A 56,921-nucleotide genomic window follows, 5' to 3' on the forward strand; every position below is an offset into this window, starting at 1 on the left:
CGAGCCGGTTGGGGCGGCCCCGGCCGGATGACCGGATCGTTCCGGTCCCGGCCCCGATCATGCCTGTCGGCCCCGGGTACGCCCTGGTCACACTGGTGGACATGAGACGAGCCCTGATCGTGATCGATGTCCAGGAATCCTTCCGCGCCCGCCCCCAGTGGGAGCAGATCGCCAACCCCGAGATCGCCGAGCCGGTGAACCGGCTCGTGCGCATCGCCCGGGACAACGGCGACCTGCTGGTCTGGGTGCTGCACACCGAGCCCGGCAGCGGCGGCGTGTTCGACCCGGCAGCGGGCCACGTCCGGCTGCTGAAGGAACTGGAGCGGCCGCTGCCGGAAGAACCCGTGCTGTACAAGACCTCGCACAACGCGTTCACCACCACCGACCTGCAGCAGCGGCTCACCGAGGCCGGGGTCGGCGAGCTGTGGGTCTGCGGGATCCGTACCGAGCAGTGTGTCGAGACCACCGCCCGGATCGGCAGCGACCTGGGCTACGAGGTCGTGTTCGTGGCGGACGCGACCACGACCGAACCGATCGGCGACCTCAGCGCCGAGGCGATCACCGAACGCACCCTGGCCGTCCTGCGGGGCCGCTTCGCACGGATCGCCACCGTGGACGAGCTGGCAGCATCACCGCTATGACCCACGTCGTCTTCGTCCTCCTGCCCGAAGTCCACCTGCTCGACCTGGCCGGCCCGGCCCAGGCCTTCTCCACGGCAGGGGCCTTCGGGCAGCCGTACGACCTCGACTACGTCGCCGAGGAACCCCGGATACGCAGCGCCCAGGGCCTTTCGCTGACCGCCCGCACCGACTGGCCCGAACTCGGCCCGGACGACCTCGTCGTGGTCCCCGGGTGGAGCGCGCCCACCCTGCGAGGCGGCCCCCGCATCAGCCCCCGGACCGCCGGGCGCCTGCGCGCACACCACGCCGCGGGCGGCACCGTCGCCAGCGTCTGCGCCGGAGCGCAGGCCCTGGGCCAAGCCGGGCTCCTCGACGGCCGCCGCTGCACCACCCACCACCAGCTCCAGGACGAACTGGCCGCCCGCCACCCCCGGGCGAGCGTGGTCCGCGACGTACTGTTCCTGGCCGACGACCGGATCGTCACCTCCGCGGGCATCGCCAGCGGCATCGACCTGGCCCTGCACCTGCTGGCCACACGCCACGGCCCCGCCCTGGCCGCCCAGGTGGCACGCGAAATGGTGATCTACACGCGCCGCAACGGCAACGAACCCCAAGCCAGCGCCATGCTCCGGCACCGCAGCCACGTCGACGACACCGTCCACCGCGTCCAGGACCTGATCGACACCCACTACGCCACGCCGCTGCCCCTCACCCGCCTGGCCGCCCACGCGGGCGTCAGCCCCCGTACGCTCACCCGCCAGTTCTCCCGGGCCACCGGCGGCCTCACTCCGCTGCGCTACCAGCAGACGCTGCGCCTGGAGCGGGCCGAACACCTGATCAGCCACGGCGCCACCGTCGAGTCCGCGGCCCGTCAGGTGGGTTTCGAGGACGCCCGCATGGTGCGCCGGCTGCGGTCCCGGCCCGCCTGACGACACCGGCGGACCGGACCGGCCCCGACCGGGCCCGACGGCCCGGCCGGGCGAGGCGGTGCGGCCGGCGCCCGTCCGCGGCCACCGGCGGCCCCACCACCCACCCGCGCACGAACGGCGCCCCCTCGGCCCACGCCCCGACACCGGTCCGGGCCAAGGGCCCCGACGCCGGTGGCCGGGCCGGCCACGCGGCTCGCCGGAGCCGCGACACCCTCGATCCGGCCAATGTCGAGGTCCGTCTCATCCGGAACGCCGCGCTGCACGGAAGAGGTGGTGAACACGAACAGTGCCGCGCGCCACGAGGAGACCGGTATGGCCGATTCCACCGATCGCGGAGCCACGTCCGCCGATCGCGAAGCCACGTCCGTCTGGGACTACCCGCGGCCGCCCGCCGTGCTGCCGGACGACCGCCTGGTCCGTGTCGAATGCGGCGGCCGTGTGGTGGCCGAGACCAGACACGCGGTCCGGGTACTGGAGACCAGCCACCCTCCGACGTTCTACATTCCCCCCGAGGACGTCCGCTCGGAGCTGCTCTTCCTCACCGAGGGCCGCACCTGGTGCGAGTGGAAGGGCAGCGCCCGCTACTGGGACGTGATCGTCGGTGACGAGGTGCGCAGCCGGGCCGCCTGGAGCTACGCGAGCCCCGAGCCCGCGTACACGGTCCTGAGGGACTACTTCGCCTTCTACGCGAGCCGTGTCGACCGCTGTCTCGTCGGCGGCGAGGAGGTGCGGGCCCAGGAAGGGGACTTCTACGGCGGCTGGATCACCGAAGACGTGCGAGGACCCTTCAAGGGCGCGCCCGGCACACAGGGGTGGTGAGCAGAACCCGCGGCGACCACGCGCCCCGCGCCGGCAGGGCTCCCCGCATCCCGGCGGAGTCCCCGTTGCCGCCGCCCCTTCGCGCCCTCGGGACGCCCGGGCCCGTCCAGGCCGGCCCCGGGCTCGTCTACGCTGGCCCAGTGGGGGGCGGGCCGTGGCGACGATGGGGCGGACAGCCGGTGTGGGCGAGATGGGCCCTCGCGGTGTACGTGGTCGGATTCCTCGTGGGGACGCGCACGCACGTCGTCGACGTGGCCCGTGACGGCATCCACGCCTACGCGATGTTCCCGCAGGTGCCCCTGCAGGTGTTCTTCACCGGCCTGGTGGTCCTCGATCCGCTGGTCGTCGTGCTGGTGGGACTCGCACGGCGAGAGGGGATCGTGCTGGCGGGCGCCGTGACGGCGCTGGACATGTGCGGCAACTGGTGGGGCAACCGGCACTGGCTGCACGACGACCCCTCACAGCTGATACCGCTGCTGCCCCTCACGCTCTTCGGACTGTTCGTCGTCGCGTCCGCGCTCCCCCTGCACCGCGCGGCCGCCAAGGCGGCGGGCGGGCCCGGGACAGCCCGGCCGTCCCCCTGATGGGCGCGGCCCGACCGGCCTCGCGGTCATGGACGCGGCCGGGCGGGCCGCGGACTTCCCCGCGGTCGCGCCACATCCCGGAGACCCGCCTGGACAGCGAGGCCGGAGCCGCTACGGCTCGACCGGCCGCAGCGCCGGCCCCCGGCGCCCGCGACCCGCGAGCGACGACGGCCCGGAACCACTGCTCCCCGGACGGCGCCCGAGCTTCCGGCCCCCTCCCGGTACCGCTGCGACGGTGCGCGCGGCGCAGCCGCTGCCGCGGGTGCGCGCAGGTCCCGGATCGCACGGCGGCGCACCGGCTGCGAGCCGGAGCCGTGCCTGCGGAGCCGATCGGCCGGCTCAGCGGACCCGGTCGTGGACGAGGGCCAGCGTGCCGTCCTCGCCCGCGGTCTGACGGACCGGTGTCCACCGCCCTGCGGGCAGAGCGCCGTCGAAGAGGCGGGGGCCGCCGCCGAGGAAGACCGGGAAGATCGTGAGCGCCAGCCGGTCGACCCTGTCGGCCGCCGGCAGCGCCTTGATGACGCTCGCGCTGGAGAGCACGAGAACGTCCCCGCCCTCGGCTGCCTTCAGGTCCCCGGCCACCTCGGCGGGACGACGGCGTGAAGGACGACGGCGTGAAGGGCGACGGCGGGGTGGAGCCGGCACCCGGGAGCCGTGCGGGGCCCGTCTTCATGACGGCCGTCCCGCAACCTCGTCCGGCCGCCCGCCGGACGAAGCCGGCACCGGGCCCTGCGGCGACCCGCCCGCACCGCACCGCACCGCTCCTGCCCGGGCGCCTCGGGCGCGTGGCCCGCCGGCCGGGAGACGACACGGGGCAGCAGCTGGTCCACGGGTACGGCCAGGTGCAGTTGGAGCAGGCGATGCGGGAAGAAGAACCCGCTGTCCGTGCGGTGGACGAGCACCCGCTAGCACATGCTCCCCGCGTTCGGTGAGGGTCCGCGCCAGCCAGGTCAGCCAGGTCAGGGTCCGCTCCGCAGCCGCGTCCCGGCACGGGCGCTCGCGGCGCAGGCACTCCCGTACATAGGCGTCGAAGATCCGGTTGCGGCGTTCGGTGAGGTTGCCCGGCACGCGCAGGTCGTCCGCGCGCCTGTTGGCGTAGGTGAGGCGGATGAACCCCCGCACCATCGGCGACTGCAGCAGGGGCCAGAGGTCCGGATCCTCCTCCAGGGCGACGTGCACATCCGCGAGGGCCTCACGGTCGGCGGCGAGGTAGTTCTGCACGTCCTGCCGGCTCGGGGGCTGGATCTCGACGTAACGCCGGGCGCGGAGACCGAAAGCCAGACGGCGCAGGTCCGCCTCGTCCGTGCGGCAGCCCACGGCCATGCCGGGGCAGACGCGCCGCAGCCGGCGCAGTTCCGCGACGCATGTGGACCGGTCCGGCCTCGGCCACCTCGTCCAGGCCGTCCAGCACCGGGAGCAGCCGGTGCTCGCTCAGCCAGGTCCGCACCAGTGCACCGGAGACCCCGTACTCCCGGCTCATGGCGCTGACCAGCCAGTCCTCGGCGGGCTCGCCGCGGTAGGTGTCCAGGCGAAGGAACACCGGGACATGCGGGAGACCCTGGTCGTCGCCGCCTTCCAGTACCTCCATCGCCAGCCGGTGGGCGAGCCGCGCCAACTGGGTGGTCTTGCCCATGCCCGGCCTGCCCAGGACCACCAGGTCGTCGGTGTCCTCGTACAGTGCGCGGATGCTCGTCACCAAGGTCGCCGTGGCCTGCGGTTCGGCCCGCCGGGCGCGTCTGCCCCGGCGGCCACGAGCGAGGCCCTCCTCCCGGCGTTCGGTGAGGATCAGGAACCTGGGCCGCAGGTAGTGGTGGACCTCGGCCGGCCGGAGGTGTTCGCCGGTCCGGTCCCTGACCTCCTTGACCAGCTTGCGGCGCAGTCGCATCGCGTGCCTGTCCCGGGAGATGCGCCTGTGCCAGGTGAACGCGAGGACCACCCAGGCCACAAGGGTGCGGGTGAGCCGGCGCAGGGGATGGCGGCGCAGGGGACGGATCGGGCCGGGCAGGGGCCGCGGCCCGCCGCCCGCCGGCCCCGGACCCCATGAGTCGCCGCCGTCCTCGTCGTCGACCCCGGGCAGGGGCAGGAGGGACTCCTCCGCTTCGCCGGGCGGCGGGTGTTCCGCATCGGCCCGCCGCCACCGCGGCTCCCACTCGGCGGGGTTCCCGCGCAGCGCCGCCACCAGGGACAGGAAGGCCTTCAGCGACGGACGGCGTTTGCCCGAGAAGCACTCCGAGACGTAGGACGGGCTGAGATGGGCCGCGTGGGCCAGCGCGGTGACGGTGGGGCGCTCGGCCGGGTCCAGCTCTTCGTAGAGCTCGTCGTGGACCCCGCGCATCAGCGTCACCCAGGGCCGTAACCCCGCTGGAGCCGCGCCCGGCTCGGGGCGTCGGGGCCCCCGGGGCCGGAAGCCGGCGGGTACTGCCATCAGCTCTCCTCGTTCGCGAGCCGTTCATGTGCGTTCACGCGTTCACAGCCTCCCGACGTCCCTGGCGAACAGGGGTGCGGCGGGCCTAGAACGTTGTCGGCGGGGCCCGCCGCCGAGACCTTCTGCGGCCGGCTTCCGGGCCCTGCGGCCCGCCCCGGAGTACTCATCCTGGCCATCAAGAACGCCACGTGTACGGCCAACCGCCATGCTCCGCCGCTTCGTTGGTGGATCCGCCGAACTCCGGCCCCGTCCGGGGAGCGGGCGATCCACCGCCGTTCGTCCACCGTTTCGAGGAGTTCGCACACATGAACGTTCCGCGTCTTTCCGCCTCCCTGGGCGGCCTGTCGACAGCCGCGCTGGGGGCACTGGCCAGTGCCCCCTGGTGGGCGGCCGCGCCCTTGGCCTTCGCGAGCCTGCTGGTCCTGCGGGCCGAAGCACTCGTCCATGCCCGCAACGAGGCCCGCCGCGGTGTCCAGGAGCACCGGCTCCTGGCCCGGACGCCCCGCCGCCAGGCTCTCGCGTACCTGCAGGAGACCAGGCGGGGTCCTCGCACCCCGGCCACCACCCAGCCCCGGCCCCAGCCCGAACCCGAGCCCGGGGCTGGGGCGGGCGGCGGGACGGCTGAGGGGGAGGCCGTCGTCTCCCCGAGCGCGATGCGTGCGTATCCACTGCTCGGGTCCACTGCTCGGGTCCACTGCTCGGGTCCACTGCTCGGGTCCACTGCTCGGGTCCACTGCTCGGGTCCACTGCTCGGGTCCACTGCTCGGGTCCACTGCTCGGGCACGGGGCCGGCGCGACGGCGGCGCAGATGCCGCGCCGCGCAGCGCCGTGCCGTGCTGCCTCGTCTCGTCTCGTCGGTGGAGGCGCGGATGCCACCGGTGAGGGGGCCCGCTCCAGCAGAGTTCGGCCGGACTCGGTCGGTGACCGACACGGTGACCGCCACCCCGTCAGCAGCCCTGGTGTCCGACGATGACCTGCCCCTGGGCGGCCGTCGACGCAGCTCCCGCCGCCGGATCCCCCGCTCATGGCCGCCCTGCTTCGCGCGTCCACCGGAGTGAGAGCGATCGCCGCGACGTCGTGGCCTGGTGCGTCGACCCGTCCCGAGAAGCGGCCCTGAAGCACCATGAGGCGCGGTGAGACGCGGCACGTCGGCCAACGGGTGAGCGGGCAAGGAGCGGAACGGACATGGATGTGGCCAGCATCGGCATCAGCGGGACCACGGCCGACGCGCTGATGTACCTGTGGTTCTTCCTGGTCGTCCTGTCCTCGGCCTACGTCGCGTACGACGCCTTCACCAAGAATCCCGAACTCACCGTGATGAAGTGGGGCTGGGTCCTGGTGACCCTGTACATCGGCCCGGTCGGCGCCGCCATCTATGTGCTCTCGTGCAAGGAACCCCGGCCGGGAGCCCACGAGCGGTTCGTGGCGCCGCTGTGGAAGCAGGCGCTCGGATCCACCATCCACTGTGTGGCCGGGGACGCCACCGGCATCATGATGGCGGCGGTGATCGCGTCGTCGATCGGCCTTGCGCCCTGGGCCGACAGCCTGACCGAGTACATCGTGGGTTTCGGCTTCGGGCTGCTGGTCTTCCAGGCCCTGTTCATGCGCGACATGCTCGGCGGGAGCTACGTCCGGGCCGTGCGCTCCACGGTGTTCGCGGAGTGGCTGTCGATGAACTGCGTGATGGGCGCCATGGTGGCGGTGCTCGTGATCATCCGGAGCCATGTGCCCGGCACCGACGATGTCGCCGACGTCGGTTTCTGGGCCACGTTCTCCCTGGCCGTCCTGGCCGGTCTCGCCTTCGCCTATCCCGTGAACGTCTGGCTGGTGGCGAACCATCTGAAGCACGGTATGGGAACGGTACGGGCGTTGGGACAGGGCGGTGAGGCGGTGCCCGGGGCGCCGCCCGCACCGGCCCCGGCCGTCACCGCCATGGCCATGCCGCAAGCCGAGGTGACCCGAGAGCAGAAGGCCGCCATGGCGACGCTGACCGTCGTCTTCCTCGCCTCCGGTGTGCTGCTGGCCGCGATCTTCGGACAGCTCGGCTGACGCCGGCGGCGGCACCCCCCCCGGACGGGCCGACGCGAGCGCCGGCCCGATCGGTGCGCGGCGGTCGGGCCGGCCCGGGACCCGGCGGCGGGCGGCCCCGGTCCTAGCGGCCGGCCGTCGGGCGCCACTCGCGGCGGAGGAGGCCGAAGACCCAGGAGTCGGAGACGTCGCCGTTGACGACGCAGTCCTCGCGGAGGGTGCCCTCGCGGACGAAGCCGAGCTTCTCCAGGACCCGGGCGGACGCCACGTTGCGGGTGTCGGTCTCGGCCTGGACGCGGTTCAGATCCAGGGTGTCGAACGCCCACCGCAGGACGGCGTGCGCGGTCTCCGTGGCGTAGCCGTGACCCCACGCGGCCGCGTCGAAGACGTAGCCCAGTGACGCGCTGCGCGAGTCCGGGTTCCAGCCGGTCAGGCCGCACCAGCCGAGGAACGCGCCGTCGCGGACGTGGTCGACGGCCACCCGCGCGCCCGTGCCCTCCTCCTCGATCGTCCGGCAGGCCGCGATGAAGCGCTGGGCGCGGGCCGGTTCGGTCCACGGCGGGGAGTCCCAGTAACGCAGCACATGGGCGCTGCTGTGCAGCGAGTAGAGCGGCGCCGCGTCGGCGTCGGTGAACGGCCGCAGCCGCAGGCGGGCGGTGTACAACTCGGGGGTGGGCAATGCCATGCGGAACATCCTGCCGCGTCGCGCCCGCCCCCGGCCATCAGGGGAGCACGCCGCACCGTTCCCGTCCGTACTCCGCCGCCCCCTGCGCCGCCCCGCCCTCGCGCCGGGAGGACGGCCGCAACCACCGCCTGGCCGCCTCCACCGCCCTCATCGGCGGGTGCCTCCGGTACACCGCCGCGGCCGCACCGCGGACCGGGGGCCCAGCACTCAGCCGCGTTCGCCCATCGGGTGCAACTCGGCGAACTCGTCGGCGAGTATGCCCATCACGACGAGATCATGGTGTCGGCCGGCAAGGAACACGTGATCTCGCAGGCGCCCCTCCTCGACGAAGCCGAGGCGGCGGTGCAGGGCCAGCGACGCCTCGTTGTGCGCGAAGATCCGCGCCTCGCACTTGTGGTACCGCCGCTCGGCGAACATGAATCGCAGCAGCATCACCACGGCTTCCGCCGCGTAGCCCTTGCGCCGGTGCCCAGCACCCATCGTGATGCCGTACTCGAACCGTCCCGCCCGCGGATCGGCGTGGTGCGAGCCGACAGCCCCGACGTTCTGCCCCGTGTCCACGGCTTCGACGGCCAGCGTGAAACAGTCGTCACCGAACTCCGCGACGGCCTGCTCCTTCGCCCAGACACGGAACCTCTCGGCGGACCGCGGCGGCTGCAGCAGGTCTCCCGACCGCTCCTCATCGACGGCGAAGCCCTCGAACGCCCTCCAGTCCTCGGGCTCGATACCGCGCAGACGCACCCGCTCACCAGTCCAGTACGAAGTCATCCCCTATTCGATCACGCCGCGCCGCGAACCGAGCCGGCGTGGGCGGACAGGGGCGGACCCGCGACGTCGTCCGGGCCGCCGCCGTCGACGCGGCCGTGTGCCGGCAGGGCCGCTGGTCGGCATCCGAGCCTTCGTGGATGCTTCATCCGTGATCGAGCGAGAGACCGCGATTCGTGTCGTCGAGGAGGAGCTGGACCGCGAGGACCAGAAGTGGGCGGCTCTGGGCGTGGACCCGGTGCGCACCCGAGTGACGCGCGTGAAGGAACACGAACTGGTCTGGAAGGTCTACTGGCAGTCCGAGGAACACGCCCGCACCCAGAACCCCTCCGCCATGCTGATCGGCCACGGCCCCTACCTGGTCGACCGCATCGACGGCGGGCTGCACAGCATCGGCGTCCTCTCCGAGCTGCAGGGGGCCTGGGAGGCCGACTACCGCGTTCGCATCCGCGGACTCGCCATGCGTACCCCTGTGGACGATCTGCACGACGAGATACGCGAAGCGGCCGCCGCGCGAGGCCGCGTGCCGGCGGTGCGCGTCCTGCGGCACAGACTGCCCATGCTGTCTCCGCCGCAGGCCCTCGAATACGTCCATGCGTTACTGCGCACCGACCCCCCGGCCCACCTCGTGGCTGTCGCCGTCGAACAACTCGTCGAACCCCTGAACCCGGTACTCGCCGTGCACACCATCCGCCGGGGAAGGCCCGGATAGGAGCCCTCCCGCGGACGTCCGCCGGAGGTTCGGCGTCAGGGCCTGCCGGCGTCGGCCGTACCGCTGCCCGCGACGCTGCACCGGTGAACCATGACCTCGCTGTGCGGGACGGCGACCGTCCGCAGGCCGACCGCCAAGCGGGGGCGATCCACGACGAGTTCTACGAGCGCTACCCGGAGCCGGACGATGTCGTCGCGCCTGCGGTGCCCGGCATCGTGGCCGACGCCGACGCCGACGCCGACGCCGACGCCGACGCCGACGCCGACGCCCTCGTGGCGCGACACCCGCACGATGCCGGCCACGGCGCCGTACGGGCGTCACCGCCGGTCATCGACGAGGCCTCGGGCCCCATCGGATACCTGCTCATCTCCTGCGGCAGGGCTGAGGAAGTGTCCGCGTACGCGGCCGCGTCCGAGTACGCGGCCGCACCGACTCGTGAGCACGGCCTCGTCTGCTTCGATCCGCAGGGGGAACGCCTCCGGCCGTGAGTCGCCGCGCACGTCCCGACCGGTCAGGACGTCGGCGATGCTCCGGTGAGCGACATCCAGGCGCCAACCGTCCGGCAGTGCGAGCCTCTCGCCGTGCTCGCGGCCACCGCCTTCACCCCCTCGACGGCGCACGGCCTCCCACGATCTCCCGCACCGGCATCAGCCCGGGACACGGCCGGCCCGACCGGCCGGACCAGGGCGCCCCGGGTGCCTGGGCGCCCACCGGCCCGGCGTCTCACACCTGGGCCGGAACCCTCCCACCCGCCTGAGCGGCTTCACCGTCCGCGGCGAAGTGCGCGCCGTCCCCCTGAGCGGTGTACATCACCGAGCCCTGCTGGTCCGTCCTGACGGCAGCGCTGCTCCTGACGAGCTTCTCCAGGGTGTTGCGTACGGACTGCACCGAGGTGGCCCGGTCCGGATGTTCCTTCGCGAGGGCGTCATGGACCTCGCGGGCCAGGCGCGGCTCTCCGGGAGTCCTCGACAGGACGTCCAGGACCAACTGCCGCAGGGCCGGCTGCTTCGGCTTGCCCGCCTCCGGGGCCGAGGAGCCCGTCGCGCGCGCGGCCGCCTTCCTCGCGGTGGCCTTCCTCGCGGGAGCCGTCTTCCTCTGCCCCGTCTGCTCCGTGGCAGCCGTCCCCTTCCGGGCGGGCTTCTTCCCGGTCGCCTTCTTGCGGGTGACCTTCTCAGCAGCCGTCCTCTCCACCGGTGGCGTCGCGTTGCCCGCGGTCCGCTTCCGCGCGGCGGACCCGGACTGGGCCGCCTCACCGTGATCCTCCTGCCGGGGCGAGGGAACAGCCGAAGCCTCGCTCGCCGCACCGGACGCCCCACCCGCGGCGTCACCACCCGCGGCCCCACCGGCGGCGACGGGCAGCGACAGCGACGCCTGCCACTTGACCAACCACTCCTCCTCCCGCTGCAGTTCCTCGAGCTGCTGCCGCAGACCGGCCTGCTTCTCGCGGTTGACCACGAGGTCTCCTGCGCATCGCTGCGCCCACACGCTCTGGATGGGGGTGGTGTTCTCGGGCTCCTTGGCCATGGCGGCACGCTCCTTGTACCTGAGGGGTTGCTGCCGGATGCTACCCACCCGCACACGACGGATGTTGCCGTCCGACGCGAAGGCCACCCGCTCGTGAACGGCCGGGGACGAGCCACCGGGGGAGCGCGGCACCCACACGAAGCCTTCGCCTCGGCTGCCCGTTCGCTTCCGCGGCCCCTCACACGGTTGCGGCGTGATCACGGTTCAGCCTGTCGACAGGACCGGCCTTCACCCAGGCCCTGACGTGTGATCAGATCAGCCGGTACCGGCAAGTAGCGGCTCGGGGAGGGCCGTGGAAGAGGGGGACGGTGTGATGCCCGGTGTGGCCAGTGAGACGAGACAGCCGTGCCCGGACTGCGGCGCGGAGATCCGCGGCGACAGCCGGTTCGCCCTCTGGTGCGCCGCGTGCGACTGGAACGTGGACCCCGGGCAGCCCCAGCCGGACGGGGGACCACTGGACCGGGCCGTGCGGGCCGCGGCCCGGCGGCACGGGCAACGGCTGCTCGCGGAGATGCTGAGCGGGCAGGCACTGCGCCCGCGGCGCGACGCCTCGGCGGTCGCGGCCACCGCGCTCGCTCTGATCGTGCACGGTGTCACCCTCGCGCTTGCCGTCGGCGGTGTCTGGTGCGTGGTGGCGGGCTGGGGCGGCGTCGGCGTGGTGGCGGGCGTGGTGCTTCTGGTGCTCTTCTGGGCGCTCGCCCCGAGGGTGCGCCGACCGCCCGAGGACCGGCCCGTGCTGTTCCGGGCCGACGCGCCCGAACTCTTCGCCCTGGTGGACGAGGTGGCGCGGGCGGTGGGTACCCGCAGCGTCCACGCGGTCGCCGTGGACGGCAGCATCAACGCGCACGTCATGACCTACGGTGCACGCGGCCGGCGGCTGCTGGTACTGGGCATGCCGCTGTGGGAGGTCCTCACCCCCGAAGAGCGGATCGCGCTCCTCGGGCACGAACTGGCCCACTACGCCAACGGCGACACACGCAACGGCCTCGTGGTCGGCACGGCGGTACGCACCCTGGCCCTGTGGCACCACACCCTCCAGCCGCTTCCGGACCCCTCGGGAATCGAGCTGGCCGTCAACGCCCTCTACGTGCTGCCCCGCCTGGTGGTCCGGGGACTGCTGGTGCTGTTCGTCCGGCTGACGTCGCGGGCCGGGACACGGGCCGAGTACCTCGCCGACCGGCTGGCCGCCCGCACCGCTTCCACCCAGGCCACGGTCGGCCTCATGGACCGGCTGCTCACCACCCACTCGCTCGCCGTCCTGCTGCGCAGCGAGGCCAACCGAGCCGCCCTCGGCGGATCGAGGTCCGCCCGGGAGGCAAAGGCCCGCGCCGACGAACTCTGGGCGCTGCTCACCGCGTTCGCGGCATCCATCCCCGAGCACGAGTACGAACGGCAGCGACGCGCCGGAGCCCGGCGCGGTCACCAGGTCGACGCCACCCACCCGCCGACCCATCTGCGCCGCGCCTGCCTCCTCGCCGGCGAGCCCCTGCCCGCCGCGGTGGTGCCGCAACACCACCGGAGCGAGCGGATCGCCACGGAACTCGCCGCGGCCCGCACCGACGTGGCCAGGCGCCTGCTGCGCGACGGCCTCGTGGACTGAACCTCCACCCGGCCGGTCCGGGTGCTGTTGCGAACAGCACCCGCAGCGGGCGCCTTGCCTCGCACGCCCCCCCGGCCGCACGGGCCGGCCTGCTCCACCGCGTCGACGAAACCACCACCGCCGGCACCCACCTCGTCCAAGGCAGCGGCCTCGACTCCTCCCGGCTGCCCGCCGACCACGACCATGCCGATCCCCAAGACCCCACATGCAAGCCCGGCTGCGCGTCCGCCTCCAGCCAGTGCTCCGGCTGCGGGAACACTGCGGAGGCGCGCCCAGGCCCACTGGCCGCTCAACCGGCCCGGCTGCCGAAAACCACGCGGTGAGGGTCCGCACCCCGGAGGTGCGGCTCACCCAGCGCCGATCACGGGCGTCCTATCCACTGGGCCCGGGGTGACTGACACACTCTTCTCACCACCTTTCGCCGCGGTGGGCCGGGCGGCCTGGTCCACCCGGCTCGAGGACAGCTCGTGATCTGAACGGTGCCGTGAGCGAGCTGGAGCAGGACCGCGGCCGGCGGGACTGCCCGGGCCGTGGCCGAAGGGGTCGGCCTGCTGAGCCGGACGCTGCCGCTCGGCCGGGTCGGCCCGCATCGACCGCAGGCGGCCGTGGCGGCCGTGCACGATGAGGCCGAGGACACCGGAACCACCGATCGGCCCCCAGATCCTGGCCCTGTACGAGCCCCTGGAGCGGTTCGGGCCGAACTCGACGGTCTCCCTCAACCGCGCGGTCGCCGTCGCCATGGTCCACGGCCCGACCGTTGAGTCTCGACCCGACCGCATCGCTGGAAGCCGACAAGCGCATGGCCTGCCACCGTCACCTGCTCGCCACCCGAGCCCACCTCCTCGAATTCCTCGGCGAACACGAGGCCATGGCGGTATCCCGCTGACGTCGCGGATCGACGCCAAGCCCCAACCCTTCACAGAAGGTCAGAGTCGTCCGCCGGCCTAGCGCCGGCGTCAGTCGATCCGTCGTTCGGTGGGGACTGTCGAACGTGCGGGGCTGTCCATGCCTCGTAGAGTGCCGCGAGGGCGGCGGCGATGCCGGCTATCGAGCCTGCCGGAACGCCGAGGACTGTGAGCACCACGCCGGCAGCCAGGATCGAGAGGAAGATGATCACGTCGACGCGGTCCGCGCGCCGGCGTTGATGGTTGCTACCCATGGTGTCCTTCCGTTGGAAGTGGTTCGGTGACCCACCGGCCGGTCGACGACCCTGCCGACCGGTCCCTGCCAGCATTGGCAACCACGTCGAGCCGGCGGAAGGGGAAGAAACGTGCCTTGACAAAAGCGCTGGTCAGAATTGTTGCCTGGGACGGTGGCACTGTGGGTAGCCTCCCCGCATGCCACAGCGGGAGGGTGCCGACGAGCCTGGTGGCGGAGCGCCGTCGCGGGGACGAGGGCGGCCGCGGAAGAGCTTGGACATCAGCGGGTGTGATCCGGTCATGCGTGAGTTCGCCCGGGAGTTCCGAGAGCTTGTGGGGGGTCCGTACAGCACCTCAGGAGCCTTCCTGAGTAACGGTGAAATGTCCAAACTTTGCAGCGGCAAGAGACTCGTGGGTCTCGACACGCTCCGCAGCGTGTTGCAGGCCAAGGCGGCCGAGCCCGAGGACATCGAGTACTGGGAGCTGAGATGGACCCTGGTCTATCAGTACCTGACTGCTTCGGGGAGCAGCGCGCTACCGCGAAGACAGGGTGAGGCGGAAGCAGCCAGCGAGATCGCCACACAGAAGGCCGATCGCATGCGAGCAGTCGCCGAGCTGGCGCAGGCCCGGGAAGACAGCGCTCGTCAACAGGCGCTGCGCGCCGTCGAGCATCTGTTCAGCGAACTTGATCAGTCTTTGCCCAACTCCCGGCGCAAGTCCGGTCACGGCCCGGCGGCATGCTGGTTCGACCTCACCGACTACTTACGCCGGCTGGTTCTACTCTTCACCGACCCCAAGACCCGCTGCAAGGAGCACGAGCGGCAGTCCCTGAGCACGGTGCTCTCCCGTGTGGTCGCTCTGGCCGACATGACAGGTGTCGCAGGGTGGCGGACACTGGCCGAGGAGATCGCAGGAGCCTACGACGAGGCGCACCGTGAGGGCTGGGAGATCATGCCCTCGCCGGGGCCTGAGTTCGCTGATCCCTGCGTCTACTACGTCGACAGGTACTCCGACTTCCGCGCGCAGGCGGGTAAGAGGGCCGCGCAACTGGCCAGGGAGAGCGTTTTCCTGGCCGAGGAGCCAGACGTCCTTCCGCCCTCACCCATCGATCTCGACCGCTACGACCCGCCGCGCAGCCACTACCGACACGCAGCACCCGTCAGTGCCGTGTGCGCCGGCGCTCTGCCCCTCGCATTGTGGATGACGGATGCGCCGCTGAATTGGGCTATGGGCCTGTATTCCCTCGTCGTCTTCTTGGGCATGTGGTTGGCCTGTCTGGTTCGCAGAGTTGAGGCACGCCCCGACCAGGACTGAGGTTCCCCCGAGATGCGGGGAGGGGTGACAGAGGGTCAGATAGGTCTCGTGAGAGGAGACCAGAGGATGCCTGCGCCGAGGAAATACCCGCTGGAATTGCGTGAGCGTGCGGTACGGATGTATCGGACCGCCGAGCCGAAGCCCGTGATCCTCCGCATGGCCGAGGAACTCGGCGTGCACCACGAGGCCCTGCGCAACTGGATCCGCCAGGCTGGGGCCGATGCCGGCGAACGAGGCGACATGCTCACCTCCGCCGAGCGTGAGGAGCTTGCCGCCCTGCGCAAGGAGAATGTCCAGCTCAAGAGGGCGAACGAGGTCCTGCGGACGGCCTCGGCTTTTTTCGCGGCTCAGCTCGACCCGACCCGGCCCAGGTGACCGCGCTCGTCGACGAGCACCCGCACCTGGGGGTCGAGCCCGTACTCCGGGAACTGAATATCCCCTCCTCCACCTACTACCGCTGGCGCCGGGCCGAGCAGGAACCGTGCGAGCGGCGCCGTCAGGACGCCGACCTGACCGGGAAGATCCGTCAGGTCCACGCCGACTCCGGCGGGATCTACGGCTCGCCCCGCGTGCACGCCGTCCTCAAGCGCGAGGGTGTCCACGTCGGCCGCAAGCGCGTCGAACGGCTCATGCGCCAGGCCGGCCTCGCAGGGATCAGCCCCCGCAGGGGCAAGGGCTTCACTCGACGCGACCCGGACGCCGCCCCTGCCCCTGACCTGGTGCAACGCGACTTCACCGCGAACGGGCCGAACCGGCTGTGGGTCACCGACCTGACCATGATCGCGACGCTGGAGGGCCCGCTGTGGCTGTCCGCGATCCGCGACGCATTCTCCCGCCGTGTCGTCGCCTGGGAAACCTCCGCCCGCGCGGACGCGGACCTGGTCCTGACCTCGCTGGAGTACGCCCTGGCCAGCCGCGAGCCCGTCCCCGGCGAGCTCGTCCACCATGCCGACCACGGCTGTCAATACACGTCCGTGAAGCACACAACTGTCCACGGGCCTGGCCCTGCCCGCCCTTTCATAGCGGACGAGACGGAGCGCGGGAGGCGATGTCTCGTCGACGAGGCCCCGCCAGGCAGGGCGAGCTCCCGGCGTCGACGCAGCGTGCGCATTCGATCTAGTGTCGTCAGAGAGTCTTGCGGCTTCGCCTTAGCACCTCAATGCCGGCTTGGTCGGCTTCCTCGGGTGTTCCGCCGAGGTGGTGGATCATGACCCAGCGACCGTCGTCCATTGCTCCGGCGAACAGAGAGGCGTCACGTGTGGCGCCATTGTGCCAGCGCAGGGCGCCTGCCGTCTGCCAGGACGGCGCGGGGGCGCCCAAACTGCGTTCCACGAGGAGTCGTACGACCAATTCGGCGGCCGCCCGGGGGGTGGCCCACAGACCCCCCGCTGGCAGGATCGCGCCGTGCATCGTCCACGGTTGACGGACTCTTCCCAGGCGGCCTCGGGCCACTAGCTGCCTGCCCGGGTCCGGGGTTGCGGTCACTTCGGTGATGTCCAGCGGACGCAGGACGTACTTGGTCACCAACTCCTCATAGGTGGTGCCGGCCGCAGCGGTCAGGGCTTCACCGAGGACGGCGTACCCGAGATTGGAGTACTCCTCCCGTTGGCCGGGCGGGTGAGTGGCGATGGCGTCGAGCCGGTTCAGCAGCTGGTGCACGGTGCGACGGTCGAACTTCGCATACGGATTCCGACGCGAGATGCGAGGTGGCAGGCGCGGAAGGCCGGACGTGTGCTGGGCCAGGTGGAGGAGAGTGATCCCGGTTCCGGAAGTCGCCGGAAGCCATCGCTCAAGGGGGTCGTCGAGCGCGAGCTTCCCGGCCTCGGCCATGCAGGTCAGCGCGGTGCCCGTGATGACCTTGGTGAACGAGCCGATCTCGACAAACCGGTCCACGGCATGACCGTCACTGACTGCCGGTGGAGCGGCGTTGCTCAGGACACAGGTGGGGATACGGCGCACCGCGGGCCTTTCTCGAGCGTGCTGGCTTTCAACTGTTGCGGGGTGGCACGGCACATGCAGCGGTGCTTCCTGGCATGCGGTGACGGTTGCGTGACACGCAGCGGTACACCGCGCGGGCGCAGGTGCGCATCACGGGGAGCGCGATGATGGCCGCAACCGCGCGGTAGGCACGGGAGGGTGAGGAGTTGAGGAGACGTTGTCACGTTGTTGGGTGTGCGAGAGCCTGATGGCGTGCCAGCGCGAGGTCGGCTCGGGTGTCAGCCTTGGGTCAGGCCGTTGCGGCCACGCCGACGGCTCCGGTGACGTGGTCCCAGATGGCGAAGCGGATGGTCATTTCGGCTCGGTGGTCGGGAGCGGCGAGCAGGTGGCGGTGGGGTCGGAAGTGGGTTGAGATGCCGCTGAAGGCGGACAGGAATCGCTGGGCCGCGCCGACGCTGCGGAAGCCTTTCATCGCGCGTTCACGCTGCCTAGTGGGCTGGTGGCTGTTTTCTGCCCGGTTGTTCAGTCCCTTGTGGGAGCGGTGCTCGACGGAGGGCATGACCTCGCGGTGGGCGGCGCCGTAGGAGCGGAGCTTGTCCGTGACGACCAACCGCGGCACCGCGCGTGTCTTCTTCATCAGACGGCGGAAGAAGCGCTTGGCGGCGGCCGTGTCCCGCCGGTTCTGGACGAGGATGTCGAGGACGTTGCCGTCCTGGTCGACGGCCCGCCACAAATACTTCGGCTCCCCGTTGATCCTGACGAACACCTCGTCCAGGTGCCACTTCTCCCCAGGCCGGGGCCGACGGCGGCGCAGTCCGTTCGCGTAGGCCTGGCCGAACTTGACGCACCAGCGGCGCACCGTCTCGTACGAGACGATCACGCCGCGTTGGAGCATCAGCTCCTCGACCTCGCGGAAGCTGAGCGGGAAGCGGAAGTACAGCCACACGCACTGGGAGATCACCTCGACCGGGTACCGGTGTCCCCTGTACGACGGCGACGTACTCCTCACGGACGACCCCTCCCAGCCTGATCAACCAGAAGATCATCCCACCCGCTCAGCCAACGTGACAGCGCCCCACGCAGCTCAACGCACCAGGGCCCGGCTGACCCGCAGCGGCAGACGGGTGGCCGCCTGCAGCCCGTCCGGGTCGTGGAACAGCAGCGGCTCCTGGGTGGACGGGGACACGGCGAAGTCGGGATAGCGGCGCAGCAGCTCGGTCAGGGCCACCCGCGCCTCCAGCCGGGCGAGCGGAGCGCCCAGGCACACATGGGCGCCCTTGCCGAACGACAGATGGCGGTTGGGCCGGCGGGTGATGTCGAAGGTGTCTGGGTCGGGGAAGGCCTCCTCGTCCCGGGCCGCCGACACCAGGGCGACGCTGACCAGCGCTCCCTTGGGGACGACATGACCGCTCAGTCGGGTCTCCCGGGCCGCCCGGCGGTCCAGCCAGATCAGCGGCGACCGGTAGCGCAGCACCTCCTCGATGGCGGAGGGCAGCAGTTCCGGATCCGCGCGCAGCCGTGCAGTGGCCTCGGGGTGCTCGTCGAAGCAGAGCACGGCGTTGCCGAGGAGGGCGCTGGTGGTGAGGAACCCGGCGATCAGTAGCAGACCCAGGAAGCCCACGATCTCCTGGTCGTTCAGCCGCCGGCCGTCGGCCTCCGCCCGGATGAGGTCGTGCAGCAGGCCCGATCCTTCGACGGTCCGGTGACGCCGTACATGGCCGCCGAGGTAGTCGTTCATCTCCCGGATGGCCGGAGCCATGGCGGCCACGCCCTCCTCGCTGCGGATCGCGTCGACCCCGTTGTCCACCAACAGGGCGTACGCCCACTTGCGGAAGAGGCCGTGGTCCTCGCGGGGCAGCCCCATCACCTCGGCAATGACCGTCACGGGCAGCGGATGCGCGAGGTCGGCGACCACGTCCATGGTGTCGTCGCGGGCGTCGGCGGCGTCCAGCAACTGTCGGGTCACCTCCCGGATCCGGGGCTCGAGGTCCGCCACGAACCGGGGGGTGAAGGCCTGGCTGACCAGGCTGCGGAGCTCCCGGTGTCGGGGCATGTCCATGTTCTGGAAGTTGCCCTGCTGGAACGCGGAAAGCTCCTCCACCGGGGGCATGAACTCGCTCATGTCGTTGGAGAACGTCTCGGAGTCCTGCATCACCCGCAGTCCGTCCGCGTAGCGGAACACCTGCCACCGCCCGGACACGGGGTCGTGACTGACCGGCTCGTCACGGCGCATGCGCGCGTAGTGGGCGAGCGTGCGCCGCATGGCGTCGGGGAAGTGCGGGCCGTCCATTAGCGAGGTCTCCTCGTGCCATCGGGTAGGACTGGACTCGGCGGTGGTTGACACAGCGCGAACGCAAGCAACGCGCATGCGCTCAGGGCGGTTTCACCCACTCCGCCGCGCCTCGGTATGAGCCTTGGCGTGACCGAGCGTCGCCCGGCTGTTAGTGCTCAGCGCGTTCCGGACGTAGTTCCTGGCGTCCGCGACCGTGCGTCCCACACCGAGAACCTTCTCGACGGCCTCGGGCTTGACGACCACCGTGTGCTGCGAGGTGGCGTCCACCCCGCCGCCGCGCGGCGTGAGCGTCCAGCAGCCGGTGTGGGCGCTCATCAGCGCCGGCACGGTGGTCTGCTTGTAGACGATGCGGTCGTCGCCGCGCACCACCCGGACCGACTCGGTGTTGTGCACGGAGCCGTCTGCGGCCTTGGTGTCCATGGCCATGACCTGGACGCCCGGCTGGTCCTCGGTCAGTTCGAGCCGGGACACGTGCGGTAGACGCTGCGGCCACAGGTCGGCCCGGTTGAGGAAGTCGAAGACTTCCCGCGCGTCGCCCTCGATGCGCACCGTGTCCTCGAAGCTGAACATCAGCGCGTCCAGCTCATCGTAGCGTTCGGCGACCCCCTTGATGCCGGCCAGCTCCGCGTCGCTGTTGCCGTCCAGCGCGGCGTTCACCCAGGCCACGTGCTCGGGGGCGTCGTCGACGACGGTGAAGTCGTGGTGGAGTTCCAGCCGGGTGCGGGTGGGGGAGAGGGCCGTAGCCCGCCAGGTGCCGCCCATCGAGGTGACGGGGTGCGCCGACACCTCCTGCCGGAAGCGCACCGTGAGGGCCTCCGGGTCGAGGTCCCGGCGCGAGGTCCACTGCTTCACCTCGCCGCCCGCCGTGGCCCAGATCCGGATGCGCTCGGTGCGCTCGCCCCGTTCCACGTGCTCGACATGGATGTTGGGGGTGAAGAACACAGGCCAGCGCGACACGTCCGCGATGATGTCGTGGACCACCCGGGCGGGTGCGTCGATCTCGAGCTTGTGCAGGGTGTGGTGCCTGTCGGACACGGGGCCCTCCCTCTTGTCTCGGCCGTATGCCGGGATCAGTAGTTGCCCAGGCCGCCGCAGACGTTCAGCGCCTGGGCCGTGATGGATGCCGCGGTGTCGCTCACCAGATAGCCGACGAGGCCGGCCACCTCCTCCGGCGTGGAGTAGCGTCCCAGCGGGATCTTTGCCTGGAACTGCTCCAGGACGTCCTCCTCGGTGGTCCCCCAGGCGGCGGCGTAGCCAGCCCGCACCCGCTGGGCCATCGGAGTCTCGACGTAGCCCGGGCAAACCGCGTTGACGGTGACGCCGGTCGGCGCGAGCTCCTTGCCGAGCGCTTTGGAGAAGCCGATCACCCCGTGCTTGGACGCCGAGTAGGGCGCCGCGAGCACCACGCCCTGTTTGCCGCCGGTGGAGGCGATGCTGATGACCCGGCCCCAGCCGCGCTCCCGCATCCCGGAGCGCTTGAGCACCTCGCGGGTGACCAGGAAGACGCTGTTGAGGTTGGTGTCGATGACGTCGTACCAGGTCTCGTCGGGGAGGTCGGCGGTGACCCCGCCGCCGTTGCGGCCGGCGTTGTTCACCAGGACGTCGACCCGGCCGTACGCCCCGAGGGCGGAGTCCACCAGGGCCCGGACCGAGGTCTTGTCCCGTACGTCGCACGACGTGCCGTCGGCCTCGTGGCCGACGGCACGCAGTTCCTCCACCGTCCGCTTCACGGCGTCCGTGTCCCGTGCGCAGAGGAACACCGCCAGGCCCGCGCGGGCCAGGTCCCAGGCGACGGACAGCCCGATGCCGCTGGTGGCGCCCGTGACGAGGGCCACCCGCCGATCGTCGTTCGCCATGGTCTGGTCTCCCCTCGTCGGTGATGTCGGCCCTCACCGTGGCCTGGTCGGCTCGAACCGAGGTAGAAGACCGCTGGACGCCGTGCGCGGCCCGGGCGCCGGGCTCCAGCCCGGATCGAGGCGGGCTGCAGCCGGCCGGCGGACCCTTCGGGGAACCCAAGGCCTGATTCAGGAGGAAAACCGCATGTCGATCGCCGAGACGGTGTCCACCGACCCCACCCTCGCCGGACCGTACCAGCTGGTCCAGCAGTTCTATGCACGGCAGATGCGGCTGCTGGACGACGGCCGGGCGGAGGAGTGGGCCGAGACCTTCACTTCCGACGGCGTCTTCAACGCCAACGCCTTCCCGCAGCCGGTCGTGGGGCGCGCCGCGATCGCCGCGGCCGCGCGTGCCGCCGTCGACGACTATGCCCGGCGCGGCATCCAGCGCCGCCACTGGCTGGGCATGCTGTCGGTCCGCCCGGGGGACGGCGAGGAGCTGCTCGTCGGCTCCTACGCGCTGGTGGTGGAGACACCGCGCGGCGGCACCCCCGAGATCCGCTCCAGCAGCATCTGCGACGACGTCCTGGTGCACGAGTACGGCACCTGGCGGGTGAAGGACCGTCAGATCCGCCGGGACGACATCCGACCCGGCGCCTGAACCGGCGACGACCCCCGGGCACGCCTGAACCAGCCGTGACCCCTGCGCCCGGCCGGCTACGACGAAGGGGGCGGGGCCCGAAGGTCCCGCCCTCCTCCTCTGTCTGCCACCGCCGTCACGCCGGCCGAGCCACCTCGCTCAGACCGTCGTTCATGCGCGCCAGGAACTGGCGTGGCGTCGTCGCCTCCGCCACCACCTCGTCCGGCAGCGTGAGGCCGTAGTCCTGCTCGATACGGCCGATCACCTGCAGCATCGCCAGGGAGTCGTAGCCGAGGTTGGTGAAGGAACGGTCCAGGACGTCGCCGTCCAGGTCCACCCCTTCCTCCTCGCCCGCGCACTCGCGCAGCAGGCCGGTGAGTTGCTCAAGGGTCATCTCCGCCATGGGGCACACCTTTCTGGGGATCTTCAGCTGTCGGGCACGGCGGTCACCACCGCGGCCGCGTTGAACCCGCCGTGGCCGCGCGCGAGCACCAGCGCGTGGCGTACCGGGCCGCGGCGTACGGCGGTGACCAGGTCGACGGGGCAGTCGTCGGCGGGGGAGGTCACATGGACGGTCGGCGGGATCAGCCCCTCGTGGACCGACAGCAGCGCCGCCGCCAGGTCCAGGGCCGCGCCACCGGCCAGCAAACGCCCGGTCATTGTCTTGGGGACGGTCACCGGCACGCCCCGGGGACCGAAGACCCGGGCCAGGGCGTCGGCCTCCTGCCGGTCGAGGTCGCGGATCCCGGCGCCGTCGGCGAAGACCACGTCGATGTCGCCGGCGGCGAGTCCGGCGTCGTCCAGGGCCAGTTCCACCGCCCGGCGCAGGCCGGGCTCGGCGTCGGTGCCGGGTGCCGGGTCGAACGTGGCGGCGTAGCCGGCGAGTGCGCCGTACGTCCGGGCACCGCGCGCCCGGGCCGCGGCGGCGTCCTCCAGGATCAGGATCGCGCCCCCCTCGCCGGCCACATGGCCGCGGGCGTCACCGGCGAACGGCAGGTAGGCCCGCTCCGGTTCGGCGACGGTGCTCATGCGTCCGCCTGCCAGATGACCGGTCCAGCCCCAGGGGCAGAGGGACCCGTCGACGCCTCCGGTCACCATCAGCGCGCTGCCCTTGCGCAGCTGACGGCGGGCCTGGGCCACCACGTCCAGTCCGCCGGCCTGCTCGGTGACCAGGACGCCGCTCGGCCCGCGCAGCCCGTGTCTGATAGAGATCTGGCCGGCGTTGACGGCGTAGAACCAGGCGAAGGACTGGTACGCGCTGACGAACTGTCCGCCCTTGCTCCACAGGGCCTGCAACTCGCGCTGGCCGAACTCGAACCCACCGGCCGAGGCCGCGGTAACCACGCCGGCGGCGTACTCCGGCAGGCCGTCCGGATCCACATTGGCGTCGGAGAGCGCCTCCTCGGCGGCGGTGAGCGCGAGCCGGGTCATGTGATCGGTCTGCGGCAGTAGCCGGCTGGGGATGTGCCGCTCCGGCTCGTAGTCGGGCACCTCGCCGGCGAGGGTGGCCGGATAGCCGGTGGCGTCGAAGCGGGAGACCGGACGGATGCCGTGCTCGCCCGCCAGGGTGGCCCGCCACCAGGCCTCGGTGCCCAGCCCGTTGGGGGCCGTGACGCCGATGCCAGTGAAGAGCGGGGATGCCGTGCTGCTCATGCGGCCCTCCGATCCGGGCGGGTGAGCACCATGGCGCTCTGGAAGCCGCCGAAGCCGCTGCCGACCGTCAGCACCGTGTCCACCCGTGTTTCGCGCGCCGTCAGCGGCGTGTAGTCCAGGTCGCACTCCGGGTCGGGCTCATGCAGGTTCGCGGTCGGCGGTACGACGCCGTGCTCGACGGCGAGGGCGCAGGCGGCGATCTCCAGCGCGCCGATCGCGCCCAGCGAGTGGCCGATCATCGACTTGATCGAGCTGACCGGGACGGCGTAGGCCCGCTCACCCAGGCTGCGTTTGAACGCGGCGGTCTCGTGCCGGTCGTTCTGCTTGGTGCCCGAGCCGTGGGCGTTGACGTAGTCGACGTCGGTGGGGTCGGTCCGGGCGTCGTCGAGGGCCGTACGGATCGCCTCGGCCATCTCGGCGCCGTCCGCGCGCAGGCCCGTCATGTGGTACGCGTTGCTGCGCGAGGCGAACCCGGCGATCTCGGCGTACACATGGGCGCCGCGGGCGCGGGCCCGCTCCAGTTCCTCCAGGACGAACACGGCCGCGCCCTCGCCCAGCACGAACCCGTTGCGGGTCCGGTCGAAGGGCCGGGAGGCGTGGGCCGCGTCGTCGTTGCGGGGGGTGGTCGCCTTGATCGCGTCGAAGCAGGCGACGGAGATGGGCGAGACGGGGGCGTCGGTGGCCCCGGCCACCATGAGGTCCGCGCTGCCCTCACGGATAAGTTGCACCGCGTGCCCGACGGAGTCGAGGCCGGAGGTGCAGCCGGTGGAGACCAGCGCCGTCGGGCCCTGTGCGCCGACCGCCCAGGCCACCTCCCGGGCGAAGGAACTGGGGACGAAGAAGTCGAACAGGTGGGGAACGGCGTACGTGTGGTCCACCAGCCAGGTGGCACCGCCGTCGCTGACCACCGCGTACTCGCTGTCCAGGCCCATCGTGGCCCCGACGGCGCTGCCGATGGTGACGCCGGTGCGGCAGGGGTCCGTGTCGGCCGTCTCCAGCCCGCTGTCCACCACTGCCTCACGGGCGGCGACCACTGCGAACTGCGCGGCGCGGTCCATGCGCCGGATCTCCTGCGGACGCAGTCCGGAGGCCACGGGATCGAAGTCGACCTCGGCGGCCACCCGGGAGCGGAACGACGAGGCGTCGAACAGGGAGATGGTGCGGGTGGCGGTGCGTCCCTCGGTCAGCAGCGACCAGAACGGCTTGGTCCCGCCGCTTCCGCCGGGGGCGACGACCCCGATTCCGGTGATGGCGACGCGCCTGCTCATCGGGGCCCGCCCGTCCGCGCCGCCGCGGGGCGAGCTGTGGGGTGGGAGGGGCGGGTGGGCTGTATGTGCACGGGGACGTCCTCTCTGCCGAGTCGGTTCCTGCGGCCCGGCGCCCGTACGACGGGCTCCGTGCGGCATCCCCGACGATGAGCCGGTGTCCTCAAACGCTGCTCGACCGGTGGCTGAGTCCTGCGCCGAGCGTGGTTCACCCGTCCACGAGCGCCACCGCGCGCGCCCAGCCGGCGCCCCCGTTCCTGATCTTCACGGGAAAGCAGCAGACTTGGAAGCCGGTCGACGCAGGCAGGTCCTCCAGGTGGGCCAGCCGCTCGATCTGGCAATACTCCGTACGGCGTCCGGCGAAGTGGGCCGGCCACAGGACCGACGGGTCGCCGCTCTCCCGGTAGCGCCTGATCATGTCGGGGAAGGGCGCGTCGAGGCTCCAAGCATCGGTGCCGATGACTCGGACCCCGAAGTCCAGCAGGTACTCGGTGGCGGGCCCGTCGAGACCGGCGAAGTCCGTGAAGTAGCGGGGGGTTCCGGCGTGCTGGGCGGCGCCGGTGCGCAGCAGCACGATGTCCAGGGGCTCGGGCTGGCGTCCGACGCGTTTGATCGCGTCTTGGATCTGGTCGCGGTCGATCACGCCCGTGCCGACGTCGGAGACGTCGAGCAGCATTCCGGGCCGCAGGAACCACTCCAGCGGCATCCGGTCGATGTGCCGGGGTACCCCGTACGAGGCGGTGGACCCGTAGTGCGAGGGCGCGTCGACATGGGTGCCGGTGTGGCTGGTCAGGGTCAGCGTGTCCAGTGACAGCAGTTCGCCGCCGGGCAGTTCGGACGGGTCGAGGTCCAGCCCGAAGTGCCGTTTCATTTCCTCGCTCATGTGACGGGCGCCCTCGGCGGGCGTCATGATGTCGTGCCGGACGGGGTCGGGCTCCCATCCGTCGGCGTCGATCGGTGAGGACAGGTCGATGATGCGCACGGCTGTCTCCGGTCCGGTGGGATGGCCGGTCCGTCCCGGGTGACGGACCGTCGTGCCCGCCACTGTGCGGCCCGGCCCTCGAACCCGGATCGAGGTCGGCGCATATCCGTTTGCAGGTGAGGGGAACCAGTCCGGCGGCGTGCTCACGCAGGGCCGGGAGAAGCCGTACGCGACGGGCGGGCGGCACCGCGGGGACGACCACCGGAACCTCCCGGGACCGACATCCGCGCCGTGTTAATAAAGTTGGACCAATGATTGAACCTCCATGTAGTCTGCACGCGAATCATCACGTGTGTTGCAGTCGGCTGGGGAAGGACACGTCGCGGGGACCGGTGCGTGGCCCGGGAATACCGCCTCGCGTGACAGACGAACCCTCCTGATAAAACCTCGGACGGGGTATCCATAAGGACCGTGCCTGACCGACCGTCGGGTAAGGGCCGACCCGCAGAGAACACCGGCGGAGCAGCGGCGGATATTTCCGCCCGATCCGTCGAATGGTCCCGCGGCCCACTCCGGCTGAATTCGCGAACCAGCCGCACGCCCGGTAATCCAGGGTTCTGTCATATAGGGGGAACGCGTGGTACGAGTACTGCTCGCGGAGGACGAACACCTGATACGGGGTGCCCTCACGGCCCTGCTGAGCGAGGAGGTCGGAATCGAAGTCGTCGCGGACACCGGTACCGGCCGTTCGGTGTTGTCCCTGTCACTTCAGTACCGGCCCGATGTCGTCGTCCTCGACGTGATGCTGCCGGACATGACCGGACTGGAGGTCGCGGAACAACTCCAGGAACACCTGCCGTCCTGTCGCATTCTGCTGCTCACCAGTCTCGGGATCCCGGGCACCGTCCGTCAGGCGCTGGAACAGCAGGTCGACGGCTACCTGTTGAAGGACGCCCCGCCCGCGGCGCTGGCCGACGCGATCCACAAGGTCGCGGGCGGCCAGCGGGTCATCGCCCCGAGGCTGATGCTGGCCGCGTGGGAGAGCCGCGCCAACCCGCTCACGCCCCGGGAGACGGAGATCCTGCGCTGGGCCTCCGAAGGGGGCAGTGTGCGGGACGTCGCGGACGCCGCCCGGCTGTCGTCGGGGACCGTCCGCAACCATCTCAGCAGCATCGTCACGAAGCTCGGGGCGCGCAGTCGTCTCGACGCGGTCCGGATAGCCCAGGACGCGGGCTGGTTGCCCTGAGCTGCGGATCCGTGCGGAGCACGGGGCAGGTCACGGTGAGCCGGAACCAGCCGTCGGGTGTCACGGCCGTCGTGCATGACCCGCCGACGGTGCTCGCCCGGCCGGACAGATTACCCAGCCCGCGCCGCTCCCGCGGCAGCTCCCACCGCTCCCGCGCCGGCACCCGCAGCTCCTCGGGCACGCCGTCGTTGGCCACGCACAGCACGATCTGGCCGTTCCTGCGACGCACCGTGATACGGCACCGGCCGGCCGTGCTGTGCCGCAGCAGGTTGGTCACCGCCTCCCGCAGGACCGCCACGAGCATGTTCTCGACCTCGGCCGCCAGCCGGCAGGGCTCGCTGCGGATGGTCACGTCCACGCCCACCGCCCGCAAAGTGGCGCGGGCCACGTTCAGTTCTCCGGACAGCGACAGCGTCTGGATCCGGTGGGCCAGCGACCGCAGATCGGTCAGCGCGTCCCGGGCGAGCTCGACCGCCGTGCGCAGCTCGGCGCGGGCCCGCTCGTCCTGCCCCGTCAGATAGCGTTCGGCCAGCTCACCGCGGAGGGCGGCCATGGTGAGCCGGCTCGCCACCAGATCGTGCAGGTCCCGGGCGATCCGCAGCCGTTCCTGATGGGCGGCGTCGCGCACCGCGGTGTCCCAGGCGTGGTCCAGCCGGCGCAGCCGCCAGGCCATCCGCATCAAGGCCGCCACCCCCAGACCCACCGCGGCGGTCACCGCCGTGACGGTCGCCGCCTGGTACTGCGGCAGCCCGCTGCCCACGGCGACCGGCCACGCGACCGCCACGATCACCGCGAACGACGCTTTCCCGGCCGGGCCGTTGAGCACCGCCTGCGCCGATCCGGCGGCGAACCCGGCCATGGCCGGCCACTCCACTCCCCAGACCAGCACCGGCAGATAGGTGAGAGCCGCCTGCGCCACCACGCCGGCCCACCGCTGGTGCCGTCTCGTCAGGACCGCGCCGTGCAGCGTGTGGAGGACCTGAAGGACCACCAAGGGGGGCAGCAACACCGCCCAGGCCACCACCGCGGTGGCCGTAGTCCCGGTATCGAGCATGGCCGAAAGTCCGGCAAGGGCCACCCCGCACTGCAGGAACACGACGATCAGTACCGGCCACCACGGAACCAAGACTCCCCTACGCAAGCCCCGCACAACTCTCCCCCGTCCGTTCGTCCTGCTGAGATCAGCGTTACGAGCAATATTGAACGAGTGACCTCCGTTTCTGCCATACGCCCGCTGGCCACATTCGTACGGGCCCTGGACAGCGGTTTATCGAAGATTTAAGTAAACACCGATCGCGGCCCGGTTTCCGGCAGCGCCGGCCGGGTAGAGGCGAGGCCCTCCGGAATCGTCGTTTTTCTCCGAATGACGCCGAACTCCCGTTTGTCGACGCTGCAGCAGATTGCCCTGGGTCTCGGGTGAACGGGTTCACGGAGTCGGTAAAGAACCGGTGGGCCGGTATGTCGCGGGGGCCCGAAAACGGCCAGGACCGAAATGAATTCATGGGCCCACTGCCGTGATGTACCACACACGACCGTCCGATGCGCTCCTGGCGCGCTCCGTGACGGAGACGGCCGGCTCCGCGGGCGGGGCGCGGGGACGCCAGACGAACGCCCGGGGCGAGCCAGGGCCATTGCATGTAGTCGATCTGTCCGGTTGATCACCTGGTCCCGAGGGCTGTGAGGGGTCGTCCCGGGTCGCGCGCGGTGTAGGGGCAGGCTGCGGCGATGTTGGTGTGGTCGTCCTGGCGGAACACGCTGACGGCGAGAATGAGCGCCGTCAGCGGGAAGCACCGGCCACGACGGTCACGCGGGTCGGGCAGCTCCGCCAGGAACCGGACAAGGCACACCGCGTCGGGCAACGGCTGCGGCGACGGAATATGGCCCCGCTGCTCCAGGCCCGACGGTATAGGAGAAACGACAGTAGGCACGGTCTTCGGTTGTGGTCACGGGAACTCGACACTCACATGATCAGCGAGATCGGGCCTGCACTTGTATCCGGACCAGCCTGCCATGACCGGCCATCACAGGGCACTTCCGCCCAACTCGCAAACACGCAAGGTCCCTGGGACGAGCGTGCACAATTCACGGGGGCATCGGTGCGGCATACCCTTCAGCGCCCGCCGCCGGGATGACAGGCTCCGAGCATCCTGCTCGCGTGACGACATGAAGGGTTCGCACATGCAGATGAAACTCGGTGTCCTCGGTCCGCTCCACGCCCAGCTGGGCGGCGGCTCGATCGTCCCCACGGCGGGCAAGCCCCGGCAGGTCCTCGCGCTCCTCGCCCTCCGCGCGGGGCGCGCCGTGCCCGTGTCCACGCTGATGGAGGAGTTGTGGGGGGACGCCCCGCCCCGCAGCGCCTCGACCACCCTGCAGACCTACGTCCTCCACTTACGCCGGGCCATAGCCGCCGCACTGCCCGAGGGGTGCGCGCTCTCCCCGAAGGACGTCCTTGGCATGTCCTTCGGGGGCTACCGGCTCGCCGCGGTCGTCGAGGAACACGACCTGACTGGCTTCGAGGACCTCGCGCTGCGCGGCGCGACCGCGCTGGAGGCCGGTGACGCCCGGGCCGCTGCCGACCTGCTGAGGCGCGCCCTTGACTTGTGGCGGGGGCTCGCGCTGGAGGACGTACCGCAGGGCACGGTCCTGGAGCTGGAGGCCATCGGGATGGAGGAAACGCGGATGCAGGTGCTGGAGCAGCGCATCACGGCCGGACTGCGGCTGGGCCGGCACGCGTTGCTCATCCCCGAGCTGCGGGTGCTCACCGCCCGTCATCCGCTCAACGAGAACCTCAGCGCCCAGCTCATGACGGCGTTCCACCGGGCCGGCAGCACCTGGCGGGCGCTGGAGGAGTTCCGCCGGCTGCACCGCAGCGTCGGTGAGGAACTCGGTATCGAGCCCGGTGTCCGGCTCCAGCGGCTGCACCAGGCGATCCTGAGCGGCGAACCGGAGGCCGACGAGCTCGACCTCAGCCCCCTGCTGGCGGGCTGAGGCCGTCATGTGCCGCCGCTGTCCGGCTCCAGGGGGCCGGACAGCGGTGTGTCATGCGTGCGGTCGCTGCGGCTCGGAGCGCTCGAGGGCGCTGACGTACAGCTGGGGATCGCTGGTGCTCAGTTCTCGCAGGGCCCGGGCGTGCGGAGCGAACTCCGGCTGACGCAAGGCCTGTTCTAATGCCGTGCGGTTCTCCCACTCCGCGACGTTGACGTACTTGCCGGGCTGGTCCGCGTGGCGCAGCAGCCGGTGCCGCAGAAAGCCGGGCTGGGCGCTGAAGAACAGCGAGGTCCGGTCGAAGACGCGCTCGAACTCGGCAGGGGAACCGTGCACATCGAAGCGGTTGACGAAGGTGATCACCAGAGTTGCCTCCTGCCGGGCGGGCTCGAATCCACGACCGCCATCGTGGTCGGCACCGCTCGACAGGGGCTCGAACGGCCGTGGTGGCAAGGCCGATCGAGGGCTGGCCACGTTCAGGAGCCGGAGCCGGACCTTCGTGCTTCCTCGGCCCGCAGGACCTCCCAGGCGTACGCGGCCGCGCGACGGGCGAGCCCGGCGAGGGCCTCCGTGTCACCAGGCTCGCCGGCCGGCGGAGAGCCGAGGCGGCGGATCAGTTGATCCGGTGCGGAGGGAGGCAGCGGGTGCAGGGGGACCTGGGCCAGGTCGCCGCCGACGAAGAACGCCTCGTCCGCGGGGAGCCGGTCGGTCGCGGTCGAGGGCTGGGCCGAGGAACCGCTGCGGGCAGCACGCAGCCGGGCGAGCAGTTCCTCCCGGTTGTGGCCGCGCAGCGCGGGCAGCAGGAACGGGTTGTCGTCCAGGGCGCCGGCGAAGGTGTAGTGCACGGCGGCGCCGTGCACGCACGGATCACCGGTGTCCCGGCACCCGCACCGCGAGGAGAACTCACCGCGGCGCGGGAACAGCGTGAGCCCCGCCTTCCCGAACGTCTCGTCGATGTTCTCCGGCATCTGTCCCTGCAACAGGCTCGCCGCATGCTGGATCTGGCCGGCCAAGGCCCGCACCCCCGCCTTCCACTGCTCCTCGGTGAACACCGGCAGGCAGAGCGCCACCTGGTAGGTGCGTCCGCCCTGTTCCACCCGGGCGGTCACCTCGCCCGGCTGGACCTGCAGTCCCTGTACGGCTCCTTTGCGGGCCAGGGAACGTCCCCGCGGCAGCCGGGTGTTGGGATAGGTGGCCCCCAGTGACTCCAGGGCGCGGATCCAGCGCTTGCTCCACCAGGTCGCGCCGAAGGTCTGCTGTCGGTCGCGGGCATCCGTGGTGCGGCCGGTGGCCGGGCTCATGCGGTGTCTCCCGAGTCGGCGAGCCGGACCAGTGCGTGCAGCGCGTCGTCGTCCAGCTCGGTCAGCCAGGTCTCGCCGGTGCCGACGACGGCGTCGGCCAGCGAACGCTTGCTCTGTAGCAGGGCGTCGATGCGCTCCTCGAAGGTGTCGGCGGTGACCAGCTTGTGCACCAGGACGGTCTTGGTCTGGCCGATCCGGTGCGCGCGGTCCGTGGCCTGGTCCTCGACGGCCGGGTTCCACCACCGGTCGTAGTGCATCACGTGCGAGGCGCGGGTCAGGTTCAGGCCGAAGCCGCCCGCCTTGAGGCTGATCAGCAGCAGCGGCGGAGCGTCGTCGTCCTCCTGGAACGCGCGTACCATCCGGTCCCGGTGTTCCGTCGGTGTCCCGCCGTGCAGGAACGGCACCCCCGTCAGGCCGAGCTCGCCCGACAGATGACGGGCCAGCAGATCGCCCATCACCCGGTACTGGGTGAACACCAGCGCCCGTTCACCGGACGCCACGACCTCGCCGAGCATCTCGGTGGCCCGCTCCAGCTTGCCCGAGCGCCCGGCGAGCCGCCCGGCGTCGGTGTCCTCCTCGCCCAGGACCTGGGCCGGGTGGTTGCAAATCTGTTTGAGCCGGGTGAGCAGCCGCAGCACGTTGCCCCGCCGCTGGATGCCGCTGCCCAGTCCGTCGTCCGTGTCGAACGCCTCGTCCACGGCGGCCCGGTACAGCCGGGTCTGCTCCGCGGTCAGGTCGCAGGAGACCGTGGACTCCAGCTTGGCGGGCAGCTCGTCGACGACAGCGCTCTTCATCCGGCGCAGCATGAAGGGCGCCGTGACGGTACGCAGCCGGTCCGCGGACTCCTGGTCGCCGTCCCGTTCGACGGGGACGGCGACCTGCTCCTTGAAGCGGCGGTGCGAGCCGAGCAGGCCCGGGTTGGCGAAGTGCATGATCGACCACAGCTCCGACAGCCGGTTCTCCACGGGCGTGCCGGTCAGCGCCACCCTGGCGTGCGAGGTCAGCCGGAACGCGGCACGCGCGGTCTGCGCGGTGTGGTTCTTGATCTGCTGGGCTTCGTCGAGGACGACCAGGTCCCAGTCGACGGAGGTCAGCAGATCGGCGTCCAGGCGCAGCAGCGCGTAGCTGGTCACATGGACGGTCCCGGGGGCGAACTCCTCGGGACGGGTGGCTCGGCGGGGCCCATGGTGCAGCCGAACGGTCAGGTCCGGCGCGAACCGCGCAGCCTCCCGGTGCCAGTTGCTCACCACGGAGGTCGGGCAGACCACGAGCTGCGGCCGCTGCCGGGGCCGGCCGGCCAGCAGGGCGATGGTCTGGAGCGTCTTGCCCAGACCCATGTCGTCGGCGAGCAGGGCGCCGAAGCCCAGCTCGGTCAGCGACTGGAGCCAGGCGATGCCCCGGCGCTGGTAGTCGCGCAGCTCGGCGCACACACCTGCGAGTCGGGGCTCCTCGTCGGCGAGCGCCGTACGCAGCCGGCTCACCAGGTCGGCGACCGGCCCCTCGGCCAGAGCGGGGACGTCGCCGAACTCCTCCGTACGGTGGCGTCCGCACAGCGCGACCGACAGGGCCTCCGCAGTGGACAGCCGCCCGGTCCGCCCCACCAGGGAGGCGAGTTCGGCCACACGCTCGGTGTCGACCCGTACCCAGACATCGCGCCACAGGGCGAACGGCTCACCGCACGCTGCCAGTTCGGTCACCTCGTCCGAGGTGAGGACCTCGTCGCCCACCACCGCCTCCCAGCGGTAGGTGACGGTCCGGTGCCGGGCCCCGGCGGTGTCCGTCACATCGGCCCGCTGGCCGCCGCGCCGGGATCCGACCCGCAGCCGCGGCCCGAGCACCCGGGCACCGTCCTCCAGCTCCCGCGGGACCGCCACCCCGATGCCCGCGTTGCGCAGGTCGTTGCCCGCGTCTTCGAAGAGGGCCGCGGCATTGAACGGGGTGAGCCGTACCTGGACGGGCCGGGCCTCGCCCAGGCAGGCCGCGAGGGGCCGGAACCAGCGCGCGGCCACGCCGAGCGAGGCGGTCAGCGTCTCCTGCGGGTTGTCCAGGAGGCGGCTGCCGAGCGGGATCGCGGAGGCGTGGCTGCGCCACACCCGCTGCGCGGGCAGCAGCAGACCGGGCTCGTCCGCCGCCTGGAGATGGAAGTCCAGCGGCCAGGGCGCGTCGGGCCCGGCGGGCAGCCCCAGCCGCAGGCACAGCCGGGCCGGAACGCGCTCACCCGATGCGGCCGCCGCCCAGCGCTCCACGTCGTCCACGGCGGGCAGCCGCTCGTGCACCACCTCGGCCCGTTCCCCGGCCAGCGCGCCGAGCCAGGCCCGAGACCAGGCCGCAGGGGAGGCGTCGGGGGTTCCGGGAGGCCGGGACGCGCCGGATCCTTCCGTGCGTCCACGGAGCCGTCGGGCGGGTTCGGCCGGCTCCGCGGCCGAGGCGGACGCACGGACACACAGGTCGGCCACCGCGTCGCAGAACGCCTCCAGCAGGGCCTGCGCCGACCAGAGCCGGGCTCCGTCGGGTTCCGCGTCCACGGTGATCGCAGCGTCCAGGGTGACCCCGGTGTCCACGCGCAGGGCGTGCGCGGCGGCCGGCAGGGCCTCGGCGAGCGCGTCCAGGCGGGGGTCGCCGACGGGGTCGACGTGCCAGTGCGCCAGGTGCCGGCCGTCCGGCCCGGCACGCAGCAGGGGTACGGCGTGCCCGGCGACGACGTGCTCCAGCGCCCAGCGGGCGGCGACGGACCAGGCGTACACCGACCGGTCGAGCCGGACGTTGCCCTGCGGACCCGGGGCACCACCGCCACCGGCGTCGGCGTCGACGCCCGCCGGTGCCAGACCGGCCAGCGCGCGCAGCACGTCGCCCAGCGGCACCAGCAGCGCGGGCATCTCCGCCCGGACCAGACGGCCACCGCCGGGCACCACCGTGGGCAGAGAGGCGACCTCGGACGTGCCGTCGCTCAGGCCTGCGCCCTTCGCGTCCGTTGCCGGGTCGGGCGTCCCCCAAAAAGCCATACGCCCCCGTCCGGGCATCTCCGGATCCGGCACGAAGGTCGCCTGTAAAAGGCCGAGAAATCCGGGAGTTTCTGATGCTTCCATCCGGTGTCCTGTCTGTGGGAATGCTGGAGGCCGACGGCCTGCGTGCGGTGGGTCGGGTCGTGCACGGGATTCCAGGATAAACACGCCGGGAGGGCGCACGGCATGACGGAACCGCCGCCGAAAACATTCCGGCGGCGGTTCCGTGGCCGGAATTATTCGCTCCGTTCGGGGGCGGTGTACCAACTGCGCGGATCGACATCGCGCGGAACCCAGGCGGGAGCTCCCTGCTCGGTGTTCACCCTTTTCTCCACGACCACCAGATTGTGGTGGACGTGTACCGCGCCGATGCCGCGTTCCCAGCGGGTGGCGGGGGAGACGGGCCCGTCCTGCGCCGGGGTGCGCTCCTGGTGGTTGAGGCCGTCGACGAGTGCCTTCACGAACCCCATGGAGGTGGTGGGGTCGTTCAGGTCGCGGTCGTTGCCACCCCAGCCCGTCCAGTACGCGGTCTGGGTGTCCTCGACGACGTACAGACCGCCGGGCCGCAGATGCGGGAAGAGGGCCTCGAAGGAGGTCAGCACATGCTCGTTGAGGTGGCTGCCGTCGTCGATGACGATGTCGAACGGCCCCCGCTCGGCGGCCAGCCCGGCCAGGTACGCGGGGTCCGACTGGTCGCCGCGCAGCGGGAACAGCCGGGGCTCGGCGATGCCGCGCTTCTCGTAGACGTCCAGACCGTGGACCAAACCGCGCGGGAAGTAGTGCTTCCACATGCGCAGGGAGGCACCGCCCTGATCGGGATCGTCGTAGCCGCCGATGCCGATCTCCAGGAGGTTGACGACGCCCTCCCGCAGCTGGGCGAAGTAGCGGTCGTAGTGCGGGGTGTACCAGTGGCCGCCCCACTTGTCGGAGCGGAAGTGCACGGCAAGTTCATTCAGCGAGCGCTGCGGCCGGGCGAGCGCGCCGGCCAGCTGGTGCAGGGCCGTCACGGCGGCGGCCCGCTCGGTGTGCTCGGGGTCGGCCGGGTCGAGCACCGGCCGGTCCGGCTCGGTGATGTGCAGCTCGCGGGTGGCGTCGTGCCGGCCTGGCGCCCCGTACACGGCTCGCAGGAACTCCAGCAGGTCCTGGGCGAGGCGCGCCCGTGCCGCCTCGGCCGGGCCCGGCGTCACCTTGTGGGCACCGCCGCCCAGGGTGACCGTGTACACCGACCGCTCCTCGCCCAGCCGCAGCCGTACCTCCACCGCCGTCGCGACCGGCGGCTCAGGGAAGAGACGCGCCCGGTCGACGATCTCGCGCAGCAGCGCCCGGGCGCAGCGGTCCAGGCCCAGGTCGGCGAGGCCCGCGGCGATCTCGGCGTCGGAGCGGTCGGCGAGGCGGATGAGGGCGGTCTCCAGGGCCGTCTGCGGGTCCGCCCCGGGTGAGGTGTCCCCGGGGTTCTCGAGCGTGGTCGTGGCGTCCGTCGGCACGGGTGCTCCTTCGTGGTCCGGGTGGTGGCCCCCGCCGTGGGGCCGGCGGTGACGCTAGACGGGCCGGCTCGAACGCGACTCGACCGAAAAGATCCAGCCGTTTGTCCGTTTTTCCGGCCGGGTGACCCGGAGCGGAAGTCCCGAAAAAGTCAAGTCGACCCCTTCCGGAGAGTCGGTAATTCCAGGAAGTCAAGTAGAGAAGTGAAAGCCATTCCGGGAGCAGAATTTCCGATGGCTGTCAAATCCAGATTTTTTTCGAGGCCGTGTGAAATGAATTCAAATGTGGTGTACGGTCGCTGCGATCCGCTCGCCGCAAGGCGTGTACTGCAACAAGTAAAGGGAGGCGGCGTGTCATCCAATTTGGCGTCCTCGCAGACCGGGGCACCTTCGTCCGTGCCCACGGCTCGACTGGCGGGACGCACCGGAATCGCCCTGACGATCATCGTGGTCTGCCAGCTCATGATCGTGCTTGACATGATGATCGTTCAGATCGCCCTGCCGGACATGAAGTCCAGCCTCGGGCTGTCCACCGCCAGCATGTCCTGGGTGATCAACGCCTACACTCTCGCCTTCGGCGGGCTGCTGCTGCTCGGCGGCCGGGCCGGTGACATCCTCGGCCGGCGCCGGGTGTTCCTGATCGGCGTTGCGGTGTTCACCCTCGCCTCGTTCGTCGGCGGGCTGGCCACCGAGGACTGGCAGCTGCTCGCGGCCCGCGCGGTGCAGGGGGCGGGCGGCGCGATGGCCGCGCCCAACACTCTCGCCCTGATCATGTCGATTTTCGAAGAGGGGCCCAAGCGGGCCCGCGCCATCGCGATGTACTCGGTGGTCGGCGGATCCGGCGCGGCGATCGGCCTGATCCTGGGCGGTGTGCTGACTGACGTCGCCTCCTGGCGCTGGGTCATGTTCGTCAACGTGCCCATCGGCGTGGCCGTCTTCCTGCTCACACCGCTGTTCATCAGCGAGACCGAGAAACACTCCCGGCGCTTCGACCTGGCCGGCGCCCTCACCTCCACGGCGGGCATGGTCGCCCTCGTCTACGGCGTCACACACGCCTCCGAGAGCGGCTGGACGGACACCTCCACGTTGGTGGCCTTCGCCTTGGCCGTCTTCCTGCTGCCGTCGTTCGTGGCGATCGAGCGCACTGCGCGCCAGCCGGTCGTCAACCTCAAGCTGTTCCTCGACCGCACCCGGGCGAGTTCCTACATCGCCATGCTGCTCATCCAGGGCAGCATGATCGGGATGCTGTTCTTCCTCACCCAGTACGTGCAGCAGATCTTCGACTACAGCCCGCTGACCGCCGGCCTGTGCTTCCTGCCGGTGGCCGCGGTCCTCGTCCCCGTGGCGGGCATGGTCACCAAGCTCGTCGCCCAGGTCGGCAGCAAGGTGCTGGTGATCGCCGGGGCCGTGCTGCTCACCGGCGCCAACTGGTGGCTGTCCCGGCTCGACGAGGGCAGCAGCTACTGGGCCGACCTGCTGCCTCCGATGCTGATCTTCGGCGTTGGTATGGCGCTCGCCACCATTCCGCCCACCATGCTGGCACTGTCCGGGGTAGCGCCCGAGGAGTCGGGCTCGGCCTCCAGCGTGCTCAACGCCATCCAGCAGGTGGGCGGTTCGCTCGGGCTTGCCGTCCTGGTCACCGTCTTCACCGAGGGCGGCCAGTGGGCGGCGAACGACGTCACACCCGGGCAGGACCCGTCCACCCTCTCCGACCGCATCCTGGTCGGCAGCGTCGAGTGGGGCTTCCTCGCGGCGACCTGCTTCGCGGCGGCGACCATCGTGGTCGCCCTGTTCTTCCTGTCCCGCCGACAGGAACAGGAGCGCGCCGCGGGCGCGCCCGAGCAGGCGCCCGGCGCGGCGAGCGTCCACATGTGATCGGCCCGTCTCCGCGCTACATCCCCCGGGCGCGGAGGCGGGCTGCAGGGCCGGTGCGGGTGCCGACAACACCCCGCCGGCCCTTCGCATGCCGGCCTTCCGCCGCCCAGGCCACGGGGTCCGCGTCGTGCATGTCCCCGGATCCCGCCGCGCGCGTCCCCCGGCTCGACTCCGTGCCCTCCACAGGCCCTCCACGCCGCGCACGCCACAGGCTCCACCTGCGCTCAAGTCCCTACGGCCAGCCTGGACGTGTCCCGCACCCCCGGCGAAGAGGGAGCCGATGCGTGTTCTGATCACCGTGCCGCCACTCGATGCCCATTTCAACGGCTCCGTCCCCCTGGCCTGGGCCCTGCGCACGGCAGGTCACGAGGTTCGCGTGGCCGCACAGCCACCCCTGACCGCCGGCATCACCTCCGCCGGCCTCACCGCCGTACCGGTCGGCGACGACCCGGGCTTGGCCGCCGTCATGGCCCGCAAGGGCCCGCAGATCTACGCCCACCACGAGGGCCGGGACCTGCGCCGGGCAGCCACTGCCCCGGACGGCCCGGAGTTCCTGCGGACCAGCAGCGCCCTGCTCACCGACGCCTTCTACTCCCGTATCGGCAGCGAGGAGACCGTCGACGACATGGTCGCCTTCTGCCGCGCATGGCGGCCCGACCTCGTCGTGTGGGAGACGTTCACCTTCGCCGGAGCGATCGCCGCACACGTCACCGGCACCCCGCACGCCCGGCTGCTGTGGGGCCCCGACCTGTTCGCGTTCATGCGCGACGCCCTCCTCGACCACCACCGGCGCGCCGGAGTGGACGCGGGCAGCACTCCCGGCGCCGATCCCCTGCGGGACTGGATCACCGGCCAACTGGCTCGCTTCGGCCAGGAGTTCACGGAGGAAGTCGTCCGCGGACTGTGGCGGATCGACCAGATGCCCGAAGAACTGCGCCTGGCTCCCGGCCAGCACACCGTCCCCCTGCGGTACGTGCCCTACAACGGACCGCTCCCCGCCGTCGTACCGCCCTGGCTGCGGCACGACCCCGACCGCCCGCGGGTCTGCCTGACGAAGGGGTTCAGCGTGCGTACCATCGACTCGCCCGACGGGCGCGCGGTGACCACGGACGACTTCTTCGACGCCGTCGCCGATCTCGACGTGGAGGTCGTCGCCCTCCTCGACAAGACCGACCAGACAGCGCTGACCACCGTGCCCACCAACATCCGCGTCGTCGACTTCACCCCGCTGCACGTCCTGCTGCCCACCTGCGCGGCGATCGTGCACCACGGCGGCGCCGGTACCTGGTCCACCGCGGCCGTCCACGGTGTACCCCAGTTGCTCCTGGCCTCCATGTGGGACAACGTCTTTCGGGCCGTGCGGACGGAAGAACTCGGCGCCGGCTTGTTCCTGCCGCCCGCCGAGCTGACCCCTGCGGCCCTGCGCGGCGCGCTGGAGCGTCTGCTGAAGGAGCCGTCCTTCGCGGACGGCGCCGACCACCTCCGTCGGGCGATGACGTCCCAGCCTGGCCCCCACACCGTCGTCCCGGAGCTGGAACGGCTCGCCGTACAGCCGGCGGCCTGAACCAAGTCCCCCTGCGCGACACCGCCTACCCGTCCGAGGAGAGACAACCACCATGCCGCTATTCGCCGTTCTGGCCACGCAGTCCCCCCGGGGCATCAGCGGAGACGAGTTCCGCACCCGGCTGCCCGAGGGTTTCGCCTACACCAAGGCCCTGGTGGACAAGGGCGTCATCAAGCACAACTGGGTCCGCGTGGGTGCGGCAGGCGGCTTGCTCATCTACGATGTCCAGTCGCACGAGGAACTCCTCGGCCACCTCTACGACAACCCGATGAGCCCCCACCTCACCTTCGAGGTGATCCCGCTCGCTCAGGCGGGCGCCTTCGACTCCACGCGCTACACGGAGAACTGAGCAGCTCACATCCCACGGCCGTCCGAGCCGAGCGGCCCGTCCGAACAAGGGGGCGGGGCGGGAGACCCACGCCCCGCCCCCGTGCGGCTCCCTGCTCGCCCGCCCTACTCGCTCGCAGGCGGCTCCACCGACAAGGCATGCCGGAAGACCCCCTTGGGATCCCAGCTCGCCTTCACCCGCCGCAGTCGCGGGTAGTTGTCCTTGTAGTAGAGGCTGGACCAGGGCACGCCGGAGGTGTTCCACTGCGGGTCGGCGAGGTCGGTGTCGGGGTAGTTGACGTACGCGCCGTCGCTCACCTCGTCCGGTACGGGCACCCCACCGCTGTGCGCGTAGACCTCCCGGTACAGCCCCCGGATCCACGCCAGATGCCCGCCGTCCTCCTCCGGCTCCCGCCACAGCGTCACGTACAGCGCCTTGAGCACGGCGTCGCGCTGGGCCGTGGCGGTGGCGTTGGGAGCCACGGCGCTGACCGCGCCGCCGTACGACATGAACAGCACGCCGGCGCCGGGATTGGTATACCGCTCGTCCGTCAGACCTCGGTACAGCGCGTCGAGCTGTCCGTCCGTGTACCCCTTGCGGAGGTAGGCGGCCTTGCCCTTGGAACGCATGCCGGTGACGGTGTCGGGCAGGGTGGGCTGCAGCATCGACTCCAGCCAGGGCCTGGCTCGCACGGTGTGCGCCGGGCACAGCCCCACCCCCTCGTCGAGAGCGTCCACGTACGCCGCCAGCAGGCGCTCGGAGTCCGGGACCGTGGCGTCCATCTGGGTGCTCATCACCAGCACCCCCGAGGACGGGTGCATCACGCCGAGCACGCTGAACAGGGACGCGTAGGGAGAGTCGGCGGCGCTGTTGCGCTCGTGCCACTCTGCGTGGTTGCGCATCAGCCGGCGGAACCGCTCGGCGGTCATGCCCTCCCACGACCAGGTCACCAGGCTGTCCAGCACCGCCGACGGGGGGTGCGGCAGCAGGCCCGCGGGGTCGCTTCCGGTCGCGCCGGCGGTCCGCAGCCAGTACCGCGTCACCACGCCGAACGTACCGCCGCCCCCACCGGTGTGTGCCCACCACAGGTCGCCGAGTTCGCCTTCGTCGTCCCAGGACGCCACCACCAGCCGGGCCCGGCCCGCCGCGTCGACCACGACGACCTCGACCGCGTACAGATGGTCCACGACGCAGCCGTGCAGCCGGGTCAGCGGACCGTACCCGCCGCCGGCGAAGTGACCGCCCGCCGCGACCGTCGGGCACGAGCCACCGGGAACCGTCACGCCCCACCCCTTGTACAGCGTGCGGTAGACGTCCCCCAGATGAGCCCCGGGCTCCACCGCGAAGGCGCGCATGCCGGGGTCGTAGTACACCTGCCGCATCTCGGACATGTCGAGGAGGAAGGCGGTGTCGGGCCCATCCACCAGGTCCTCCAGACAGTGCCCGCCGCTGCGGACCGCGAGCTGCAGCCCCGCGTTGACGGCGTCCTGCACCGCCTCGACGGTCTGCTCGGCCGACCCGACGATCCGTATCTGACCCGGGCTGCCGGTGAACCGGTGGTTGACGCCCCTGATCAGGTCCCGATACCGCGGATCAGCCGGCGTGACCCGGACCGGCCCCAGCGGCGGCCGATGACGCTCGCCGTCGGTCATCTCGTACCTCTTCTCGCTCCTACGGCCCTCCGGGCCGGGCGGACTGCTGCGCCGCCACCCCACACGCCCGCCCTCGAACCCGACTCGAGACGTCCCCCGCGGTCCTGGGGCCGTCCGGCGGATCATGCCGCGGACGCGGGGCTCGGCACGCCCCTCTGCGGTGTTGTCGTCGGTTGCCGACTCCCTCAGGCTCGGCTGCTCCCGCACGCTCGGCTTCGCTCGAGCGGCAAGGGCCCCAGGCGCGGGGGACCCCCATCGCCCCCGCTCACCTGCGCTGAGGATGCGCCGTAGCTTTCCTCCGACCTGATCCGCCGGACAGGCCCTAGCCGGGTTCGAGCGCCCCCTCATACAGTCCCGGGCCGTGACCGTCTACAGCCACGACGCCGACTCGCCTAACCCCTCCGCCCACTCACCCACCGCCACTGCCCCCCTGGCGCAGGCACCCACGATCCCTGCCGCGTCCCCGTCCGACCGGGCCGTCGTCGTGACCGGTGGGGGGACCGGCATCGGTCGAGCCGTCGCCCACCGGTTCGCCGAGGAAGGTGCCCGGGTCCTCGTCGTGGGCCGGACCCCGGGCACGCTGGAGGAGACCGCGGGCCATCACCCCGGCATCCGCGCACTCCCCGCCGACATCACCGCGCCCGACGGCCCGGACACCGTCGTCTCGGCCGCGCTGGAGCACTTCGGCCGGATCGACGTCCTGGTGAACAACGCCGCCCTCGGCATCGCGGGCACCCTGGACACCCTGGACCCCGCCGACCTGGACGCCCAGCTCGCGACGAACCTCCGGGCCCCGATGCTGCTGACCCGCCGCGCGCTCCCCGCCCTGGAGAAGAGCTCCGGCACGGTCGTCAACCTCAGCACGGCCGGCTCGCTCGGCCGCCGGGCCTGGCCCGCCATGTCGGTCTACGGCGCCACCAAGACCGCGCTGGACTTCCTGACCCGGACCTGGGCGGTGGAACTCGCCCCTCGCGGGATCCGGGTGGTGGGACTGGCACCCGGTGTCATCGACACCGGCATGGCGACCCGCAACGGCGCGAGCGAGGAGCAGTACGCGGCCTTCCTCGACGGCATCCGCTCCCGCGTCCCGGCCGGACGCGTCGGCCGCCCCGAGGAGATCGCCTGGTGGGTGGCCCGGCTCGCCGACCCGCTCGCCGGCTACGCCCACGGCACCGTCCTCGCCGTCGACGGCGCCCTGTCCCTGCAGTGATCCTCCGGAAGGGAGACCACCTCCGATGCGCGCACTGGGTATCGAAGGAGCCTGGACCCATGAGCCGCGGACCTTCGGCGACGCCCGGGGAACCTTCCTCGAGTGGTTCCGCCCGGACGAACTGCGGACCGCCACCGGGCGGTCAATGCCGGTCGCCCAGGCCAACCAGTCGGTGTCCCGCCGCGGCGTCGTACGCGGCGTGCACTACAGCGCCGTACCGCCGGGTCAGGCCAAGTACGTCACCTGCTTGCGTGGTTCCGTCCTCGACGTGATCGTCGACCTGCGCACCGGTTCCCCCACCTTCGGCCGCTGGGAGGCCGTGCACCTGGACGACGCGGCCACCACGCGGTGTTCCTCACGGAGGGCCTCGGTCACGGCTTCGCCGCACTCTCCGAGGAGGCGACCGTGGTCTACCTGTGTTCCACGCGCTACGACCCCGAGCGCGAGCACGGCATCGACCCGTTCGACACCGAACTCGGCATCGAATGGCCCGCCTTCGCCGAAACGGTCCTGTCCAACCGGGACCGCCAGGCACCCTCCCTCGCAGAGGCCCGGTCCCGCGGGCTGCTCCCCCGGTACGGGCCACCTCCCGCACCCCAGCCCCCGTCCGCACCTCCCAGAACTCCCGCACCCGCCACCTTCCTCGCCCCTGTTTCCCAGTCCCTCTCCCGACCTCCTTCGCCCGCACGGGAGTCGACCTCATGAAAGCCCTCGTCCTGGCCGGCGGCACCGGCTCGCGCCTGCGCCCCATCACCCACACCTCCGCCAAGCAACTGGTCCCCGTGGCGAACAAACCCGTCCTCTTCTACGGCCTCGAGGCCATCGCCTCGGCCGGCATCGAGGAGGTCGCCCTCGTCGTCGGGGACACCGCCCCGGAGATCCGCGCCGCGGTCGGCGACGGCAGCCGCTTCGGGCTGCGCGCCACGTACGTCCCCCAGGAACGCCCCCTCGGCCTCGCCCACGCGGTGCTGGTGGCACGGGACTTCCTGGGCGACGACGACTTCGTGATGTACCTCGGCGACAACTTCGTGGTGGGCGGCATCGACGAGTTCGTCGCCAGCCACCGCGACGCCCGGACCGAGAAACGGACTGGGACAGGAACCGGCGCCCGGACCGACGCCCAGATCATGCTCACACGCGTGAAGAACCCCTCCGCGTTCGGGGTGGCCGAACTGGGTCCCGACGGCCGGGTCCGGCGCCTGGACGAGAAGCCGGCCCACCCCCGGAGCGACCTGGCCCTGGTCGGCGTCTACCTCTTCGGCCCCGCCGTGCACGAGGCCGTCGCCGCCATCCGCCCCTCGTACCGCGGCGAACTGGAGATCACTGACGCAATCCAGTGGCTCATCGACCACGGCCACGACGTGCGGTCCCAGGAGATCACCGGCTACTGGAAGGACACCGGCAACGTCGAGGACCTGCTGGAGGTCAACCGCACCATCCTGGAGTCCGTGACCGCCGCCGTCAAGGGCGAGGTCGACGAGGCCAGCGAGGTCGTGGGCGCCGTACGGATCGCGCCCGGCGCCCGGGTGCGCTGCTCACGCGTCGTCGGACCCGCCGTGATCGGCGCGGGCACCGAGATCAGCGACTCCTACGTCGGCCCGTTCACGTCCGTGGCCGAGGACTGCCTCGTCGACCACAGCGAACTGGAGTACTCCGTCGTCCTGGCGGGCGCCCGGATCGAGGGCACCCGCCGCGTCCAGGCCTCCCTCATCGGACGCGCCGCCCGGGTGGCCCCTGCGGCCGGGGTGTCGCGCACCCACCGACTGGTCCTCGGCGACCACAGCGTCGTGGAGCTGACCCCGTGACGGCCGCCCGCGCACCGCGGCGCCTCCTGGTCACCGGCGGGGCCGGCTTCATCGGCTCCCACTACGTCCGCACCCTGCTGGGCCCCGGCGGACCCGGCGCCCTGCGCGTCACCGTCCTGGACAAGCTCACCTACGCCGGTGTCCCCGCGAACCTCGATCCGGTACGCGACGACTACCGGCTTGCCTTCGTGCACGGCGACATCTGCGACCGCCCGCTCGTCGACCGGCTCGCCGCCGAGCACGACGAGATCGTGCACTTCGCCGCCGAGTCCCACGTCGACCGGCCGCTGCACGACCCGGATGCGTTCGTCCGCACGAACGTGCTCAGCACCCAGACCCTCCTCGACGCGGCGCTGCGGCACGGCATCCGTGTCTTCGTCCAGGTCTCCACCGACGAGGTGTACGGCTCCATCGACGAGGGCGCCTGGCGGGAGGACGCCACACTCGCCCCCAACTCCCCCTACGCGGCGGCCAAGGCCTCCGGCGACCTATTCGCCCTGGCCGCCCACCGCACCCACGGCCTGGACGTCCGGATCACCCGCTGCTCCAACAACTTCGGCCATCGCCACTTCCCGGAGAAGCTGATCCCGCTGTTTATCACCCGGCTGCTGGACGGCGCCGAGGTCCCGCTGTACGGCGACGGCCTGCACGTGCGCGACCGGCTGCACATCGACGACCACGTACGCGGCATCGACCTGGTGCGCACTCGCGGGCGGGCCAGCGAGGTCTACCACATCGGCGGCGGCACCGAACTGACCAACCGGGAGCTGGTGGCGCCGCTGCTCGCCGAGACGGGCGCCGACCCGTCGCTGGTCCGGCACGTCCCGGACCGCAAGGGCCACGACCGCCGCTACGCGCTCGACTGGAGCAAGGCGCACGACGAACTTGGCTACCGCCCACGCCGCACCTTCGCCACCGCCCTGTCCGAGACGGTCCGCTGGTACACCACCCACCGCACCTGGTGGGAGCCCCTGCTCCCCCCCCACACCACCCTGCCCCACACTCCCCGCGGAAGCGGCCCGATGACCGTGATCCACGGCTTGGACGGCCCGCTGACCGGCGGCCGGCCGGTGACCGCGAACGGGATGCCTCACCGGGAGGACCCGGCCCCGGAGCAGGCCGGCCGAGGCGCGGACCCGTTCGCCCTTCCCTCGCGAGAACCGGAGCTCACAGGAGCCCGTACATGACGGGCCGCTGGCTGGTGACCGGGGCCGGTGGAATGCTGGGTTGGGACCTGGTACGGGTGCTGGCCGGGCGGGGTGGAACTCGTCGCCCTGACCCGGGCGGACCTGGACGTCACCGACCGGTCCGGCGTGCGCGCCGTGCTGGCCGCGCACCGGCCCGGCACGGTGGTCAACTGCGCGGCGTGGACCGACGTGGACGCGGCCGGGCGGTACCCGGCCGCGGCGCACGCCGTCAACGCCGACGGCGCACGCCACCTCGCCGAGGCGTGCGCCGCCTCGGGCACCCGGTTGATCCAGCTGTCCACGGACTACGTCTTCGCCGGTCACGGCACGACCCTCTACCCGGAGACGGCACCGCCCGACCCGCGCACCGCCTACGGCCGGAGCAAACTGGCCGGGGAGCGCGCCGTGCTCGAGGTCCTGCCGGAGCGCGGCTACGTCGTGCGCACGGCCTGGCTCTACGGCGTCCACGGCCGCAGTTTCGTCCGTACGATGATCGAGCTGGAGCGCAGCCGTCCGAAGCTGGACGTCGTGGACGACCAGCGCGGCCAGCCCATCTGGACGGCCGACCTCGCCGAGCTGCTGGCGCGGCTGGGCGAGGCGGCCGCCCGGGGCACCGCCGCGCCCGGCGTCTACCACGGCACCGCAGCCGACAGCACCACCTGGTACGCCCTGGCCCGGGAGACGTTCCGGCTGCTGGGCGCCGACCCGGACCGCGTCCGGCCGACCACCTCCGCGACCCTGGCCCGCCCCGCCCCGCGCCCCGCCCGGCGTACAGCGTCCTCGGCCACGACCGATGTATGGCCGCCGGCCTGACCCCGCTCGGCCCCTGGCGTACGGCGCTGGCCCGAGCGCTGCCCGCGTTGGCCGCCCGCGCCGTGGCCGCCACGGCGCACCCGAGTGGACCTTGACCTCCCTTCAAGCCGCGGCACCTACGTTCTGGACGACGCACCAGTGCCGGACGGATGCCCACCCGCTCCGCCCCACCCACGCCGCTCCACCCGACTTCCGAGGAAGGTAACCCCCTGATGACTCCGGACAGCATTGTCGAGCGACTCGTCCTGTGCGGAACAGCGCCCGACTACGAGATCGCCCTCCTCGCGAAGGAGGCGGGGCTCCAGCGCCTGACCGGCGCCCTCGTGGACGAGGTGCTGTTCCGCTGCGAGCAGCCCGTGAACACCACCCCCGTCGACATCGCGCTGGAGGTGACCCACGAGCAGGAACTGCGCCGCACGGTGCTGCGCATGGCCGCCGGCGAACCGATCCGGGTCCTGGACGCCGGCGACCCCACAGCCGTGGTCCGCCGTCGCTTCCGGTTCTCCCTCACCGACCTGGTCCGCCGCCTCTACGGCCCCCTCCAGCAGCCCCACAGCCGCGACTTCACCGACGTCTTCCTGCCCGAGCGGCCGGCCGACCTGACGGAGCTGCCGCAGATCCTGCAGGCCACGCACCAGGCGGGCGGCACCCTGCTGTCCGGCTGCACGAGCGACGCCCCCGGCCTGGGCGCCCTGTCCGTGGCGTACGGCTCCGACAAGTGGGCCAGCTTCCACTGGTACACCCAGCACTACGAGCACCACTTCGCCCGCTACCGGGACCGGCCGGTGCGGATCCTGGAGATCGGCATCGGCGGCTACGCGGGCGACCTGGGCGGGCCGTCGCTGAAAATGTGGAAGCGATACTTCCACCGCGGACTCGTCTTCGGCCTCGACCTGTTCGACAAGTCTGCGCTGAACCAGCCCCGGCTCACCGCCCTGACCGGCGACCAGGGCGACGCCGCCGGGCTGCGCGAACTCGCCGAGCGGTACGGTCCGTTCGACATCGTCATCGACGACGGAAGCCACGAGAACGAGCACGTGCGGATCTCCTTCGACGCGCTCTTCCCGTACGTACGCCCCGGCGGTCTGTACGTCATCGAGGACCTCCAGACGGCGTACTGGCCGCGGTTCGGCGGCACCGCCGGCGCCGAGACCGCGCCCGACACCTCGGTCGGCCTGATCAAGCGGCTCCTGGACGATCTGCACCACGCGGAGTACGAACCCAAGCCCGATACACCCCGTACGGCCACCCAGGAACAGGTGATCGGCGTGCACACGTACCACAACATCGCCTTCATCGAGAAGGGCGTCAACGGCGAGAGCAGCATCCCGGCCTGGATGGACGACGAGGCGTGGAAGGCGCTCGGCGCCATCACCCCGGAGGAGGGCCGGGAGCTGGGGGCGTCGCGATGACGACCCTCACCGGCCCCACGGCCGACGTCGACGCCGTACTCGCCGTCCTGCGGGAGTACCTCGCCCCGACCCCGCCCCAGCTGAGCCTGCCGCCCGGCGTCTTCGCCTCCGTCGAGCTGTACGCGCTGGAGCGCGAGAGAATCTTCCGCCGCGGCTGGATCCTGGTCGCCCACACCGACCAGCTGGCCACCCCGGGCGACTACCTGGCCCTGGACATCGCCGGCGAACCGGTGCTGCTCACGCGGGGACACGACGGCCTGCCGCACGCGGTGTCCCCGGTGTGCCGGCACCGCCTGATGCCCCTGGTGGAGCCGGGCGAGGGCCACACCAAGGACCTGACCTGCCCGTACCACCTGTGGCGCTACGACCTCGACGGCCGGCTGATCGCCGCCACCCACATGCGCGGCAACACGGCCTTCGACCCTGCCGCCTGCCGCCTGCCCTCCTTCGCCGTCGAGGTGTGGCACGGCTTCGTGTTCGTCAACCTGGACGCCGACGCGGAGCCGCTCGCCCCGCATCTGTCCGTCGTCGAGGAGGAGATGACCAACTACCGCCTCGACGACATGACCCAGGTGTACGCCTGGACGGAGGACTGGCACTGCAACTGGAAGGTGGCGGTCGAGAACACCCACGAGAACTACCACGCCATCGGGTTCCACCCCGAGACGGTCCGGCCCCTGATGACGGGCGGCATCGACATGGACGTTCACGTCGACGGCCCCCTCGTCACCCGCCTCCTGACGCCGGCGGGCCAGCCGATGGACCCGGGCGTGCTGCCCCTGACGTCCGACGAACGCAAGGTCCTCTACAGCTTCCGGGCCTTTCCGTGCGCGAGTGTCGCCACCTTCGGCGAGACGATCGCCTGGCTGAGCTTCATCCCGGTCGCCGCGGACCGCACCCTCGTCCGCGGCGGCGCGCTGATGCCACGTGCCCTCGTGGACCAGGTCGGCCCCGACACCCTCCGCCCGCCGCTGGAGGAGTTCACCGTCCGCGTGAACGAGGAGGACCGGCAGGGACTGGAAGCCGTCCAGCGCGCGGTGTCCTCACGCTACGCGGAACGCGGCCACCTCAGCCCGAAGGAGCCCGGCATCCTGGCCTTCTATCGCTCCCTGGCGCGAGCCCTGACGGACGACACGGACTGAGCACCCAGGACCGGGTGCGGCGAACACAAGAACGGCCGCATCAGGACGACGCGGGGTACGCGGCCTCTCGCGCCCCGGTGCGGCCGTCGGCGGCTACTGCCGCTACGGCGGCTACGGCCGGTGTGCCAGCCGGTCCGTGGCGGTGAGCCGCCCGTCGCGCCCACGGCCAGGGCGAGGTTGAGTATCCGCCCGACCAGGCCCGCGTGGCTCAGCAGCCGCGGCGGTTCGACAGTCATCGCACGCCTGTCGTCAGGGACGGCCTCCTGCGCGGAGGGCCAGGGGAACAGCTGGTCTTCTGCCATCGGTCACCTCGTTGTCCGCGGGCGCCGGGAGGAATCCCCGGCCGGATCCCCGCCAGGCTCGCGCAGCGCCCTACACAACGACTGGACCGGCGGTGGACGCCGACCGGACCCGCTCACCACCGCACGGCCGTGAAGTCCACCGGCCGCGGCGCGAGCCGCCCCGTGCGCTCGGCCAGCCCGCGCAGCCGTACGGCCATGGCATCGGCGTCGAGCCGGTGGTACTCCCCGTGACCGGGCAGCAGCCACTCGAATTGCAGCCGGCCGACGGCGCGGCCCAGCGACTCGGCCAGCACCTCGATCGAGTACCAGGTGACACTCTCGGCCACCTCCAGGTCGCCCGTGGTGCGCGACCAGTAGAAGCTGTCGCCGCTGAAGCAGTACCGGTCGTCGGCGAGATACAGAATGCTGCCCCGCGTGTGCCCCGGGAACGGCAGCGCGATCACGCCCTCCACGACGGTCACCGCCTCGATTCCGCGGACCACCCGGTCCGCGTCCGGAGCGGCCTCCCGATCGCCCTCGTGGATCCACAGCCGGGCCCCGAGCCGGTCCGCCCACTGCCGTCCGTGAGCCGCGTGGTCACGATGCGTCAGCAGCACGTCCGTGACCGGCCCGAGTGTCTCGTAGCGCGCGGCGAGGTCCTCGCCCCAGCGCGGTGTGTCCACCATGACGGAGCTGCCGTCCTCACGGCGCAGCAGATACGAGGCCGCGCCGGCGGTCCGCCGCGCATGGTGCCCGCACAGGTACACCCGCTCGTCCAGGGCCAGCGGAAACGGGTCGTGCTCCGCCTCGAGCCGCCCCGACGGCGGCCGTACGGACCGGGTGGGACAGGCGTGCGCGGCCCGCTGCAGCAGCCCGACCTCCTCGTCCGTCCGCGGCTGCCGCACCACGACCGACCGCCCGCTGGCCTCCTTGATCAGCCCGGGCGCGAGCTGTCGGGCGGCATCGCAGTTGATGCACCGCGAGTCCACCCTCCACCCGCCTCCTCCACCCTCCACCGCACCCATCTCCCGAGGCCTCCCGCATCCGCTCCGCTCGCGACCGCCACACCATCGCGCGCCCCCGCCCGGGGCCCCGCCATTCACTCGACCGACGACGTGTCACCCGACCGCACGTACGCCGTCACGGACGCGCGTTCGCCCCGGGGGAGCGGCAGGGCGAGGCGGGTCCAGGCGCGGACGGGCCGCCTGCGAACTGTTCGACAGTTCCGTGGAAGCAGCTCTGGTGCGGGCGCTCACAGGAGTAGTCCGAGTGGCCCGAAGTCATCGATGAGGTGTTCCAGGGCTACGAAAGCATTCACGCCTACCAGCTCGCGTTGTTCCAGGCACTGGGCGAGCTGGGGTGGGGGCGACGCCGCCCTGCACGCCCAGTTCGCCGCCCAGACCGCGGCAGGAAGCCTCAGCACCGAAGCCGCCGCCAAAGACCAGGCCGAACGGATGCGCCGACGCGCCGACGACGACCAACACACCGCCGACCAGGCACGCCACCGTCACAGCGAGGAGGTACGCCAGCATGAGCGCCCCTAGGCGGTGTCTTCAATTGTCACGCCCACATCAGGAGCGAGGCGAGTGTGACGGCTGCTTGGTAGGACTCGGCGGTCTTGTCGTAACGGGTCGCGATGCCGCGCCACTGCTTCAAGCGGTTGAAGCACCGTTCCACCACGTTGCGCCGCTTGTAGAGCTGTCTGTCGAAGGCCGGCGGCCGCCCGCCGCGGCTGCCGCGGCGGAGCCGGTTGCGAATCTGGTCGGCCCGCTCGGGGATGGTGTGGGCGATGCCCCGGCGTCGCAGCCACGTCCGGATGGCCCGGGAGCTGTAGCCCTTGTCGCCCAGGACGTGGGCGGGCCGGACCCGCGGCCGTCCCGGTCCCGGGCGGGGCACCCGGATCGCCTCCATCACGGCGGTGAACTGCGTGCAGTCGTTGGTGTTCCCACTCGTGACAGTGAAGGCGAGCGGGCGGCCGTAGGCATCGCAGGCCAGGTGGATTTTGCTGGTCAGCCCGCCTCGAGAGCGTCCGAGACCGGGACTGCGGAGCCCCCTTTTCGGGCCCCCGCCGCGTGCTGGTGGGCCCGGACGACGGTGGAGTCCACCGACACCAGCCAGTCGATGTCACCAGCCGCGTCCGCCCGGGTCTGGGCGGCCCGCAGCATCCGCTCGAACGTGCCGTCCAGAGCCCACCGGCGGAAGCGGGTGTGCAGCGTGTGCCACGACCCGTACCGCTCGGGCACATCCCGCCACGCGGTCCCGGTCCGGAACTTCCACACGATCCCGTTGAGCACAGTGCGGTCATCAAGACGCTTCCGCCCGCGCAGTGACTCGGGCAGCAACGGCCGGACGAACTCCCACTCCATGTCGGTCAGTTCATGACGACGTATCACTCGACCATGATCCACCACCCAAGATCAATTGAAGACACCGCCTAGCGGGTGGGTCTCCGTGCTTGCACAGTGCGGATGAGGGATCCGAGCCATTGATGCGTTGCGGGTGGCTGGTGGGTGAGGACGTTGGCATAAGCGGGGTGGGGGAAGTGGTAGACGCTTTTGCTGCGATGCAGCAGTCCCCGATCGCAGGCGTCGTTGAGGACGCGCAGGGGCGTCAGGCCCGGGATCCGCATGCGCATGCGCAGGCCGTGGCTCACTGCGACGTACCGCAGGAGAGCGCTGCGGGCCACGATGACCGTGAGGGCCGCAAGGCTGACGATGTCCAATCCCGACAGGGTCAGGACCGTCGTGCACACGAGGCCCACCGCGATGCGGGCGTTCAGGTCGGCGCGGTGGAGAGCAGCGGGGGTGGGATAGTCGGTATCGGGGGCGGGTTCGGTCAGCAGCCTCTTGCTCAGGAGGTAGGCGAGGGGCGCGAGCAGTGCGGCGATCGCGGCGGATCCGGAGCCGGAGTCGGGGGGCTCGTAGGTGAAGTCGTTGGCGCCGGCGGCGCTCGCACTTCCCGTGATATTCCAGACCAGGCTGAGCGCTGCCAGGCAGCAGAGGGCCACCAGGGCGCGGCGCTGGCTGGGTGCAGTGTCTGGCCGGGGCCCTGGCGAGATGCCGGGCCCGCGCCGACGCAGGCGATAGGCGTGCACGTCGCTACGCGTCTGCCACGCGGTCACCAGCACGACCCCCACACACGCGACGAGGCTTTGGATCTGCCATGCCGCCGTCTGCGAGGAACTCCGGTAGACGACGAGCTCCATGAGAGCGGGAATGATCAAGGACAGTACCATCAGAGGTGCGGTGAGCACGGTAGCGAGTGCGGTAGCCGCGAAGACCCGGGGGCGAACGGTGGACAAACGTATCCCGGAGGTGGATGTGTCGAAGCTGATGTCATGGATGACGTCGTTCAACGCTCGCACATGCCGCTCCGAGGGCACCGAATCGGCTTCCGACCCAGAAGTCTCAGCCTCCTCCCCGGTCGGTCCGGGGCGCATGTAGGCGAGGGAGATGCCGTGCTCGACCAAGCGAGCACGCAGCGCGGCCTGATCAGGCAAGCGAGTGGCATCCAGGAGTTCGCCCGGATCGGCACGGGTCTCGCTGTAGAGGTGGCGCGCTGTGGCTGCCAGAGCCGGGGCAGTGAGCACAGCCAGCAAGTCCTCTTCGCGTTGGTCCAGCGGGGCACGCCAGACGGGTTCCCACGCGCGCGTGGCTTGTTCCGGGTTGCGTTGGCTGCGGGGGAGGAACGCTGCGAGGGCCGTGGAGTCCAAGGGGAGCAGATGCACGGCGGCACTGGCAGTGAGGACGGTGTCGGCCGCTTCCACGGCTGCCGCGTATGCCTCCAGGGTGCCGGTGAGTACCACCGGGGCTTCGGGGGAGAGGACCGCGTTGATCTCCGCAAGGGCTTTAGGGCGGTGCTCCGCGGGCACGGCTTGGAAGCCGTCCAAAATGGGCAGCAGCGCGTGGTTCTGACGCACTGGAGTGGCAAGGGCGTCCAGGACGTTGTCGACCTGCCGATCGAACCAGTGAGCGAATGGCTCGTGTTCGGCGATCTTCCACGACTCCAGTGGCAGCAGGATGGGCACAAGAGGTTCAGGTCGCTCACCCCGTACCAGTTCCAGCCCGAGTCGTCGGGCGAGGTTGCTGGTTCCGGCGCCGGGGGCACCGAGGAGTACGAGTCGCCGGGAGGCCAGTGCCCTGTAGATGTCCGCAATGTCGTCGCCGCGACCGGCCAAGTTCAGCACGGGACCGCCACGCGGCCCGTTGATAAGCTCCCAGCTGTCGCTGAGATTTCCCCCTGCGTCAGTAAACGGCGCGTCGATCAGCGGGCTCTGTCCGCGGCCGCTCATGGGGTCGCGAATCTGCAACTGAGGCCAGACGAGCGCCTGTGCCGTACGCAGCCAGATCGGCGCCCCCTCCGCGGCTTCAGGCGTCTGCGCCACGGGTCGGAGCAGGCCGGTCTGCCTGGTTCGTTGTGCCTCTTCCCACCGTGGCAGCCACTCCCTCTCGATGACGGCTGGCCCGACACCCACGGCTTGCAGCACGTCCCGCACCCGTGGCCAGTTACCGAGCGACTGGCCACGTGCATCCTTCGCGACCGTGCTGCGCGGGTACCCAGCCGCCTTGGCTGCGCTGGCCAGCGAATGCCCGCTTGCCCGGATCTGCGCACGCAGCGCCGCAGCGAACTCCTCCAAGGAGCCCGTCGCCTTCTCCTCTCCCGACACCGTGGCGCCTATTGCGGCCCGCCAGCCCCGCTCCGCCTGTTCCGCATCCCGCCAACGCTGCAACCAGACCGTGTCCGACTGCTGAGGATCGCACGCGGACACGTATGCCCACGTCACCTCCCAGCTCGGCAGCCGGAGCCCCTTCGCCGCCGCGGACAGGGTGCTCTTGCCGTAGTGAGTCCGCTCTGCCAAGTCGTCCAGCGTTAGCCGCGCAACACGGCGCAATTCGCGCAGCCTCCGGGCGAGTCCGATCACCTGTGCCACTCCCTGTTCGGGCAGTGGTGACTCAGGCCGCGGCACGCTACTCACTCCGCCCACGGGCAACCGAACGAGCACGCCCGCCGGCGGGAGCAGGCCCAAGCAGGCGGGTCGCGGTATCCGCCGCTGCGCCCGCGACGAGCACTACGCCGGCGGCAGCGGAGTGAAGGTCCTGGCCCGTCAGCACCAGAACCAACACAGCGATGACCAGCACGATCACGAGAACCAGCCGAGAGGTTCCAGGCGACACCACACACGCATGCATAAGACCACTCACGGTCTGCCTCCAAATGTTGCTGAGCCCGGACATTTCGTCGTCGACGACCCGCAGTTGGCGCTGCGTGGGGGCCCCGACGTCCGCATACCAGCATGCCCAAAGAAGGGGGTGCCGCGGGGCATCCACCTACGGGCAATAAGTGGAGATATGTCCGTCTACTCAACCTGGTGAACAACACGCTGACAGCCAACCGGTCCGCCGAACAACCGCCCTATAGCGTCAACACCGCAGCTCACGGCCGTGGGCGCGCCGCGCGTCCCCGACCGGCCAGCGTGTAGGCCCAGCATTGGCGAACAACCTAGTCGTCGAGCGACACTTGCTGTACTGGCATCAATCTCGCACAACCGCATGCCAGGACCCGGCACCGCGCTCCGCTGAGCCCGGACGCACCGTCGTAACCGGCCCGTCTTGTTGGCGCGAGACGGGCCCCTTAGCTGAGCGCAATGCCAACCAGATGCCAGCGCTCGCCCGGTGGGACACTGACGGCCAGGCCGTCCGTGCCGGGTGCCGCTACGAAGGTCACGAACTGATCGTGACCTTCGAGAGCCTCCTCATGCGCCTGGACCGCCTCGCCGCCGCGGCCGCCGTGCGCGATAGCGGCCGTGAAGACAGTGGGAAGAACAGACAAGAGCATCCGGATCTCCCCAAGTCTCCCTTCTCCTGGTGCCTCGGCTGCCATCATGTGCCGGTGGACCGGCGGACGGCGCGCTACCGCCGGTGGGGCAGGGGGGAGGCATGGTGGCCAACCAGCCGTCAGCAGCGTTGGACGTTGGCGCGTTACTGACGTCGGAGCTGTCGCTGACTGACCGGAGGGCCGCCAGGCGTGCGCGGGATGCTCTGCTCTCACCGGAGCAGCCTGCCCTTCCTTACCTGCGGGAACGCGTTGCCGCCGAGGACACCGAGGTTCTGCGCATCCTGTGTGACGGGGAGACGGACGTCCACCGGCTGTTGGCTCCCAGAGCCGCCGCCGCGACCAGCGTGCGGGCCCTTGCAGGACACGGGCCGTATCGCCCGGACGAACCGGCCGCCGCACAGGCCTTGCGGGCCTCCGCCGCTATGGCACTCGCGCTGGTGGGCGACGCGGAGCACGCCCCGGGTCAGTTACGGGCCGGGATGCTGTAGCTGCGGCACTGCCAGGCCCACCTTCCGCTCGACGGGCTGGAGACGGCGAGCCTTATGGAGCGGGCGGCACCTGGACATGCGGCACGGATCCACCGTTTGACGGGGGGACTTGGTGAGAGCGAGCGGGATCTTGCCCTGCCGGTCCTGTTGTGGTTGCTGACTCTGGACGGGGCGCTGCCCGAACCGCAGAAGGTGGCCGAGGCAAGCGTGCTGTTCGACGCCGGGCGGGGCGGAGTGCGCGGGACTCTCGCGGACCGGCGACCCCGTCTCGGCCGGCGGGCTGCTCGAGGAGGGCGCGCAGTTCGTCGGCGTCGTGGTGGGTGGGGTCGAGCCAGGCGTCGTAGTGGTCCTCGGTGAGGGCCAGGGGCATGCGGGGATGGACGTGGTCGGCTGCGTCGGTGGCCTCGGTGGTGATGATGGTGCAGCTCATCAGCCAGGCGGCCGGGTCGTCGTCCTGGGTGACAGCCGGGTCGCGCCAGTACTCGTACAGCCTGGCGAGCGCCATCACCTGCTCGTCTTCGGGGTGGATGAAGTACGGCTGCTTGCGCGCCTTGCCGGTGGCCGGGTCCGTGCCCGGCACCCACTCGTAGAAGCCGTCCGCGGGGAGCAGGCAGCGGCGCTTGAGGAACGCGCGGCGGAAGGCCGGTTTCTCGTGCACGGTCTCCACCCGGGCGTTGATCATCCGCGCGCCGATCTGCGCCTCCTTCGCATCGCGCAGCTTGGTGGCCTTCGGCATGACGAACCACTGCGGCGGATCCTGCGGATCGGCGTCGAGCACCGGAACGATCCCGGTGACCCCGTCCCGGGTCAGCTCCTCCATCCGCCGCACCTCCTGCTGGAAACGCTGGCGCATGTAGTCGCTGTTCGATTTCCGTGACTTCAGCACCCCTTCCGCGCCGTCATCGCGGCGAACGAAGCAGACGTGCTCGAACCCCTCCTCTACGGTGCTCACGCGACGCCAAGGGCCCCATGCATTCGTGGCAGTTGCAGACATGTCACGCAATGTAGATCGGACCCGGACCTGCCCGCTTGTCCTTCGCCGGTTTCCCCCTCCGACACGGTGAAGCAGCCCTTGGCGTCGCCCGTGAGCATGGCCGACCGGGCGGGCCGGACCCGACAGCCCCTGGCTCTGTAGGTGGGTTTCGAGAACGTCTGTTGCTCGGCAGCAGGAACACTCCTCTCTTCTGAGAACTGATGTTGCCGAGTTCCGAGAACACTTCAGTGCTTGCTTCAGGACCGTGGTTGTGCTCAACCCTGCATGCCGAGGGTCGTGCGCTCAGCTCTTTGAACGCCTGGGGTGATCAGCGTTTGATGCGTCCGCGTACGGCAAGGGCGGCCAGGGCGAGGAGGGTGGGTTCGAGGAGGCGGGAGGCCATTTCGATGTAGGTGCCGCTGGTGGTCAGGTCCTGTCCGCTGGAGCGGAACACCACGGAGTTGAGTGTGACGTTCAGGGCCTTGTCGAACCGCTTGCTGGTGAATCTGTCCCCGGTGGGGTTCCGCGGGTCCTTTTTGTCGATCACGAAGGTGGCCGTGCCTCCGCCAGGCGGCACAGTGCCGGTCGCTTGCTGCTTCGGCGAGTCCTGGGGGATCCCGAAGCCCATCAGCAAGGTGATCGTCACCAGCA

Annotated in this window: 48 protein-coding genes and 5 pseudogenes (1 of these 53 running past the window's edge); 26 read left to right on the plus strand and 27 right to left on the minus strand. The window is 71.3% G+C overall.

The features are described 5' to 3' along the window. The first annotated feature begins 101 nt into the window (after positions 1-101). The 4 genes from MXD57_RS22160 (at position 102) to MXD57_RS22175 (ending at position 2,952) form a co-directional block, all read left to right on the plus strand. Positions 102-641, plus strand: a complete 540-nt coding sequence (locus MXD57_RS22160) for a cysteine hydrolase family protein (protein WP_250403504.1) — start codon at positions 102-104, stop codon at positions 639-641. Then, positions 638-1,549 carry a GlxA family transcriptional regulator gene (locus MXD57_RS22165; RefSeq protein WP_250403505.1) on the plus strand — a complete coding sequence of 304 codons (912 nt, stop codon included), beginning with the start codon at positions 638-640 and terminating at the stop codon, positions 1,547-1,549. The genes MXD57_RS22160 and MXD57_RS22165 overlap by 4 nt, the downstream gene beginning before the upstream one ends. A gap of 312 nt (positions 1,550-1,861) precedes the next feature. Next, on the plus strand, positions 1,862-2,368 hold the full coding sequence (locus tag MXD57_RS22170; RefSeq protein WP_250403506.1) for a DUF427 domain-containing protein: 507 nt from the start codon (positions 1,862-1,864) through the stop codon (positions 2,366-2,368). A 140-nt stretch (positions 2,369-2,508) separates the two neighbouring features. Then, the gene (locus MXD57_RS22175) at positions 2,509-2,952 is read left to right on the plus strand and encodes a hypothetical protein (protein WP_250403507.1); all 444 of its coding nucleotides are present in this window, start codon (positions 2,509-2,511) and stop codon (positions 2,950-2,952) included. 339 nt (positions 2,953-3,291) lie between these two features. On the opposite strand, the gene MXD57_RS22180 is transcribed toward MXD57_RS22175, so the two are convergent. Together MXD57_RS22180 and MXD57_RS22185 are read right to left on the minus strand one after the other, a co-directional pair. Then, a complete protein-coding gene (locus tag MXD57_RS22180) occupies positions 3,292-3,534 on the minus strand; it encodes a dihydrofolate reductase family protein (protein ID WP_250403508.1) in 243 nt (80 codons plus the stop codon). A gap of 610 nt (positions 3,535-4,144) precedes the next feature. Beyond that, entirely contained in the window at positions 4,145-5,377 is a 1,233-nt protein-coding gene (locus MXD57_RS22185; RefSeq protein ID WP_250403509.1) for a helix-turn-helix domain-containing protein, read from the minus strand. A gap of 1,185 nt (positions 5,378-6,562) precedes the next feature. On the opposite strand from MXD57_RS22185, the gene MXD57_RS22190 reads away from it, so the two are divergent. Then, positions 6,563-7,426: a DUF4396 domain-containing protein gene (locus MXD57_RS22190; protein WP_250403510.1), complete on the plus strand. Its 864-nt coding sequence runs from the start codon at positions 6,563-6,565 to the stop codon at positions 7,424-7,426. A gap of 103 nt (positions 7,427-7,529) precedes the next feature. On the opposite strand, the gene MXD57_RS22195 is transcribed toward MXD57_RS22190, so the two are convergent. Together MXD57_RS22195 and MXD57_RS22200 are read right to left on the minus strand one after the other, a co-directional pair. Beyond that, positions 7,530-8,090: a GNAT family N-acetyltransferase gene (locus MXD57_RS22195; RefSeq protein ID WP_250403511.1), complete on the minus strand. Its 561-nt coding sequence runs from the start codon at positions 8,088-8,090 to the stop codon at positions 7,530-7,532. Positions 8,091-8,297: 207 nt separating this feature from the next. After that, the gene (locus MXD57_RS22200; protein WP_250403512.1) at positions 8,298-8,858 is read right to left on the minus strand and encodes a GNAT family N-acetyltransferase; all 561 of its coding nucleotides are present in this window, start codon (positions 8,856-8,858) and stop codon (positions 8,298-8,300) included. 148 nt (positions 8,859-9,006) lie between these two features. Between MXD57_RS22200 and MXD57_RS22205 the strand changes: the two genes are divergently transcribed. Beyond that, a complete protein-coding gene (locus MXD57_RS22205; RefSeq protein ID WP_250403513.1) occupies positions 9,007-9,567 on the plus strand; it encodes a YrhB domain-containing protein in 561 nt (186 codons plus the stop codon). An 83-nt stretch (positions 9,568-9,650) separates the two neighbouring features. Further along, positions 9,651-10,055 carry a hypothetical protein gene (locus MXD57_RS22210; protein ID WP_250403514.1) on the plus strand — a complete coding sequence of 135 codons (405 nt, stop codon included), beginning with the start codon at positions 9,651-9,653 and terminating at the stop codon, positions 10,053-10,055. A 235-nt stretch (positions 10,056-10,290) separates the two neighbouring features. Here MXD57_RS22210 and MXD57_RS22215 read toward each other — a convergent pair whose 3' ends face one another. Then, complete coding sequence (locus tag MXD57_RS22215; protein WP_250403515.1) at positions 10,291-11,091, minus strand: hypothetical protein; 801 nt, start codon at positions 11,089-11,091, stop codon at positions 10,291-10,293. A gap of 313 nt (positions 11,092-11,404) precedes the next feature. On the opposite strand from MXD57_RS22215, the gene MXD57_RS22220 reads away from it, so the two are divergent. Continuing rightward, positions 11,405-12,691, plus strand: a complete 1,287-nt coding sequence (locus MXD57_RS22220; protein ID WP_250403563.1) for a M48 family metallopeptidase — start codon at positions 11,405-11,407, stop codon at positions 12,689-12,691. Positions 12,692-13,448: 757 nt separating this feature from the next. Continuing rightward, positions 13,449-13,577, plus strand: a complete 129-nt coding sequence (locus MXD57_RS31835; RefSeq protein WP_308290879.1) for a hypothetical protein — start codon at positions 13,449-13,451, stop codon at positions 13,575-13,577. A gap of 30 nt (positions 13,578-13,607) precedes the next feature. Here the strand turns inward: MXD57_RS31835 and MXD57_RS22230 are convergent, their stop codons facing one another. Next, complete coding sequence (locus MXD57_RS22230) at positions 13,608-13,850, minus strand: hypothetical protein (RefSeq protein ID WP_250403516.1); 243 nt, start codon at positions 13,848-13,850, stop codon at positions 13,608-13,610. 280 nt (positions 13,851-14,130) lie between these two features. On the opposite strand from MXD57_RS22230, the gene MXD57_RS22235 reads away from it, so the two are divergent. The 3 genes from MXD57_RS22235 (at position 14,131) to MXD57_RS22245 (ending at position 16,355) form a co-directional block, all read left to right on the plus strand. Further along, entirely contained in the window at positions 14,131-15,144 is a 1,014-nt protein-coding gene (locus MXD57_RS22235; protein WP_250403517.1) for a hypothetical protein, read from the plus strand. Between the two features lie 66 nt (positions 15,145-15,210). Beyond that, entirely contained in the window at positions 15,211-15,519 is a 309-nt protein-coding gene (locus MXD57_RS22240; RefSeq protein WP_250403518.1) for a transposase, read from the plus strand. Next, on the plus strand, positions 15,516-16,355 hold the full coding sequence (locus MXD57_RS22245; RefSeq protein WP_250403519.1) for an IS3 family transposase: 840 nt from the start codon (positions 15,516-15,518) through the stop codon (positions 16,353-16,355). Before MXD57_RS22240 ends, MXD57_RS22245 begins: the two co-directional genes overlap by 4 nt. Here MXD57_RS22245 and MXD57_RS22250 read toward each other — a convergent pair. The 5 genes from MXD57_RS22250 to MXD57_RS22270 all read right to left on the minus strand — a co-directional run bounded on the left by MXD57_RS22250 (position 16,270) and on the right by MXD57_RS22270 (position 21,231). Continuing rightward, positions 16,270-17,037: a serine hydrolase domain-containing protein gene (locus MXD57_RS22250; RefSeq protein ID WP_250403520.1), complete on the minus strand. Its 768-nt coding sequence runs from the start codon at positions 17,035-17,037 to the stop codon at positions 16,270-16,272. The two genes, MXD57_RS22245 and MXD57_RS22250, sit on opposite strands and share 86 nt — an antisense overlap. 334 nt (positions 17,038-17,371) lie before the next feature. Beyond that, positions 17,372-18,091 carry an IS6 family transposase gene (locus MXD57_RS22255; RefSeq protein WP_250403521.1) on the minus strand — a complete coding sequence of 240 codons (720 nt, stop codon included), beginning with the start codon at positions 18,089-18,091 and terminating at the stop codon, positions 17,372-17,374. A gap of 75 nt (positions 18,092-18,166) precedes the next feature. Then, positions 18,167-19,372, minus strand: a complete 1,206-nt coding sequence (locus MXD57_RS22260; protein WP_250403522.1) for a cytochrome P450 — start codon at positions 19,370-19,372, stop codon at positions 18,167-18,169. A gap of 93 nt (positions 19,373-19,465) precedes the next feature. Beyond that, a complete protein-coding gene (locus tag MXD57_RS22265) occupies positions 19,466-20,410 on the minus strand; it encodes an aromatase/cyclase (RefSeq protein WP_250403523.1) in 945 nt (314 codons plus the stop codon). Positions 20,411-20,445: 35 nt separating this feature from the next. Continuing rightward, positions 20,446-21,231 (minus strand): SDR family NAD(P)-dependent oxidoreductase, encoded by a 786-nt coding sequence (locus tag MXD57_RS22270; RefSeq protein WP_250403524.1) that lies wholly within the window; start codon positions 21,229-21,231, stop codon positions 20,446-20,448. Positions 21,232-21,415: 184 nt separating this feature from the next. On the opposite strand from MXD57_RS22270, the gene MXD57_RS22275 reads away from it, so the two are divergent. Then, the gene (locus MXD57_RS22275) at positions 21,416-21,871 is read left to right on the plus strand and encodes a nuclear transport factor 2 family protein (RefSeq protein WP_250403525.1); all 456 of its coding nucleotides are present in this window, start codon (positions 21,416-21,418) and stop codon (positions 21,869-21,871) included. A 115-nt stretch (positions 21,872-21,986) separates the two neighbouring features. On the opposite strand, the gene MXD57_RS22280 is transcribed toward MXD57_RS22275, so the two are convergent. From MXD57_RS22280 to MXD57_RS22295, 4 genes are all read right to left on the minus strand, one after another. Next, complete coding sequence (locus tag MXD57_RS22280; RefSeq protein ID WP_250403526.1) at positions 21,987-22,253, minus strand: acyl carrier protein; 267 nt, start codon at positions 22,251-22,253, stop codon at positions 21,987-21,989. Positions 22,254-22,276: 23 nt separating this feature from the next. Beyond that, positions 22,277-23,503: a ketosynthase chain-length factor gene (locus MXD57_RS22285; protein WP_250403527.1), complete on the minus strand. Its 1,227-nt coding sequence runs from the start codon at positions 23,501-23,503 to the stop codon at positions 22,277-22,279. Then, positions 23,500-24,771: a beta-ketoacyl-[acyl-carrier-protein] synthase family protein gene (locus tag MXD57_RS22290; RefSeq protein ID WP_250403528.1), complete on the minus strand. Its 1,272-nt coding sequence runs from the start codon at positions 24,769-24,771 to the stop codon at positions 23,500-23,502. Before MXD57_RS22290 ends, MXD57_RS22285 begins: the two co-directional genes overlap by 4 nt. 205 nt (positions 24,772-24,976) lie before the next feature. Continuing rightward, positions 24,977-25,750 (minus strand): cyclase family protein, encoded by a 774-nt coding sequence (locus MXD57_RS22295; protein ID WP_250403529.1) that lies wholly within the window; start codon positions 25,748-25,750, stop codon positions 24,977-24,979. A gap of 577 nt (positions 25,751-26,327) precedes the next feature. On the opposite strand from MXD57_RS22295, the gene MXD57_RS22300 reads away from it, so the two are divergent. Continuing rightward, on the plus strand, positions 26,328-26,936 hold the full coding sequence (locus MXD57_RS22300; protein WP_250403530.1) for a response regulator transcription factor: 609 nt from the start codon (positions 26,328-26,330) through the stop codon (positions 26,934-26,936). Here the strand turns inward: MXD57_RS22300 and MXD57_RS22305 are convergent. Next, the gene (locus MXD57_RS22305; protein WP_250403531.1) at positions 26,866-27,990 is read right to left on the minus strand and encodes a sensor histidine kinase; all 1,125 of its coding nucleotides are present in this window, start codon (positions 27,988-27,990) and stop codon (positions 26,866-26,868) included. The genes MXD57_RS22300 and MXD57_RS22305 overlap by 71 nt on opposite strands. 1,109 nt (positions 27,991-29,099) lie before the next feature. On the opposite strand from MXD57_RS22305, the gene MXD57_RS22310 reads away from it, so the two are divergent. After that, positions 29,100-29,924, plus strand: coding sequence for an AfsR/SARP family transcriptional regulator (locus MXD57_RS22310; RefSeq protein WP_308290880.1), 825 nt, complete (start codon positions 29,100-29,102; stop codon positions 29,922-29,924). 51 nt (positions 29,925-29,975) lie between these two features. On the opposite strand, the gene MXD57_RS22315 is transcribed toward MXD57_RS22310, so the two are convergent. The 4 genes from MXD57_RS22315 to MXD57_RS22330 form a co-directional block, all read right to left on the minus strand. Next, positions 29,976-30,284, minus strand: a complete 309-nt coding sequence (locus MXD57_RS22315; RefSeq protein WP_250403532.1) for an antibiotic biosynthesis monooxygenase family protein — start codon at positions 30,282-30,284, stop codon at positions 29,976-29,978. 113 nt (positions 30,285-30,397) lie between these two features. After that, positions 30,398-31,222: an SWIM zinc finger family protein gene (locus MXD57_RS22320; protein ID WP_250403533.1), complete on the minus strand. Its 825-nt coding sequence runs from the start codon at positions 31,220-31,222 to the stop codon at positions 30,398-30,400. After that, the gene (locus MXD57_RS22325; RefSeq protein ID WP_250403534.1) at positions 31,219-34,224 is read right to left on the minus strand and encodes a DEAD/DEAH box helicase; all 3,006 of its coding nucleotides are present in this window, start codon (positions 34,222-34,224) and stop codon (positions 31,219-31,221) included. The genes MXD57_RS22320 and MXD57_RS22325 overlap by 4 nt, the downstream gene beginning before the upstream one ends. 236 nt (positions 34,225-34,460) lie before the next feature. Then, on the minus strand, positions 34,461-35,708 hold the full coding sequence (locus MXD57_RS22330; protein ID WP_250403535.1) for a class I SAM-dependent methyltransferase: 1,248 nt from the start codon (positions 35,706-35,708) through the stop codon (positions 34,461-34,463). A gap of 393 nt (positions 35,709-36,101) precedes the next feature. Between MXD57_RS22330 and MXD57_RS22335 the strand changes: the two genes are divergently transcribed. From MXD57_RS22335 to MXD57_RS22345, 3 genes are all read left to right on the plus strand, one after another. After that, positions 36,102-37,580, plus strand: a complete 1,479-nt coding sequence (locus MXD57_RS22335; protein ID WP_250403536.1) for an MFS transporter — start codon at positions 36,102-36,104, stop codon at positions 37,578-37,580. Between the two features lie 280 nt (positions 37,581-37,860). Next, positions 37,861-39,144, plus strand: a complete 1,284-nt coding sequence (locus MXD57_RS22340) for an activator-dependent family glycosyltransferase (RefSeq protein ID WP_250403537.1) — start codon at positions 37,861-37,863, stop codon at positions 39,142-39,144. 52 nt (positions 39,145-39,196) lie between these two features. Next, on the plus strand, positions 39,197-39,493 hold the full coding sequence (locus tag MXD57_RS22345) for a muconolactone Delta-isomerase family protein (protein WP_250403538.1): 297 nt from the start codon (positions 39,197-39,199) through the stop codon (positions 39,491-39,493). A 104-nt stretch (positions 39,494-39,597) separates the two neighbouring features. Here MXD57_RS22345 and MXD57_RS22350 read toward each other — a convergent pair whose 3' ends face one another. Continuing rightward, the gene (locus tag MXD57_RS22350; RefSeq protein WP_250403539.1) at positions 39,598-41,124 is read right to left on the minus strand and encodes an FAD-binding protein; all 1,527 of its coding nucleotides are present in this window, start codon (positions 41,122-41,124) and stop codon (positions 39,598-39,600) included. A gap of 430 nt (positions 41,125-41,554) precedes the next feature. Between MXD57_RS22350 and MXD57_RS22355 the strand changes: the two genes are divergently transcribed. The 7 genes and pseudogenes from MXD57_RS22355 to MXD57_RS22385 all read left to right on the plus strand — a co-directional run bounded on the left by MXD57_RS22355 (position 41,555) and on the right by MXD57_RS22385 (position 48,693). Then, complete coding sequence (locus MXD57_RS22355; RefSeq protein ID WP_284505939.1) at positions 41,555-42,334, plus strand: SDR family NAD(P)-dependent oxidoreductase; 780 nt, start codon at positions 41,555-41,557, stop codon at positions 42,332-42,334. Between the two features lie 25 nt (positions 42,335-42,359). Then, positions 42,360-43,039: pseudogene (gene rfbC, locus MXD57_RS22360) on the plus strand (dTDP-4-dehydrorhamnose 3,5-epimerase). Continuing rightward, positions 43,036-44,139: a glucose-1-phosphate thymidylyltransferase gene (locus tag MXD57_RS22365; RefSeq protein ID WP_250403540.1), complete on the plus strand. Its 1,104-nt coding sequence runs from the start codon at positions 43,036-43,038 to the stop codon at positions 44,137-44,139. Before rfbC ends, MXD57_RS22365 begins: the two are co-directional and overlap by 4 nt. Further along, positions 44,136-45,113 (plus strand): annotated as a pseudogene (gene rfbB, locus MXD57_RS22370) (dTDP-glucose 4,6-dehydratase); the annotation flags it as partial. The gene MXD57_RS22365 and the pseudogene rfbB, both read left to right, overlap by 4 nt. Before the next feature lie 209 nt (positions 45,114-45,322). Beyond that, positions 45,323-46,234: pseudogene (gene rfbD / locus MXD57_RS22375) on the plus strand (dTDP-4-dehydrorhamnose reductase). Between the two features lie 117 nt (positions 46,235-46,351). After that, positions 46,352-47,551, plus strand: coding sequence for a class I SAM-dependent methyltransferase (locus MXD57_RS22380; RefSeq protein WP_250403541.1), 1,200 nt, complete (start codon positions 46,352-46,354; stop codon positions 47,549-47,551). Further along, positions 47,548-48,693, plus strand: a complete 1,146-nt coding sequence (locus MXD57_RS22385) for an aromatic ring-hydroxylating oxygenase subunit alpha (protein WP_250403542.1) — start codon at positions 47,548-47,550, stop codon at positions 48,691-48,693. The genes MXD57_RS22380 and MXD57_RS22385 overlap by 4 nt, the downstream gene beginning before the upstream one ends. 415 nt (positions 48,694-49,108) lie before the next feature. Here MXD57_RS22385 and MXD57_RS22390 read toward each other — a convergent pair whose 3' ends face one another. From MXD57_RS22390 to MXD57_RS22405, 4 genes and pseudogenes are all read right to left on the minus strand, one after another. Beyond that, entirely contained in the window at positions 49,109-49,999 is an 891-nt protein-coding gene (locus MXD57_RS22390; RefSeq protein ID WP_250403543.1) for a 4Fe-4S domain-containing protein, read from the minus strand. Between the two features lie 535 nt (positions 50,000-50,534). Continuing rightward, a pseudogene (locus MXD57_RS22395) lies at positions 50,535-51,364 on the minus strand (IS5 family transposase). A gap of 44 nt (positions 51,365-51,408) precedes the next feature. Beyond that, the gene (locus MXD57_RS22400; protein WP_250403544.1) at positions 51,409-53,895 is read right to left on the minus strand and encodes a helix-turn-helix domain-containing protein; all 2,487 of its coding nucleotides are present in this window, start codon (positions 53,893-53,895) and stop codon (positions 51,409-51,411) included. Between the two features lie 710 nt (positions 53,896-54,605). Next, complete coding sequence (locus MXD57_RS22405; RefSeq protein WP_250403545.1) at positions 54,606-54,809, minus strand: hypothetical protein; 204 nt, start codon at positions 54,807-54,809, stop codon at positions 54,606-54,608. A gap of 101 nt (positions 54,810-54,910) precedes the next feature. On the opposite strand from MXD57_RS22405, the gene MXD57_RS22410 reads away from it, so the two are divergent. After that, a complete protein-coding gene (locus MXD57_RS22410; RefSeq protein WP_250403546.1) occupies positions 54,911-55,297 on the plus strand; it encodes a hypothetical protein in 387 nt (128 codons plus the stop codon). Between the two features lie 52 nt (positions 55,298-55,349). Here the strand turns inward: MXD57_RS22410 and MXD57_RS22415 are convergent, their stop codons facing one another. Continuing rightward, entirely contained in the window at positions 55,350-56,249 is a 900-nt protein-coding gene (locus MXD57_RS22415; protein WP_250403547.1) for an SOS response-associated peptidase, read from the minus strand. A 349-nt stretch (positions 56,250-56,598) separates the two neighbouring features. Then, a pseudogene (locus tag MXD57_RS31845) lies at positions 56,599-56,921 on the minus strand (pentapeptide repeat-containing protein); it runs 1,304 nt beyond the window's last position.

The sequence above is a fragment of the Streptomyces cellostaticus genome, from assembly GCF_023630175.1.
GTDB classification, from domain to species: domain Bacteria; phylum Actinomycetota; class Actinomycetes; order Streptomycetales; family Streptomycetaceae; genus Streptomyces; species Streptomyces cellostaticus_A.

Coding starts and splice junctions, on each gene's coding strand:
- MXD57_RS22410 (WP_250403546.1), top strand. CDS start 54,911: ATGGTGGCCAACCAGCCGTCAGCAGCGTTGGACGTTGGCGCGTTACTG.
- MXD57_RS22380 (WP_250403541.1), top strand. CDS start 46,352: ATGACTCCGGACAGCATTGTCGAGCGACTCGTCCTGTGCGGAACAGCG.
- MXD57_RS22165 (WP_250403505.1), top strand. CDS start 638: ATGACCCACGTCGTCTTCGTCCTCCTGCCCGAAGTCCACCTGCTCGAC.
- MXD57_RS22365 (WP_250403540.1), top strand. CDS start 43,036: ATGAAAGCCCTCGTCCTGGCCGGCGGCACCGGCTCGCGCCTGCGCCCC.
- MXD57_RS22195 (WP_250403511.1), bottom strand. CDS start 8,090: ATGGCATTGCCCACCCCCGAGTTGTACACCGCCCGCCTGCGGCTGCGG.
- MXD57_RS22280 (WP_250403526.1), bottom strand. CDS start 22,253: ATGGCGGAGATGACCCTTGAGCAACTCACCGGCCTGCTGCGCGAGTGC.
- MXD57_RS22230 (WP_250403516.1), bottom strand. CDS start 13,850: ATGGGTAGCAACCATCAACGCCGGCGCGCGGACCGCGTCGACGTGATC.
- MXD57_RS22325 (WP_250403534.1), bottom strand. CDS start 34,224: ATGGCTTTTTGGGGGACGCCCGACCCGGCAACGGACGCGAAGGGCGCA.
- MXD57_RS22220 (WP_250403563.1), top strand. CDS start 11,405: ATGCCCGGTGTGGCCAGTGAGACGAGACAGCCGTGCCCGGACTGCGGC.
- MXD57_RS22235 (WP_250403517.1), top strand. CDS start 14,131: ATGCGTGAGTTCGCCCGGGAGTTCCGAGAGCTTGTGGGGGGTCCGTAC.
- MXD57_RS22160 (WP_250403504.1), top strand. CDS start 102: ATGAGACGAGCCCTGATCGTGATCGATGTCCAGGAATCCTTCCGCGCC.
- MXD57_RS22340 (WP_250403537.1), top strand. CDS start 37,861: ATGCGTGTTCTGATCACCGTGCCGCCACTCGATGCCCATTTCAACGGC.
- MXD57_RS22240 (WP_250403518.1), top strand. CDS start 15,211: ATGCCTGCGCCGAGGAAATACCCGCTGGAATTGCGTGAGCGTGCGGTA.
- MXD57_RS22290 (WP_250403528.1), bottom strand. CDS start 24,771: ATGAGCAGGCGCGTCGCCATCACCGGAATCGGGGTCGTCGCCCCCGGC.
- MXD57_RS22345 (WP_250403538.1), top strand. CDS start 39,197: ATGCCGCTATTCGCCGTTCTGGCCACGCAGTCCCCCCGGGGCATCAGC.
- MXD57_RS22385 (WP_250403542.1), top strand. CDS start 47,548: ATGACGACCCTCACCGGCCCCACGGCCGACGTCGACGCCGTACTCGCC.
- MXD57_RS22215 (WP_250403515.1), bottom strand. CDS start 11,091: ATGGCCAAGGAGCCCGAGAACACCACCCCCATCCAGAGCGTGTGGGCG.
- MXD57_RS22285 (WP_250403527.1), bottom strand. CDS start 23,503: ATGAGCAGCACGGCATCCCCGCTCTTCACTGGCATCGGCGTCACGGCC.
- MXD57_RS22190 (WP_250403510.1), top strand. CDS start 6,563: ATGGATGTGGCCAGCATCGGCATCAGCGGGACCACGGCCGACGCGCTG.
- MXD57_RS22270 (WP_250403524.1), bottom strand. CDS start 21,231: ATGGCGAACGACGATCGGCGGGTGGCCCTCGTCACGGGCGCCACCAGC.
- MXD57_RS22310 (WP_308290880.1), top strand. CDS start 29,100: ATGAAGGGTTCGCACATGCAGATGAAACTCGGTGTCCTCGGTCCGCTC.
- MXD57_RS22350 (WP_250403539.1), bottom strand. CDS start 41,124: ATGACCGACGGCGAGCGTCATCGGCCGCCGCTGGGGCCGGTCCGGGTC.
- MXD57_RS22260 (WP_250403522.1), bottom strand. CDS start 19,372: ATGGACGGCCCGCACTTCCCCGACGCCATGCGGCGCACGCTCGCCCAC.
- MXD57_RS22305 (WP_250403531.1), bottom strand. CDS start 27,990: ATGCTCGATACCGGGACTACGGCCACCGCGGTGGTGGCCTGGGCGGTG.
- MXD57_RS22185 (WP_250403509.1), bottom strand. CDS start 5,377: ATGGCAGTACCCGCCGGCTTCCGGCCCCGGGGGCCCCGACGCCCCGAG.
- MXD57_RS22390 (WP_250403543.1), bottom strand. CDS start 49,999: ATGGGTGCGGTGGAGGGTGGAGGAGGCGGGTGGAGGGTGGACTCGCGG.
- MXD57_RS22275 (WP_250403525.1), top strand. CDS start 21,416: ATGTCGATCGCCGAGACGGTGTCCACCGACCCCACCCTCGCCGGACCG.
- MXD57_RS22170 (WP_250403506.1), top strand. CDS start 1,862: ATGGCCGATTCCACCGATCGCGGAGCCACGTCCGCCGATCGCGAAGCC.
- MXD57_RS22200 (WP_250403512.1), bottom strand. CDS start 8,858: ATGACTTCGTACTGGACTGGTGAGCGGGTGCGTCTGCGCGGTATCGAG.
- MXD57_RS22405 (WP_250403545.1), bottom strand. CDS start 54,809: ATGCTCTTGTCTGTTCTTCCCACTGTCTTCACGGCCGCTATCGCGCAC.
- MXD57_RS22320 (WP_250403533.1), bottom strand. CDS start 31,222: ATGAGCCCGGCCACCGGCCGCACCACGGATGCCCGCGACCGACAGCAG.